The sequence below is a fragment of the Shewanella sp. Scap07 genome, from assembly GCF_013394145.1.
Lineage (GTDB): Bacteria > Pseudomonadota > Gammaproteobacteria > Enterobacterales > Shewanellaceae > Shewanella > Shewanella waksmanii.
The window spans coordinates 3,355,057-3,412,727 of the sequence record NZ_CP041329.1 but is presented as its reverse complement, the minus strand read 5'-3'; the positions used below and the strand labels follow the sequence as shown (position 1 = coordinate 3,412,727).

Below are 57,671 nucleotides of genomic sequence, written 5' to 3'. Positions count from 1 at the left end.
GCACATGCAAGGCAAGAGACTCAAGCAGCTTTGCAGGAGATTTACTCAGAGCACAAAGGTGCACCGGCGGCAGTGAAAGGTTCGGTGGGTTATGTGGTGTGCACGGGTAGCAACAGCTATTTGTTCGCGCTGTCTACTGGTGGTGGAATTTGTGTGCTGCATGAAGGCGGTAAGCAATCTTATTACCGTTTTGCTACCGGGGGGGTGGGTGCAGGTATCGGCTTTAAGAAAGTTGCTTTTGTGCAGGCTTTCCAAGATCCAGCTGCGCTGGCGCGTTTTAAAGAGTCTGGCTATGAAGGTCAAGCACAGGCTGAAGCCAGTGCTGAATATGAAGGTAGCGGTGAGCAAGCATCGGCAAACCAGTCAGTGGATGTCTCTGGGGTTAAAACCTACCAGGTTAACCTAATGGGAGCTGCTGCTCAGGCAACAGTACAAGGCTATAAGTATTGGGAAACTGATTTTAGCGAAGATTTTATCGAGAATGATAAATAAGCGAATTCAGTGACACAAATAGCGCTTCTAGAAGCGCTATTTTTTTGCCTATTGTTCTCGGTAATTAGATTTAAAAAACGCAACAATAACAGAGTATAACAGCTTGATAACAGGCTAAGTATGCTATAGCTTGGAGTTATTGTTTTTAAAACAACCAAATTAACTTATTTCAGGAGTGAAATATGGAACCCCGCCCGCAGAAAACATCGACATTTAGCCACGATGCGATGGATGCAGCTATTAAGATAGGTTTGCTATTCGTCGTATTGATTTGGTGCTTTCAAATTGTTCGTCCTTTTATTATGCCAATCGTGTGGGGGGGGATCATCGCTATAGCCTTGTATCCATTAGTGATGAAGGTCAGCAGCAGTATGAAAATGACGGCTGGACGCGCTAGCGCATTGGTGACGATTATTGCTCTCGCAGCGCTGTTGGTGCCCACATTTATGTTCTCTGGTGCGCTTTTTAGCGGAACTCAAGAGTTTATCGGTGAAATTCAAGAGGGAACTTTAGTGATCCCACCACCAAAAGACGCCGTTGCAGAGCTACCATTAGTGGGAGAGTCGTTACATCAAATATGGAGCAAAGCCTCATCTAACCTTGAAGGGGTGATTAAAACTTACGCGCCTCAAATTAAGCAGTATGGAGGTAAAGCTGCATCGGCGCTTGGAAGCCTAGGTTTCACCGTTTTGCAGTTTGTTATCTCTATTATTATCGCTGGCGTGTTTATGAAAAATAGCCAAGGCGCGACAGAAGTGTTTCATAAAATAGCTAACCGTTTAGCGCCTGGTCGAGGTGAAGGGTTTACCTCTTTGGGTGTGGCGACGGTTCGCAGTGTTGTGCAAGGGGTAATAGGGGTTGCAGTGATCCAGTCGGTACTGGCAGGTGTTGGTATGGCTGTTGTGGGTATCCCCGGTACCGGTATCTGGATGTTAGCGGTACTTATTTTAGCCATTATACAATTACCGCCTATTTTAATTCTTGGGCCGCTGATGGCATACGTGTTCTCTGTTGAATCTTCAACGGTAGCGGTGATCTTCATGGTATGGGGCATATTGGTAAGTGCGAGTGATGCAGTATTAAAGCCTTTGCTGATGGGCAGAGGCGTTGATATTCCAATGTTGGTCATTCTACTTGGTGCACTAGGCGGCATGATGATGTCTGGAATTGTCGGCTTATTTGTTGGTGCCGTAGTGCTAGCTCTTGGCTATAAGTTGTTTATTGCTTGGATTGATACCGTTGCCGAAAACGGCGATGACATAGAGATACCTGCAGAATAGATATTGTTAATAAGCGTTCTTTAAGTGATGTAAGTGAAAGGTGTTGCGATGGATCTAAATAAGTACACAGTGCTGCTTGTCGACGATATGGATGTGATCCGCCGCATCACCTCAGATCAACTGCGCCGATTTGGGGTAGGTAATGTTAAGCAAGCCGACAACGGTATGCAGGCACTGGCTTATCTGCGCGAACGTCAGGTAGATTTAATTATTTCCGATTGGGAAATGCCGAAAATGGATGGCCTAGAGCTACTTAAGGCAATTCGCAGCAACCCGAAATTAAAGCATATTCCGTTTATCATGACCCCTGCGGATGCAGAGCGTGAACAGATGGTCATGGCGATTAAAGCCGGCGTGACTGACTTAATGATCAAGCCGTTCACAGTGGGGATGTTAAGGCAGCGCGTGACTTCTGCTCTAAAAGGTGGCCGTCTGACCGATAGACTGGCTGCAGCAAAAGATAATGAGACCAATAGTAAAAAAGCTCGTCAGTCGGTATTAGTGGTCGATGATAGCAGTGATAATCTAACCTTGATTGGTGGATTATTGAAACAAGATTATGACGTCAAACTCGTAAAATCCGGTGAGAAAGCACTGGCGATAGTGCAGGGCGATATGCCGCCTGACTTGGTTCTGCTAGATGTGATGATGCCAGGATTAAGTGGCTTTGAAGTGATTGAGAAAATGCGCACACATCCGCAGTCACAGCATATTCCAGTGATTTTCATTACCGCACTGACGGATATGGAAAGTAACCTGCAGGGCTTAAAGGGTGGCGCAGTCGATTACGTCACTAAACCTATACAACCAGAACTTTTAAAGTTACGCATCGCCAATTTGATGCGTTACATGGCGCGTCATAAAAGCCTGCAAGCTGACTATGATGACTTAAAAGAGAAACAACGACTACAAGAAAGCGTAGAGACGATCCTCAATAATGATTTAAAAGGCCCAATTGGTGCGTTAATCGCCACGGTAAAGGCGATGCATAATGAGCATCTAACCCCAAAAGAGAGCAAGTACAATTTAGAGCAACTCGATAACTTAACTCAGCAGCTATCTTATATGGTGACTTTATCGAGCGAGCTGATAAAAATTGAAACGGGCCGTTTTGTGCATCAGCCGCAGGCATTTTCGATACATGACACCCTCAAACGTATCGTCACCTTGATGCAAAAAACCTTTGCAGAAAAAAATCAGGTGATTTTTCTTGAACCGTTTGAGGAAGAACCAGAGCACCCCTTTACGGTCAATGCTGACCCCATCTTATGTTACTCACTGTTTTTTAACCTGATTAAGAACGCTTGTGAGGCGGCCCCCGATAAAACTCGGGTATCGATTACCTTGAGTTTAACCACGCCGTTGTCGGTGAAGGTTCAAAATATTGGTGCCGTAGACTCAACAATTCGTAACCGCTTCTGGGATAAAGGGGTGACGACTCATACGGCGACAGGTGCGGGCCTTGGGACCTATTCGGCTAAGCTGTTAGCCGAAGTGCAGGGGCTCGATATTGACATGCAAGTCAATGATGAAAAGAACCTAACTAACGTTACAGTGACATTTGAGTAAGTGATTTTGTCATAAATACATACTAGCTAGATAAAGGTAATGCGACATGGAAAAAAACCTGTTATTGATAATTTTAGGTGTGTTAGTTGTCGCATTAGTTTTGGTGTTTGCTCGGTTGCGTCAGCTACTTTTTCGCGGCAATCAACAGCTCTATGAATTGTCGCGTTACTCAAAGATAACGGCTTTAGGTTTAGTGATTTTCGTGGCCATTATTTTTACATTGGCCGAGATCGGTCTGTCTGAAGCAGACCGGCACGAGCGAGAGAAAAGTGGCGAGTCGCTTATTGGCATTGTTGATACGGCGGATGCGGCCGTTAAAGCTTGGGCTGAAGGCTGGGAAGATAGAGTCCTCAGTGTGGCTATCAACCCACTACTGCATGATCATGTTGAAGATATGATTAAGCTGCCAAAAGATAAAGAATCTTTGTTGCAAAGCTCTCATGTTGAGTGGGCGAGATCGGCTTATGCCCGTTATAGCGAGCCATTTGGCTCTCTTGGCTTTTCTATTATTACCCCAGACGGTGTCAATATCGCCTCGCTGCGAGACGAACCGCTCGGTGCACAGAGTATTGTTTACCGTTATTTTCCAAGTTTAGTTGCGCGCGCGTTTGCGGGAGAGGTGGTATTAACGCCGCCAATTCCGTCCGAAGTGCGTTTGCCTTCAGTTGATGGCATGGAGGAGGCAGGAACGCCCACCATGTTCGTAATCAGTCCGATTGAGATGCGCGGTGGCCACACTCCTGCGTTACTTATCTTGCGTATCAATCCATTTAAAGAATTTGCACTGTTGACCCGTCGCAGCCATGTGGGGGATACCGGTGATTCTTACTTTGTTAATGAGCAAGGCAAAATCCTATCTGAAAGTCGGTTTGCCAGTGAACTATATGAACTCGGTTTATTGGACGTAAATGAAACCAGTGTACTTAATTTAACCATATCTGAGCCTAGTCGAGAGTTGTCGGCGGCTAACCCAGAAGATCAGCAAACCTTAGGGCCGCTAACGAAAAGTGCGGCACAAGTTAGTCAGCATCAACGGGGCTATGATTTTGAAGGTTATATAGATTTTCGTGGTGTAGAAGTTATCGGTGCTTGGCGTTGGAGTGACCGCTACGGTTTCGGGATTATTGCCGAAATGTCGCTCAAAGAGGCCCGCAGTAATTACGATGACTTTAAAAAGATAGTGTATGGGGTCATTGTGGGCGTGATGGTGCTGATAGCGCTGATTCTATCAGCATCGCTATGGTTAGCACGACAAGTGCACAATCAGTTGATTGAGGTCAATAGCGAGCTGGAAAGCCGAGTAAAGTTGCGCACTACAGAGCTGCAAGAGCGTGAAGAAAGGTTGTGGGATTTATATGAGAATTCACCTGTGGCCTACGCTTCTGTTGAGCCCAATGGACAGATCGCTAAACACAACTTGGCTTTTGCGAGTTTGGTGGGTAAAGATCGCAATGAATTTAGCGGGCTGACACTCTCTGATGTATTTACTTTTAGTCAAGAAAATCATCAACGAATTGAACAACGTCAACAGCTGATTGCCCGTATCATGCGGGGTGAGCCTTGTACTGATGTGCGAGTTGAAATTGAACAGCCCAGTGGCGAAGTTGTTGTTGCATCGCTTAATGTGGTGACTAAAACCGATGAGTCAGACAAGGTTGAGGAGCACCGTATTTCGCTGCTAGATGTAACCCAAAGAGAGAAAGTTCGCCAGCAGTTAAAGAATAATCAAGATCAGTTCGAGTCGATGGCTAATAATATTCAAGGGGCGGTGTTTCGCTTTTTACTCAAAGAGAATTGGCGTAACTCGAAAATGCTATATGCCAGCTCTACCATTGAAAGTATTACCGGTTATGCCAAAGAAGATTTCTTGTGCAGTCCGCCTAAAGCTCGTTTGTTAGAAATTGTCGATGAACGTTATGTCGCTGAACTGTCGAGAGAGATGGAGAAAGGGCAACAACAAGGTATCCCATTTTCACTCGATATGGGATTTTATAATGCCAAAGGCGAATTTAGGTACGGTCAGCTTAAGGCACAATTTTCTAGGTCGACTGATGGTGGACCCGATTATATCGATGGCAGCTTGTTCGATATTACCGAACAAAAACAGGCTGAGTTGCGCTTACATGAATCAGAAGAGCGCTTAGAAGTTGCCTCTACCAGCGCGCAACTTGGTATGTGGGATACATTCCCACAAGAAGATAAAACCGTCATTAATCATATTTATGCACAAATGTTAGGTTATGAGATGACTGATTTGTGTGTCAGTGATGCGAAATGGTCAGAGCTTAAAGCGTCGGATAAAACCTGGTTATCGCTAATTCACCCTGATGACTTAGAACAGCATATCCAGGCGATGGAAGAGCATATTGAGCAGCGCTCAGCAATCTATCGACATGAACTGCGCTTAAGACATAAAGCGGGTCATTATGAGTGGATTCTTAACGTCGGCCAAGTATTTGAAAGGGATGAGTTTAATCGACCGCTGCGGATCAGTGGTATTCACGTCAATATCGATGCATCTAAACAGTTAGAGCAAGAGTTAGAGCAAGCAAGATTAAAGGCCGATAGTGCCAATAAAGCAAAAAGCGAGTTCTTGGCCAATATGAGTCATGAAATCCGCACACCAATGAACGCCATTATTGGTATGTCTCACCTCGCGTTAGATACAGAGCTTGATCCTAAGCAGCGTAATTACATTACCAAGGTCAACCGCTCAGCCGAATCACTGCTGGGGATCATCAACGACATCCTTGATTTTTCTAAAATTGAAGCGGGTAAGCTCGATGTTGAACACATAGTGTTTAAGCTCGAAGATGTGCTCGAAGGTGTCTCTAACTTAGTCGGTTTTAAAGCGGAAGATAAAGGCCTAGAGCTGCTATTTGATATTGAAGCCAATACTCCCAGCTTATTGATTGGCGATCCATTAAGGCTTGGCCAAGTCCTCACCAATTTAGTTAATAATGCCATCAAGTTTACCGAGCAAGGCGAAGTGGTGATTCAGGTCAGTGCCACCAGTGTGAGTAGTGACAATGCGACGTTAGCTTTTTCCGTGACTGACACCGGCATTGGTATGAATGCCGAGCAAAGCAGTCGTCTATTTAAAGCATTCTCCCAAGCTGATAGCTCTGTTACCCGTAAACATGGTGGTACCGGACTTGGACTGGTGATCTGTAAGAACTTGGTAGAGTTGATGGGAGGCGAAATCGCCTTTAGTAGCGAATTTGGCCAAGGTAGCCGCTTCTACTTTGATTTAACCTTTGCCGCGGTAGATAAAGCCGAGGTAAACAAAGAGCCGTCAATGCAACGATTGCCAATCAATATTGATGAAGTCAAGGTACTCATTGTTGATGATAACAGCAGTGCACGGCAGATTTTTGCCAACATGTTAGAGAGTTTCAGCATCAATTATCAGGTGGCGAAAAGTGGCCATGAGGCATTACAACTTGCCGCTGAGCAAGACTTTGATGTCACGCTACTGGATTGGAAAATGCCGGTGTTTGACGGCATTGAAACCTTAATGGCCCTGCGTGAGCAAGGCTATGATAATGAAGTCATCATGGTGACAGCCTTTGGGAAAGAAGAGCTCGTTGTTGCCGCGAAAGATATGCAGGTGAGTCAGATTTTGACCAAGCCAGTCACCTCATCAAATTTGCTCAATAGCATTATGCAAGCATTAGGCGCGGAAGTGAGCAGTCAATCTCGTCGGGCGGATAAGAAAGAGATCACCGAACGAGCGATTGCGTCATTAGCCGGCAGTCAGGTATTGGTAGTCGAAGATAACGACCTCAACCAAGAATTAATTCAGGATTTACTCGAAAAACATGCCATTAAAGTCACCATTGCAGAGCATGGCGAGCAGGCATTAGCGTGGCTTGATAAGCAGCAGTTTGACGGCGTGCTTATGGATTGCCAAATGCCAGTAATGGATGGGTACACCGCTACTGCAGCAATTAGGAAGCAGCCTCAATTTGCCGATTTACCCATATTGGCGATGACGGCCAATGCGATGGCTGGCGATCGCGAAAAAGCCATCAGTTCGGGTATGAACGATCACATCGCTAAGCCAATTAACGTTGATAACATGTTTGTGGCCATGGCCAAGTGGATTACGCCTGCTAACCCAGTCAGCGTTGAAGGGGCCGGACCAACTCGGCCTGCAATGCAGCTGCCAGCGTTTGACTTTACTCATATCGATCACCAAGCTGGGTTTGCTCGTACCGGTCACGATGTCTGGTTGTATCTAAAAATAATGGCCCGATTTAATACGACCACAGAAATTTTTGAACAGCAGTATGTTGACGCGATTGGTAAAAAAGATGCTACAACCTGTGAGAGAGTTGCTCATACTTTAAAAGGGATTGCTGGCAACATCGGTGCACAAAATTTAGCTGATTTGGCTGCTAAACTTGAAGCTGAGGCGCCGTCATTGGGTGATGAGAATTTGCCACAGGTGTTGGCTGAGTTATTGCTGGTACAACAAGAAATCGCCACTTTTCTTGAGCTTAGCGTGCAACAAAACGAGCAGCCCACGATGAGTGTTTCTAGCGATGAAAGTCAAGCTATGTTAGCTAAGTTGTTGTCTATGCTAGAGAACTACGATGCAGAAATTAATGACTATATTTTAACTGACTTAGCGTTTTTAGGGCAAGGAGCGACTGCACAGTTATTTAAACAGCTTTGCAGTGCGACAGATGACTATGAGTATGATCAAGCAATAGAGATAGTCGCCCAGTTGCAAGCGGCCATTGATAAACAATAAGGGGAAAGCGTATATGGACAAAGCTTTAGAGAGAGAGACCATTTTAGTGGTTGATGACACCCCTGAAAATATTGATGTCATGGTGGGAATATTAAAGCAGGATTACCATGTCAAAGCGGCAAAAAACGGTGAGATAGCCTTAAAAATTGCCCGTCTAGCCAGCCCGCCTGATTTGATCTTATTGGATGTCATGATGCCTGGTATTGATGGTTACGAGGTATGTAGACAGCTAAAAGCTGATCCGCTGACAAAGCACATTCCGATTATTTTTGTGACAGCCAAAATAGCCCAAGAAGATGAGCTGCACGGATTGTCATTAGGTGCAGTTGACTACATTACTAAACCTATCAGCCCACCTATTGTTAAGTCTAGGGTCAGTACGCATTTGGCGCTTTACAATCAAAACCGCGAGTTAGATAGAAAAGTTCGCGAAGCGACAGCTGATTTGGCTAACAATCAAAAAAAGGTGATTCAGAGACTAGGCCGAGCTGCTGAATACAAAGACAATGAAACCGGCTTGCATGTTATTCGAATGAGCCATTATACCTATTTGCTAGCGCTGGCTGTCGGCATGGATGAAACCGATGCTAGATTGCTAAAAGCCGCCGCCCCTATGCATGATGTGGGCAAAATAGGCATTCCGGATGCGATATTACAAAAGCCCGGCAAACTCGATAACGATGAGTGGCAAGTGATGAAAACCCATGCTGCGATTGGTGCGGAGATTCTCGGCGATGATCAGTCTGAATTGCTGCGGGTTGCTAAGGTTGTGGCGTTAACTCATCACGAGAAATGGGATGGCTCTGGGTACCCTAACGGTTTGGCGGGTAACGACATTCCTTTAGAGGGCCGTATTGTAGCGGTCGCCGATGTATTTGACGCCCTAACCAGTAACCGCCCCTACAAGCGAGCCTGGAGTGTTGAAGAAGCGGTAGAGTTAATAAAAACTGAAGCTGGTGGCCATTTTGACCCCCAACTAGCAGAGGCGTTTGTCAATCAATGCTTACCACAAGTGGTCGAAGTGATGGAGCGATGGCGAGATGAGTAGTACGGCTTCTTTGGCCATTAATCAAGATTAATGATCACCTTAGCTTTAATGCTATTGGCAATAAAACAATGTTGATGCGCTAATTGATGGGCTTTTTCCAACTGGTCACTTGTTGGAGAGCTAGCTGCAAAGCTAATTTTAGGGGCTAAAGTGATCTCGCTAATATACTGCAAACCGTGAGCATTGCGACTAAGTATCGCTTGGGCACAGTCTTTGTATGCAGTAACATGCCAGCGCTTTTTCTCTGCAATGGTCAGCAAGCTCAACATATGGCAACTGCTGACTGCAGCAAGTAATAACTCCTCTGGGTTAGCCTTATCTGCATCGCCATTAAAAGCGGCTGCACTCGAACACTCAAGTATCTGACCTGATTGCAAACTAATCTCATGTTGCCGTGACCATGCCTGTGGTGTGGCTAAGTTAGTGTCTTGGCGATTAGCCCAAGTTAATTTTGATGAGAACAACATAGCAAGCCTTTGGCGCAAAAGGGCTAGCCTAGCATTGCAGCTTACAAATTCAAATAGGCTTGTGGGGACGCCAAAGTCCAATATTTGGCTGGTTGCTAAAGTGATTGCTTATTATTTTGGGTGGGGGATAGTGATGCGAGCCAGTATGGACTGGCTCTTGGTGTACGCTATTGTGTGGGGGAAATGTGTCAACTACTCTTCATACCACTGCTGGGCGTTGTCGCTAGCGGTCGCGTATGCTTGCATCGCAGCGAGGTTTTGTTGTTGAACTTGCTGATTGACCACTGCCGAGCGGGCATCATCATTATTGTTTAGATAGTAAGCCGTGGGCGCTGAAATACCGTTACCAGTGCCAGTTGCAATTCCGGTTAAATCTGAGGCTACTTGGTACTGCATCTGGGCCTTTTTGTAGTCGACATACGCATCGACTTTATCGCCATTGTTAGGCAATGCGGGCAGTGTGCCTGGTAAACTTGACTGATCATTGCGGCTCAATGCCATAGCTTGCGCAGAGATTGTTACGGTATCAGCATGCGCCGCTGTATTGCTGCGAGTGGCAGTATTGGCGCTGTTTGCTGCTGGGGTTACCGCGGGTTGCGAATAGACCTGATTGACACTTTGTACACTTTGATTGACCTGCATAATTAACTCCCCCAAGTTTTTGATGGTGGAATAATAAACTAATTAAGCTGAATGTTATCTGAACAAGCACACAAATGTGATTTATGAACTATTCTTGATCCGTTGTTAGTTGTTCAGATTTTGATTAGTTAAACAAAAAATCATGCAAATTCGATTGTCAGCACGCTTTTTTAGGTGCACAGTAGAGTTAAGCACATTGATACAAATGTCATAAATTCACTAAATGCAGGGAGTTATTGGGTAAGACATAAAAAAGTGTTTAATAGGCCTTGAGATTGCAGTTGAGCGTCCCCAGTTCTATTAGTGAAGTAATTCTTAAAAGGAAAACCTATGAAAATAAATCTTTCTGGTCACCACGTTGATATTACCGATTCAATCAAAGAACATGTGAACGAAAAGTTTTCCAAAATCGAGACACATTTCCCAACCTTGATTTCGCTCGACATCATTATCTCGAAAGAGCACGGCGAGTTTCAGGTTGAAATCAGTACCAAATATGAAGGAAGCCGAATAGCCGCCTCTGGTGGTAATAGTGTGATGTATCCCGCTATTGCATCAGCAGCCAAAAAACTCGATGCAGCATTAAAGCATCGCAAAGGTCAGCTTAAATCAGACCTACATGAAAAGCCGGTAAGCACTACGCCTGAAATTGCCCATGAAATTGTGCAAGAGATGAAGCTGGTCTAGCCTGCTAATTAACACTCCCAAGCGGGAGTAAGACAAAAAAACCACTTTTTAAAGTGGTTTTTTTGTGGCTGAAATAGCAGTTATTAGTGAGCAAATTGTTGTTTGAGCCACTGGTGAAAGGCCTTTAATTCTGGTTTGTGCCAATGTGCAGGTGGCGCCACCAGATAATATTGAAATTGGGTATCAAGTTGCGCATTTCCTATGCGTACAAGCTTACCATCAGTCATTGCAGTGCCTAGCAAGTGATGCCAACCAAGTACAATTCCTTGTTGGTGCTCAGCGGCAGTCAGCGCCAGCGAGACTTGACTAAACCACTGCTGATTTTGGTTGCTAGCTCTTTCTATGTTGAACTGACTAAACCAAGCTGGCCAACTGACACCTCCCGGCGCATCTTCTATACCAGCGCGATATCCCAGTAATGTGTGATTGTGCAGTAATGCGTGGCTAGCCTTTTGGTTTTTTATGTGCTGATGGCTGAGTAGTGCAGGATGACACACGGGATAGACTGACTCCTTTGCAAGCCACTCACTGTGCAAATTGGCATAGTCGCCACTGCCGAAGTGAATATGGGCGTCGCATTGGGTAGTATTGAAATCGACTATCTTATCTAGGGCAATAACTTCTATTTCGATGTCGGGATACTGGGCTTGAAAGTGACTGAGCTTAGGGATCAAAAAACGTTGGCAAAACGAGGGGATTGCCGCTATCACTAAGCGGGTTCTTTGGCTAGCAAATTGACTTTGGTGGACGCCGTGTTGAATGTTTTGTATGCCCATGGTGGCAAATTTTTGCAAATTTTCACCGGCAACTGTAAGTGTGACACCATGGGATTTTCGATGAAATAAACTCACATCTAATTGTTGCTCCAGTAGTTTAATCTGGTGGCTAACGGCACTGGGAGTAATATTGAGTAGGCTTGCAGCGCGACTAAAGCTCAGCTCTTGGGCAACAACAGTAAAGGTTTGAATAGCGGCGAGTGAGTAGTGAGTAGACATGATGTGAGTTTTACTTAATAGCTGGTGAAATAATATTGCTTTATTAATGGCTAAGCTTCAAGGGATAATTCGATAACAAATCGAGTTAAAGTAGAGGGTTAATAGAATATGGCGAGTTACAATGCACGAGTTCAATGGCAACACAGTGATGAGGATGATTTTACAAAAGGTCGCTACAGTCGAGCCCATACGTGGAGCTTCGATGGTGGCGCTGAACTCGCAGCATCGTCATCGCCACATATTGTGCCTTTACCCTTTTCTGATGAAAATGCGGTTGATCCTGAAGAAGCATTTGTTGCCTCATTATCCAGTTGCCATATGCTATTTTTGCTGCACTTTGCCGCAAAGGCGGGTTACATCGTGCAGTCCTATGAGGATAATGCTTGCGGAAAAATGGCGCAGGATGAGCAAGGGAAACTGGCCATGACTGAAGTAGTGCTAAATCCTAAAGTGGTATTTAGCAATAACAATGGCGCAGACAAACCCAGTGAAGAGCAGTTAGCACATTTACATCATTTAGCCCATGAGCAGTGCTTTATCGCCAATTCGGTAAAAACCAACATCATTACTAATATCGTCAACCCGTAAGTGACTGAGCAAACATAGAGGCATAAACATGTTAATGATTAAACCCAACTGTGAATGCTGTGAAGTGCAACTTAGCCCGGACTCTACCGATGCGATGATCTGCAGTTACGAGTGCACTTTTTGTCGTCGCTGCGTTGCTGAGCAATTACAAAATGTGTGTCCTAATTGCGGCGGTGGCTTTACGCCTAGACCTATTCGGCCTAAGCAGGCATACCGTGACGGGGTGAGTCTACTGCATCAGCCTGCTAGCGATACTAAAGTTGTGAGTCGTTACACTGTGGTTGAAATGGGAGAATTCGCTGCAGCAATCGCCGCCATCAGTCCTGAACACCGTTAATACGTGTGCAGTGCTCACATCAGCTGAGCACTGCATTAGCAGCTTAGTCCTTGAAATCATCGAGGTAGTTCTTTGGTGGCGGAGTCCAGCCTCGCTCGACTTTAGCTTGTTCATCTACGTTTTCACTTTTCATCGCTTTAGCTATAGCGTTTTCCAGCTCAATAAACAGTTCTCTAAAGTGAATACTGTACTTACTGTCTTCAGTATTGTTGCGCCAAAGATCAAATAAAGAGTCTTTGTAGCTTAGCTCCAATCGTCTTAAGGTGGCCTTTTTCTGCTCTGCCTTATAAGGATGAACGCCCATTGATATTAGCGCTTCTTTGCCTAACTCCAGAGCTGAATGGTAGGTTTCACTGACAATAAAATCCGCCCCTGCATGTTTAAGTTCAAAGTGATGCCCTCGGTCGAATGCGCGAGCGAAAATTTTCACTTTAGGGTAGGTGTGCTTCACATATTTTGTCAGTTCAATTGCGGCTTCTTTATTATCAATGGCAATGACTAACATGGCCGCCTTGCTGATACCTGCGGTATGCAACAGATCTGGCTGGGTCGCATCCCCATAGTAACTTTGTACATTGATTTTCTTTAAGTTATCAACTTGAGATACTTGGCTGTCGAGTACCACGGTTTCGATTTTGTTAGCGCGGAGAAAACGATTGACCATCTGGCCGAAACGACCCACTCCCGCGATAATCACACTGCCTTGGTGGGTGATCTCGTCGGCCTCTCTTTGGTTTTCAGTTTGTTCAAATTTAGGCAAAATCACTTTGTCGAAAAAGATAAACAGAGCTGGAGTCAAGAACATCGATAACGCCACCACCAGTAAGAGTATTTTGGCAATATCACCGGGAAGAATGTTGTTTTGCACGGTAAAGCTTAGTAGTACAAAGCCGAACTCCCCCGCCTGAGCAAGACTTAAGGTAAACAACCAGCGATCGCTATTTTTTATTTTGAAGATGAGTGCCAGCACGTACAATACCAACGCTTTGATAAACATGACTGCAAGTGTCAGAGCGATAACCACCAATAAATTCTCACCAAGAATGACAAAATCAATACCGGCACCTACGGTTATAAAGAACAATCCTAGCAATAATCCTTTAAAGGGCTCGATATTTGATTCAAGTTCATGCCTGAACTCACTATTAGCTAACACCACCCCGGCTAGGAATGCGCCGAGCGCTGGAGAGAGACCCACCAAGCTCATTAGCGCCGCGATGCCGATGACTAACATCAGTGACGTCGCAACAAAAATTTCTCGTAGCCCTGAGCTCGCGACATAGCGAAATAATGGCCGGCTGAGGTAATGGCCGCCAACACCGACAAAACCAATAGCGAGCAGAAGCACACCAGCGTATGCCCATCCCGGTAGCCCTGCGACTAATGATAACTCTTCGTGATGTTCAGCTGCTTGCGCGGTCGCATGCTGAGCTTGTGCGACGAGTTCGGGTAGTGCCAACAATGGCAATAAAGCCAACATTGGAATGACGGCAATATCTTGAAACAGCAATACCGAAAATGCGTTATTGCCGCCTTCGGTTTTAGTGAGGTTTTTTTCATTGAAGGTTTGCAGCACAATCGCCGTAGACGATAGCGCGAATATCAGGCCGATGGTTAGCGCCACGGTCCAGCCAAGGTCAAAAAATAGCCCGCCTGCAGTAATGATTGCTGTGGTTAAGCCAATTTGAAGGCCACCTAGACCCATCAAGCGATTGCGCATTTCCCACAGTTTTTTGGGTTCTAATTCTAATCCGACCAAAAATAGCATCATGACCACACCAAACTCAGCAAAGTGTTGCAGGCTATTGGTGTTCTCACTGCCAACAATCGGACCTATAACTACCCCTGCCACCAAATAACCCAGCACAGAGCCTAAACCAAAACGCTTGGCTAGCGGGACTGCAATTACCGCTGCGCATAGGTAGATAAATGCATCAATAAAATAGCCTGTCATAGTGTAATCCTCACTCGCCAGTTAATGGGGTATGGGCACTAGTCAGTGCATGGTTGAGCAGCGGTAAAGTGGCAGCATGCTGGATATCTAATCGCTGCTCAGCACAGGCTGTAAGCAGAGAAATAAATTGGTCTACATGTTCGGTTATCCGCCCCTGTTCGGCAGCATTGCGACTGCTAAATAGCGCAAAAGGAGGCAGGTACTTCATATGAGTTAAATTGGCGGTTTGCTCAATAGGGTGAAGCAACTCTCTTAAGGTAAAGTGATTATAGCCATCTTGCTGATAAGCTGCTTCAGCACCACCTGCGGTTGTGACACAGAAAAAAACTTTGTCCGTTAACGCAGTGCCATTGGCTCCATAGGCAAAACCATATTCAAGCACCAAGTCTTGCCATTGTTTGAGAATAGCGGGGGTTGAATACCAAAATAGTGGAAACATAAAAATGATGACATCATGGTCTAACAAACGTTGCTGCTCGACTTCAATATCGATATCAAAAGTGGGGTATTCACGGTAAAGGTCTATAGCGGTGACATCTTGATGGCGCAGACTGGCATTAAACAGGGGTTTATTGACTTCAGAGCGCTCAAGTGAAGGGTGTGCAAATAAAATCAGTATTTTATTTCTCACTACAGACATGACATTTCCTTGTTTGGTCGATACTAATTCCAATTTAGCATAGTGCATTTTGAAGTAAACCGTCATGACAATGCCAACCTAGAATGGGCGGGAATATCTTTGCTATTACTCCTTAATTAGCAAATATGGAAGCGGGTGTTGACCATGCCAATGGGCCATTAAGTGTGATAGGTTTGAACACTAGATGGGTGATAGGTTGGGAAAGGGTCACGTTTGAAAACTCAAGACATTAAGCTGTTTATTCAGGTCGTAGACAGTGGCAGCATAGTGAAAGCTGCTGGGTTATTGGATTTACCTAAGTCTAATGTGAGCCGCAGAATACAAGCACTGGAGCATTTTTTAGGGGCCAAGCTATTTGTTCGTCAGCCTCGCGCCTTGCAGCTTACCGAGCAAGGGCAAGTGTTTTACGATAACGCTATCTCAATGTTGCAACAGTTTGACGATACCATCAATGCGATTAAGTTTCCCAAACAACAAGTCAGTGGTCATTTAAAGGTGCAATTAGCGGCCAGTGCTCACAGCCATGCTATTAATGATCTTGTTTACCGTTTTATGGCGAGTCATCCGCAGGTTACCGTTGAGATACTAAGTAGTAACGATACGACAAGCATCATTGCTAAGCATGTCGATGTTGGTTTTCATTATGGTGAAAGCTTACCTGATAGTGAGATGATTGCGCGTAAACTAAAAACTGCACAATTATCCTTATATGCCAGTAGTGAATTTTTAGCTAAACACAATCTACCGAGTCATATAGAGCAGCTTGCTGAACTGCCTTATATTCAAGCAAGAATGCCCGGTGGAGAATTACTGCGTATGCCGCTGACAAGCAAATTCAAACCGCAGAATATGCGTACCGTGTTCACCAGTAATGATGTGGGTGCGATACTTAATGCGGCAATTGCTGGGGTCGGTATCGTGGCTCTGCCTGTCCATATTGGTGATGCGATGGTCAAGCTGGGAAGTTTAAAATGTGTTTATGCTTCAACGCCAGTATATGAAGTACACAGCTGGTTGTTGTACCGCTCCAATCAGTTCATGCCATTATTGCAACGTCGTTTTATCGATTTTATTGTGGCCGAGTTTGCCAACATGGATCTCGCTCAGGCTGCGCAAACTGGCGTCAGTAAAATGGTCAATAGTGAATAATAGCAACGTGCCCATTGCTGGCTGATGAAGTGAATTTTAATTTGTCAGCGGAAACCACCTGCCTTGGGGGATGTCACCGTATTTTTAGGTCATGACTTTAGAACATGGCTTTAGAACATGACTTTAGAACATGGTTCCAGCTTATAGGCTTAAGCTGCGCCCCTATATTATTAGGGGTTCCGAATTTCAGAACCTTTGGTTCTATTGGTTGCTGTTTATGTTTTAAATGATGACACTATAATGATGATTAAATAATCAAAGCAATGAACTGTCGCGGTTTAGCGAGCAAGCCTCACTTGTTCTGCTAATGATGATTGCAAAACAGCTATATCATTTAAAGGAATCTTTATGACTCAATCTCATCTAGCAACATCGATTATCGGTAAACTTGGCTTAACCATGATGCTTTTACTTGGCGCGTCATTGACTCAGACCGTCAGTGCGAATGAGCAGTTCGTGTTTCCAGAGCAAGGTCAATCTGCAGAGCAACAACAACTCGATGAATCAAGCTGTGATGCTTGGGCGATAGAACAAAGCCATTATGATCCTGCTAACCCTCAGGTTGCAGCAACACCAGCGACTACAGAGGTTGATCAAGGTGCAGAGCGAGGTTCAGGTATGCGCGGTGCCATGGCGGGAGCCGCGACCGGTGCGGTGGTTGCAGAGTTTGGAGATGATGATCGCAGTGATGCGGCACAAAATGGTGCTTGGGTTGGCGCAGTCGCCGCAAGACGCCAAAGTCGCCGTGCAAACCAGCAACAAGCAGAGCAACAAGTGGCGGCGGAACAGCAGGCGGTTCAGGCTGCTGAGCAAAGCAATGCCGAAGGACAACAAGATTTTCTGCGTGCTCGTGCAGCTTGTTTAGAAGCTAAAGGCTATAGCGTTAAGTAATGACACAGCCATTAAAAAGTTCTTAGGTTCGGTGTCGGCTAGCTGACTGGCAGGTGTCCGACCTTGACAAAAATAATGGTGTCTTGTTGTACGAAAGGCTGATGCTGGCTCAAGTGCGGACTTCGCAGCCAGCTCATTGCGTTGTAACTACCGTGTTCATCCTCAAAACAGCCACTCAATACTAATATCTCTTCGCCGCCAAAGTGCTTGTGTGATAAAAACCGCTCACCAGCGGGCCACTTAACCAGTGCCGTGTGTTGACCTGCATAATCGTGTAATGGCATCACTTGTAATCCGCCTTGTCCCGGTTGCCAAAGCGTAGTCTGTGTGTCAATTCTCACACTGGCGCTATCCTGTTTATCAAATTGGTTTAGTTTGACAAACAAAGTGCATCCTTGCTCACTAAAGGGCGCATGAGCACTGCCAGGCGGGTTGCGAATATAGCTGCCAGGCCCATAATTACCGTGCTCATCACTAAAGGTGCCCGATAGCACCAGAATTTCCTCTCCCAAAGGGTGTAAGTGACGCTTAAAGCGAGCGCCAGGCAGATAACGTACAATGCTTGTTGCATGCCCTGATTCCTGCTGCTGCCTTGCTAATGGTTTACGTTCAACGCCCTGCATTGGGCTTGGCAGCCATGGTTGCTGCTCGGTATCAATATGGACGGTTTGGCTGAAATCTAAATTGAGGTTTTCCATAGGGCTTTGCGCTCCGGCTATCTTTTTTTATTTGAGTAGGCGAAAGACTGATTATTGCTGAAATTGGGATGTTGTCGTTGGTGTTCTCAATTTGCTCAGCTATTTTTTAATGCAATGGGTAATAAGGTCGCCAAACTGTATGTTTGTTATTTACTCATTGTATCGCAATAGGATGCCCAACATAATTAAAAAGGAGGTGGATGATGCTGTTTATTACCAGCCGCACACCAAAACAATCAGCTAAATCAAAGCGTAATCGAAAAATCAGTTTCAACTATGACAATACCGCTGCGGCACAATATTTGTATTTTTGTGAACGACGCGGTGAAGATGATTATGTCGAGATTAAAAGCCCTGAACTATTTAGAAGATTAAAAGCGTTACCAGCAGAGACTCAGCTGCTGTTCTATATTCATGGATTTAACAATAATATGGAGCCGGACATTTTCAATAATGCCGCTAAATTGCAACAGCTTATGGACAATGAAAGGCCCGGACTAGTGCACGTTATCCCGCTTGTCTGGCCATGTGATGACGATAGTGCAGTCGCATTTGCTGACGACTATTGGGATGATCAAGATGCTGCAGATGCCAGCGGTCCAGCTTTTGCGCGATTATTAGGTAAATTTGATAGTTGGCGCCGAGCTGAGGCGCAGCAAGCAGAGCCTTGTCTTAAGCGAATCAATGTGTTGGCGCACTCTATGGGTAACCGGGTGCTTAAAAATGCGCTAAACGACTGGTCGGAAAAGCATGCTGCGGGCAATATGCCGCAGTTGTTCCGTAACACCTTTATGGTTGCAGCGGATGTCAAAAATGAGATTTTAGAGCAAGATCAGCCCGGCAGGCATATCGTCGATAGTAGCAGAAATGTGGTGGTGTATTTTGCCAATGATGATTTATCAATGCCGGCGTCGAAACTTGCCAATATCCGTAACAAAACCCTTTCACGGCGGATGGGGATGACAGGGCCTGAGAAGCTATCTCGGTTACCTAATAAAGTCTACGAAGTTGACTGTGATGACTTTAACAATAAATTGGACTTAAAAGGCCATAGTTATTTTTTGACCGATAAGTCGGGCAATACGGTCAGCCCAATCATCAAGCACATGGCGGATGCCATCGATGGTGGCCGAGTCAAACCTGATAATCGCAGTATTGTGCTGCACTTACCCTAAGCTTGGAATCATCCAATGTTTTAGATTGCTTGTTTTAGGCCATGTGTCGGTACGCTTTTATCAAGGTGATAAACGTAGCGGACACATGGCCTAACTGTATTGTTGGTTGATGCTCAAGCGGTAACGGGGCCTAGATAACGGCCGCGCTAGTTGGTTTTTACCGGGGTTAATCCTTGTTCGCGAGACTCGATAGCTTTTTCAAGATCAAAGCCACTACCACGCCAAGTCTTAGCTTCTTCTGCATTAAAAGATTGGCCTTTCCATGCGGTAGCATCTTCTAAGCTAAAACCGGCTTTAGTCCAAATTTCGGAAAGCTCAGGTGTAAATCCACCACCGCGCCAAGCCTGGGCTTTGGCAGCATCAAATCCTATCTCTTTCCAATCAACAATCTCGCGCTCAGACATTCCTTTCCAATTGGCGGGTGATGAAGCACACGCGGCAAGCATGAGGGCAACAAGTGCAACGCTGATCTTTTTCATATATGCATCCTTAATATTATCGAAAGTATTAACCGTTCGCTCAGTACGGCAGCGTATTCATAATTATCATTAGCTGACATTATTATGATACAGCTGCTTCTTTACACTAAGAAAACAACTGCCTACATTGAAGATAGTTGCTTAAATATCAACCGACAAGTTATTGATACCCAGTTATTGATATGTCGTTATTGTGCTTTTTGCTGGTGGCTGAGGGTACATGGTGTGAAATCGCTGACATTGTGCGGATTAAATGCGGTATTGCGGTATATCAAGTTGTGGCAATTGCCACCGTAAGCGGGGCAAGATTACCCAGATGTCGATACAAAAAAAGGCAACCCGAAGGCTGCCTTTCATTTAACTTTTAAGTGTTAAGCGATTTTTAAATCGGCTTTGACGACAATAGGGTTCAGGTCAAAGTCAAATTCATCGACTCGAATTGCACGCAGGCGTTTGCTGTTGTAATCCATCAGTTGCTTAAACTCATCTTGGTTGATGATTTTGGCAGCTAAGGCGTTTTCTAATGTCACCGCAAAATGTGCACCGCCTTTAAAGTCACCTCGGCGAAGCGATTTTTTCACTTTAGCCAGCAAAGGTAAGCTGGCGAGTTTGGCGTGGTAAGCCTGCTCATTGATGTCATTACCATCCCCAGCCACAGGCTGTACTAAGTGGGTTAGATGACGTTTAAATTGAGTGTCCAGCTGAGCTTGCTCGGCAAGCTCGCGTACCAAGTCATCGTTAATCTTTGGCATTTTGTGAGAAAAACTCATCGTTAGCGTGCGCATCAGTTTGCGCGGCGCAGACGCTGGGAAGTTATCTAAAAATGCCATTAAGGCATTCTCTGCCTGAGTCAATGACCAACGTGTTGCATAATGGAAGTAGGGTGCGGCTTCAACGCGCTCTTCAGCACTGAGTTTCGTCTCATAGTAGCGAATGGATGCCATGGCGGCGTATAGATAGCTCATCACATCGCCCAAGCGCGCAGATAGCATCTCGGCTTGCTTTAGCTTGCCACCAAGCACTAATAGTGAAAAGTCAGCACATACCGCAAGTTTCGCCGCAAGTTTATGGACATTTTTCTCATAGCTGACCACTTCAGGTAACTTTGAGTTTGCTGAAGCGGTAAATGGCAGTACTCCTAGACGCAGTGCGCGCAAGCTATTGTTGACACTGTAGCCAACAGTTTTTCGTAAAATTCCATTAAATACTTTATCGGCATTGTCATGGTTGCTATGGATCGCTTCTACCATGTTTTGCAGGTAAGGGTGGCAACGCATCACACCTTGTCCAAAAATCATCAGATTTCGAGTAAGGATATTCGCGCCCTCAACTGTAATGGCGATAGGTTGCGCAACATAGCCCGATGCTAAGGTATTTTGTGGGCCGCGTTGAATTGCTTTACCTGCTTGGATATCCATTGCGGAGTTAAGAATATCGCGACCGAGCTCAGTCATATGATATTTGGCAATTGCGGTAACCACAGAGGGTTTTAATCCGATACCCAGACCTTCAGTTGTCAGGACCCGCATCGACTCTTGCAAGTAAGTTTTACCGGCAATGTCGGCGAGCTTTTCCTGAATGCCTTCGAACTTACCGATAGATAGGCCAAACTGTTCACGCACAGCCGCGTACTCAGTCGATGACTTAAATGAGCATTGACTCACTGAAACGCCTAAGGCCGGCAATGAAATACCACGTCCTGCGCCTAGGCAAGCAACTAACATTGCCCAACCTCGGCCGATGTTTTTCTGGCCGCCAATAATAAAGTCCATTGGGATGAAGACATCTTGGCCGCGAGTGGTACCGTTGTAGAAATTCACGCCCATTGGGTCGTGACGGTTGCCCAGCTCAACACCTGGGTGCGAGCGTGGGATCAGTGCGCAAGTAATGCCTAAATCATGTTGCTGACCCAGCAGCCCTTGAGGGTCTTGTACTTTAAATGCTAAGCCGAGTACCGTAGCGATGGGGGCGAGCGTGATATAGCGTTTATCCCAAGTTATTGATAAACCGAGTACTTGTTCACCCTGATATTCGCCCATAGTGACCGTGCCAATATCTGGGATGCCGCCGGCATCGGAACCTGCTTCAGGGCTGGTCAATGCAAAGCAAGGGATGTCGGTTCCTTCAGCAAGGCGAGGTAACCAGAATTGCTGCTGGTCACTGGTGCCGTAGTGCATCAGTAGCTCACCAGGGCCTAACGAGTTAGGGACCATGACCGTGACCGCAACGGCAGAACTTTTCGCCGCAATAGTGGCAACGATGGTTGAATTTGCATAGGGGCTAAATTCTAGGCCGCCAAACGATTTGGGAATGATCAGGGAAAAGAATTTGTTGGCCTTCAAAAAGTCGAGAATATTGTCGGGTAAGTGCTTGCTGCTTTGAATGGCGAAATCGTCAATCATTTCCAGCAGTGTTGTCACAGGTCCCGCTAAAAAAGCAGACTCTTCAGCGCTCAGTTTGGCATTCGGGATAGCACGTAGTGCATCGAAGTCAGGAATACCTTGATAAATTGAGCCTTCTAGCCATACATCTCCCGCATCAAGGGCTTCTTGTTCGGTTGTTGAAATGCTTGGCATTATCTTTTTAAGTTGGGTTCTTATACTCATTTTATTCTCATCCGACCAGAAATAATAATCACATTACGTCATAAAATGAGAACTAGATCAATAACACTAAACAACCTTTTTAAACGGTTGTTTGAATTTGTGGCGGCAATAAGATTAATAAAGGTAATTTTTTCATTAGCTTACACATGTACGCTCAGTGAGATATTTTTTTAAATTATTTTTAGCTAGCAGCAAGATATGTGGCAATTGTCGTGACATGGTTAGTAGGAGCGGGTTCATTTTGATTAAGCTGATGAACAGCAATTGTGTGTTAAATCCGGTGAATAAAGTGCGATACATCTTAATACATTTGTTGTCCAAATAAATGCTTGAGCGTTTGCTAATGTTGTTGGTTTTTCGCTTATTTACCCGTCGTTAACAAAGGTGCTGAAAAGCCGGTAAATTTACTCTGTAACGATTGAAGAATGGGATCGTGATCGCTTCGTTAATTTTTGTTCATGGTAGACTCCTGCGCCTCCATAGATGAGATTAATTCCTATTAAGGTTTAATTAAGGATTGCGATTAATGAAGCAGCTTTCGATCAAAGCGATCAGCGCCGCAGTGGCAGCCGTTTTAGCGCCACAAGCCATGGCTGAAGAAGTAACAACAAATTCAAATTTTCACGAAGTGATTGTCGTTTCTGGCTCTCGTATGGAGCAGACACTCGATCAGGTTGCCGGTTCTGTGGTCGTTATTGACGAAGAAGCGATTGCTCGCAATATGTCGACTGATTTTTCAACCTTGTTTAGAACCGAAGCTGCCGTTGATGTCAAAGGTGGTGCGGGTAAACCCAGTTCGGTCACTATTCGTGGTATCGGTGGCAACCGCGTCATGATGGTCAAAGATGGTGTGAGGGTCAATAACCAATATGCCTCACCACTCGGCCCAGGTGCTGAAGGTACCGGCCGTGGTTTAACTGAGATTGAAGGCCTAAAGCAGGTTGAAGTACTTAAAGCTGCAGCTTCAACTATGTATGGATCAGATGCCCTTGGTGGTGTTTTGGTTATGACTTCAAAAGATGCCGATGATTACCTACAGGGCAGTGACTACTATTTCTCTGCAAACGCGGGTTACACCGGTATGAACGATGAATATAGTGGTGGTTTTACTAGTGCATTTGCCGCGGGTAATTTTGACAATCTAGTGAGCTACCAGCGCCGCTACGGCGAAGAGCAGCAAAACTATTATGAGACGCTGCCCCTGAGCGACTTAATCACCGATAGTTTCCTAGTTAAGAGCAAGTACCATTTTAACGATGACACTAATTTGCAGCTTACCGTTGACTACCTTAACCAGCAGCTAGACCGCTGGGAAGATAGTCAAGATAACACTCAGTCAGTTGACTACGACCGTCAAACTCAGGTGTTAAATACTTCATTGCGCCTGCGCTCATCTAAAGACCGTGGTATCCACGATAATGTCGATTTCGTGCTGTACTATGGTAAGACTGATCAAAGTGAGCAGCGTGATTACTACAATGGCAGCCAAGGTTACGAGCGTGATATTTATGAGCATCGTGACTATCAATTTGATGAGTATCGTATCGGCTTTGCCAGCACATTCAGCAAATCACTGTCTCTGACAGGCCATGATCATAATATGGTTTATGGTTTAGATGTTGAGCAATCAGAAATGAGCCGTCCACGTGACTATCAAGTTATTGATGGCAATGGTAATTGGAATCCATCTGATACCGATACTTTCTCTTTTGCTGATACCAAAAGTCTGCGTGTCGGGGCCTACTTTCAAGATGACATGACGTTCTATGATGGCAAGCTAAATGCCATTCTTGGTTTACGTTACGATTATTTCAAGAATACTCCTGATCAGCAGCAAGCTGCAGCTGCCGGACGTGATCCTGAAGACTTTGCCGAGATGAGTGATGGTTTTTGGTCGCCAAAACTGGGCCTAGTCTACCATGTGACCGATAACGTTAACGTATACGCGCAATACGCATACGGTTACAAGATGCCGACCCCAGATCAAAAGTGGGGCGAGCTAGAAGTTAAAGATGGCAAAATGCCATTTCCTGTAAAGATTTTAGCCAACTATGACCTAGAGTCTGAGTCTAGCCACACCATCGAAGTTGGTGTGCGCGGTCACCATGGTGATACTCAGTATGAACTGACGACTTTCTACACCCAAGCTAATGACTACATTGATTGGGAGTTTGTAGGTTGCGGCGGACCACTCGGTTGTCTTGCGCCTGCTTCGCTAGAGTATCGCTATATTAACTATGACAAAGTGACCTTATACGGTGCGGAAGCATCGTTCAGCCAATGGTTAAATGATGATATTCAACTCTGGGGTAACATAGCTTACACCCATGGTGAAGATGAAAACGGTGACTACCTCAATAGTGTGAGCCCATTAAAAGGTAATGTTGGCCTGAACTACTATGCATACCTTGCCAACAAGGAAACCGACTTTGGCTTAACCGTGCGTTTTGCAGACAAGATGGACAGAACCACTGATCTGAACATTTTCCCAGTTGGAGAAGCGTTTAATGAGGTATTTAATACCGCCGGTTACGCGGTATTTGATCTAACTGCGAGTGTGACTTTATCTGATAACTGGACCGTGCGTGCTGGTGTTTACAACCTGTTTGACACTGAGTATGTGGAGTATGCCGATGTGGCCGGTCAGTCAAAGTATTTGATGTCTAACCTGGGCGTGACCGAAGAGACCTACAGCCAGCCTGGGCGCTACTTCAACTTAAAAGTTAACTACCAATTCTAAGTATCCACCTATCATTTCGTACCCGGTGAAACCCAGTTTCATCGGGTATGAGTAAGGAATTTTGATGAAAAAAACTAGTTTAGCCATCATGTTGTCATTGCTTATTGTTGGGTGTGACTCGAATAACCCTAACGACGGTACGCCCACTCCACCGGAGGACAACTGGCCACCAGCTGAAGAGTTAGTGCATGCACTGTATATCAGTAGTGAGAAAAGCCCTAACTGTGGTATCGCCGGTGTTGAGTATACGATTTATGATACTCAAGGTGCTGTGCTAATCAGCGGCGAGTCTAATGAAAATGGTGCCATTTTGTTAGAAGATCTACCCGAAGATAGCCGCTATTTGAGTTACTTTTATCGCAGCCAAAATCCAGACTTTAAAACCTGGAGTAGCGCGACTTATGAGATCAGCTTGATTTCTCAGGCAAGTAAAGTGTTACTGCATGCTATCGATGATGGTGATGTGGCTCAATGTGCTGCAATTCAGGATTCAGTTAAATCACTGAGCTTTGTCAATCAAAGTGGTGGTCAGCAACTGCAATATGTCGCCAACGGCGTACTGAGCCAAGATGTTTTGCAAGTTAACCTCGCAGAAGAGTCGCCATTACTGGTAACTAGCCATGATGACGCTGGTCAACTGCTGTTCTCTGAGTTGTTTGATACCCGTGATTTTGAGGCTCAAGATGAAGTCACTGTGACTGCTTCAATTGAAAGCGAGCTATTGACTGTGGAATCACCAATGAGTGCTGACCGCACTGTCGTACAGTACAGTCAGTATCCACTTGCTGCAGACGTAATGACTGAAGCACAGGATGCCACAATTTGGGCGCCAGTTGCTGATGATGAAGCCGCCATTATTGTGCGCCAGTCTAGCGTTAATGAGCTAAAAATGTGGTCTCAACGCCGTCAAGCACAAGCGCAGCAAATCGCATTTGATGATATTAGTGACTACCAACTTGATGTTGAGTTCCCATCACATCAAGACCAAGGAGATAATTTAGCTACGCAGGTGACTTTTGAGCTTCAAGGCGCAGCTGAACAAATGGATTTTGTCGGTCACTATGCCGATCGAATTTACACCGGTGGTGGCCCGTTTTGTGCTGAAGATCCAACGTACTGTCGATACATTTATCGTAATGTCTATACAGCTAGCCAAAACAGCAGTCTATTTATCGCACCGTTACCTGAAGATGTGAAATTTCATTGGATGGGCGGTGGCATAACCAACCAAGCGCTGATTGTTGCTGAGCGTGATGATGTGGGGATGTTGCAAACGCTTGCAGCAGGTGAGGCAAGTGATGCATTTGCTCTTGGATATGGTGCAGCAGATTTAGATAAGCGTCTGCAAGTGTCACCACTCGTTCCTATGCCGGTATCTGCGCAAACTCGCGAAGAGTTTGAGTTACGATATAGCCGCGATTTTAATGCTGTAGCAAGTGCTAAAGTCATGTAAGTGGCGCTATTTGTCAGATAAAAAAGGCGATACGTTAAGTATCGCCTTTTTAGTTTTTAGTTGTTGATGGTTAGTTTTGGGTTGGTGCCTTGCTGGTGCTGCCAAAGCTGAAACCTTGGCGCTGAGCCATCATATTTCCATAACACTGCCAATAACTCTGTTTGGTGGTTTGCCACTTTGATGGCACTGCTTAGTTTTCCATCTGTTAATGCCCCACGATACAAGCAAGAGTTATAGTTCACTTTATAGTCACTACCTTGGTTTTGGAACTGGTCACAAAGCGAGAAGTAAGCCCGTTCGGTGCTGCCCAAATCAATATCTATGGCTAACTCAAAAACCGATTGCAACATGTTATCAGGGTCCACCGCTAAGTCATCTAATGAGCTTGGGTCGGGCACTGGATCCGGTGTCGTTGCCGGAGGTGGTGTTGTCGTCGCTGGTGGCGTCGTGGTCGCCGGCGGTGTTGTTGTTGATGGCGCAGCAGCACTAGGTGAGCTACCACCGTCATCGCCACCGCCTCCACCACAGGCAGATAATACAATCACACCGAGAGCGGCTAGGGCTATTTTGAGGCTTTTTAACACCATGTTCATTGACGAGTTTGTTAAGGTATTCATAGTCTTCTCCTTAGCTGCCTATTGATTGCCGAACACAAGTTGATTGTTGGGATTTAAGTACCAGTTTGGTTTTGTTTCACCACTGGAGTCTGCTGCAAAGTCAACAAAGTCGATATAGGCACTGTCAAGGCGCTGCTCCTCAATCGGGTGCTGCCAATTAACGGGGACTTCTAGTGCCCACGCCATACCACTTTCTGTTTGGAAATATCGACCTAAACTGGCATCTGCGGCATCATCACGGGCACCAATGTAGCTAGGCTCAAATGTATCTGTGGGGGCCATGTTTTTGAGGTGAACCTCCCACTTTCGTCCCGGGTTGTTACCGTCGGTGTAGTATTTAGCAATTTCGCCATGGTCGGTATTGGGGGTGGCAAAAATAAATGGATCATAGGGAAACGCAGGCATTGCACTTGTCTCAATTGGCGTGTTGAAAGGAATTTGCATCTCCCAAGTGGTGCGATATGCCGTGTCACAGCCAGCTTCGGTACGCAAGTATTGGCAACCTTGCGCTAATGTGACGTGATCAGAAAGATCTTGGGTGAATATCATCACCGCATTGGTTTGCCCCGCTTCAAGTGGGTTGTCGGATTGCTTAACCCCATCCACATATAAGGTAACCAGCGACTCTTTGACCTTGCTACGAGCAACTGCAGGCAGTTGGATAGCGAAACCGTTATGATAGGCTGCGCCCATTGCGGCGAGTTGCGCTTTGATGCTGATACGGCGGACTTTGTTGTCTTTAATGTATTCAGCAAACTGCAGCTGTACCACGACATCGTTCATATCAAAATCACCTTGATCAGGGTAAAGATCTTCATAGGCAATAGAAGTGTAAGTGGATGAGGAAGGGTAGTAGTTTACTGTGACTCCCGTTTCGGTCAGGCTAATCTGGTAGTCTTCTACTTCGCCGTCACCGACACCGCCCGTAGCGGCAATATCTTGCTGAGTGCTTAATCTAAAGCGCGCCCAGGTGTCACCAGTTTGTGCCCACGAAGGCACTTCGATAAAGATGGTGTTACTGCCATTGTCGACGGGCTCAGCCAAGATGGCTTGTTCTGAAGCTTCAAACTCACCATTACGGTTCCAATCAAACCAAGCATTGAGGTAGCCATCATTGCCGGTTACATCAACCAGTACGATTGCAGTCTCGCCTAGCTCGAACCCTGTAGGCATACTGATACCATCGTCATCATTGCTACCGTCGCTACTGTCATCACTTAGCGGGGCAACGTAAGCATCGGCTTCATTGTCAATTGAGCTACCTAAATTGAGTCCTGCCACAATGGAATGACGGGCACCATTGCTCTGCATTGACGTGCCATAGCTGTCAGGTGCATCGCCGAAGTCGACATTGTCGCCAACTGGCACTTCGGCCAGTGCGCAGCGAGCGCCATCATTACTTGATGATGAAGGACCATAGGCAAATAACTCGCCCTGTGGATTAGCGTCGTTAACGTTGACACGGTAGATATTACCATTGCTATTGTTACTGACATACAGGTTGCCATCGGGGTCAAAAAATTGTGCACCGAACACAAAGTTACTTCCTGACGAGGTCAATACATCGGCGAGGGTAGTGGCAGATCCAGTTTGAGGGTCTATGCGGATTAGTCGGCCTATACTGCCGTTAGTGAGTGCATAGAGGTAACCATCGGTTGGATGAAAGGCAAAGTCAGTAATATTGAAAGTCGCGCGGTTTTTACTACCAGCAACAATGTTCATTGAATAGTTGTTGCTATCGTTTAGGTCTACCTTAAAAAGACCTTTGTTTTTGCGGTAGCCATACCACGCATTTTCGGCTATCGCGACATCGCCAACGTAGAAGTTCCCCGCACTACTCGCATCGTTATCTTTGCTCATATTCAAGGGGGTGATCTGATAGTCGTCGCCGACTTTGCCTAAGGTATTACTTTGATAATCCCAACCATAGATGTAGTTGTCATGGTAGCTAAAACCGACGCCGTTATAGGCTTTAGTGCGGCCCATATCAGCAGACAATGTGTTATAGCTACCGGTTGCGAGGTCAACGCCAAAGGTTTTAGGTGTAGAAGAAGGCGTTTGGATGATAAATGCTTGCGTAGGGCAGGCTTGAAATTCGCCTGCATAAGTCAGTTGGCTCATTGCCATTAAGCCCAAACTTAAAGATAGTGGTGTGGTTAATCTTGGCATGATGTATCCCTCATATTAGCTAGGTAGGATAAGCTATGCATGAGTAGTGCCAATATTCAAGTTGTTGTATTAGTTGGTTTATTTTTTATTCTTTGAATCGTTTTTGCAATTTGCAACTCATAGTCGCGAGCTGTTGATGCAATCTGAAAATCAGCGTGTCGGTGGCATATTGAACTATTACCTGTGAGTTTACATATGCAACGAGTTTTGTTCGTTTGCTGTTGTAAGCTGCCGGATGATCTTCCTAAGCTGAACTATGCTGAATAAACAACCCAGAATTAATTTCTAAGTCTTTAGTAGCATGAAGATAAGATTTTTTTGTTGAAATCAAAATTTAATGTTAGTTTCCAATAATGTAGCTATAACTTTTTGCTAACATGATTAAGGTGGGATATGCGCATAGGGATTGTTTGCCACCCCAGTATTGGTGGATCTGGCCTCGTAGCCACGCAGTTAGGCCTTGGTATTGCCAAACAAGGGCATGAAGTTCACTTTATTTCTCGAACTCGACCATTTAAGTTATTAGAAGATTTAGACAATGTGCACTTTCATAGTGTTGAAGCGATTCATTACCCGCTGTTTACCGATCCGTTATACACATTTGCGCTGACGGCAAAAATTGTTGAGGTGGCGGAGCAGTATCAACTTGATGTGGTACATGCACATTACTCGATTCCACACTCATTGTGTGCATACTTAGCCTGTGAAATTAGCCAGCACAAATTCCCCACTATTACGACTATTCATGGCACAGATGTCACTGTTATCGGCCAAGATAAGCCCTTGTATCCATTGAACCAATTTAGTATCAATAAAAGTGACAAAGTCACCACCGTGTCAGCTTTTCAAAGTGAGTACATAAAGCAGAATTTTGAAATTTCTAATCCTATCGAAGTCATTCACAACTTTATCGATTTAGCCGTATTCACCCCTGACAATGCGTCAACGGATGTACGAAGGACTTTGGCCGGTGATGATGAAAAAATCATTATGCATGTGTCCAATTTTCGCGCCATTAAAAACACCCAAGCCGTGGTGCATGCGTTTAATATTGTTCAGCAACAATTAGATGCGCGTTTAGTGTTGTTGGGTTCAGGTCCGGATGTTGATGGCCTTAAGGTCGAGTGTCGACGCTTAGGGATCATCGATAAAGTGAGCTTTTTAGGGGATGTGACCCATGTTGAGTCCTATTTAGCCAATGCCGATTGTGTGATCCAGCCTAGCTATAAAGAGTCCTTTAGTTTAGTTGTGCTCGAAGCCATGGCCAGTGCGGTGCCAACAGTGACCAGTAACGTCGATGGCATTCCTGAAGTGATGCAAGATGGGGTCACCGGGTTGATGACAGAGCCCGACAACATCGAACAGCTAGCAGCCCATACTGTCACTATTCTGTCTGATGATCATCTGCAACAAACCATGGGGCAGGCCGGGCGTTTGCGGGCTGCGCAGTTATTTAATCCTGAAGAAAAAATAGCACAATACTTAGCCACCTATAGCGAAGCAATCGATGAGTTTTCCGTATCGCAGTCGTGCTGAAGCAAGTGGGTCATTTCGGTAAAGCAGACAGGTAACGATTGTTCGCCGTTTAAAGAGAATAGGATGTCATTATGACAGCAAAAGCCACAACAGAAGCAGACGTGAGCCCAGCAGCTCCAAAGAAAAAAATGAGTATGTCGACAATTGTGTTGTTGTCATTCGCGGCTGGTATTATTAGTGGGTTGTTTTTCGGTGAACGTTTGGCGTGGATGTCGGTAATTGGTGATGCCTTTATCAAGCTACTGCAAATGACCATTATTCCTTATATTATTGTTTCACTGATTTCGAGCTTAGGTAATCTTACCTATGATCAGGCGCGTTCATTAGGGGTGAAGGTCGGTAAGCTCATGTTAGTGATTTGGCTGTTTGGCCTGGTTGCTATGTATATGATTAAGTATACGTTTCCCGACTGGGTTGCTGGTGAGTTCTTCAGCTTAACGGCACTGGAAGATCCAAAGTCGGTCAATATTCTAGATTTATACATTCCATCAAACCCCTTCTTCTCGCTCTCTAATAGTTACATTCCAGCCATTGTATTGTTCTGCGTGGCGACGGGTATTGCGCTTATTTCCATCGATGATAAAGAGTCTTTGCTAAAGCCGATGCAATTGCTTGGTGCCTCTTTCAATAAAGTGACCCAGTATATTGTGACTATGATGCCGATAGGCATTTTTGCCATGACGGCCGCAACGGCCGGTACAATGGATTTTGATGAATTTCAAAAGTTACAAGTTTACTTTGCTGCACATGTGGTGATGACAGGCTTGTTAACTTACTGGGTTTTACCGGCACTTATTGCGGTTATTACGCCGTTCTCGTATCGTGATATCTCTGGCATTGCAAAAGATGCACTTATTACCGCATTTGCAGCAGGCAATATCTTTATCGTATTACCCCTGTTAATTGAAAGAACTAAAGATTTGTTCCATAAGTATAATTTAGGTGATAAAGACACCGATGATTACGCTAATATTATTGTGCCTGTGGTGTTTAGTTTCCCTAATTTGGGCAAACTGTTAACCATTGTTTTTGTCCTGTTTGCTGCATGGTTCTCGGGCCAGGAACTCGACTTTATTACCTATTTCCCAATGGCTGTTAATGGCCTAATTAGCTTATTTGGTAGTGTTTACCTAACCATTCCAATGTTGCTTGATTCGCTGGAGTTATCATCAGATCTGTTCCAGCTTTATATGGTGTCGAGCCTGTTTACCAGTCGCTTTACGTCATTGCTAGCGGCAATGAACATCTTCATTCTTGCGGTGGGCGGCACCGCCATGTTGGCCGGTATTGCTAAAGTCAGCATGAGACGTTTGCTGATATACAGTGCATTGACCCCGGTGGTATTTGGTGTCTGCCTCTTGGTGACATCAATGGCGCTGAATAAGATTGTTAATACCGAATACAAAATGGATGAAGTGGTAGCGCACATGAGTGCGGCGACTAAACTTCCAGAGGCCAGTATCGACCTTGATGCTACGCCAATCGCGGCGGGCGAGCCACGTTCAATTAAGCAAATTGTCGATAGTGGCGAGCTGCGAGTCGGCTATAACCCGATTCAGGTGCCGTTCTCTTACTTTAACGCTAAGGATGAACTGGTAGGTTTTGATATTGAGATGATGAAAAAGCTCGCCTTAGAGTTAGGGGTTGAAGTTAAGTTTATCCCCTATAGCCCTAATACCGCGGTGGATTCGTTAAACACGGCGCAATTTGATTTGGCAATATCGGGCATTCAAATGACAACAAAGCGTCTGCAGTATGTCAGTTTCACTAATCCGGTACTGTCGTTGCATTATACCTTTGTGGTGAAAGATCACCGTGCAGATGACTTTGATACGCCTGAGAAAATCAACAAACTTAATTTACGAGTTGCCTCGGTGGGTGATTACTCCATTATCCCTATGCTTAAGCTCAAATACCCACACTGGCAGTTTGACAGTATTGCCTCGGATAAAGTGTTTTTTGACGATGATGGCCAGACGTGGGACGGGTTATTATTGAGTTTAGAGGCAGGAAAAACGTGGACTATTTTGTATCCTAGCTATACGACTTTATATAATCGAGAAGAGATCCGCTCCTTTCCTGCATCTTATGTGGTGGCGTTGGAAAATCAATCATTACAAAGCTTTATGAACAGCTGGCTAGAGCTGCAAAAATCGAGTGGCTACGTCGATAAATTGTATAATTATTGGATTCTGGGTGAAAATGCCAAGCCTAAACAACCTCGATGGTCGGTGATAAAAGATGTGCTGCACTGGGTTGAAGATTAAGCCATAGCGAACCTATGATGAGAGTGAGGGAATAGGTTGCAGACGTTCAGTAGAGTGTTTCGATATGTGCCAAAGTTTGCAGCAGTGATGGCTTTTTACGGGCTAACTTTGCCAGTTTATGGTCAAGTTGATTATGAAATCGGCCCCGAGAGCTATATACAAGCTGCAGATGATTGGCATTACTTGGTGGCATTTCCAATGATTTGGGCACCAAGTATTCAAGGCGAAATTGAAGCCGATAGTGAACGTGTAGATATTGAAGTGCCGTTTGAAAATATTCTCGATAATTTGACCTTTGGTGTTATTGGCGAACTGTATGCGCAGAAAGGCCGTTGGTTATATAGTTTGCGGGTTAATTATCTGCATGTAAGAAGTGAAACCCGTACCGAAGGCCTTAAAGGCCCTATTACTGGTGGAATTATTGCGCCCGAGCATTCTATCGAAACAGATATGCATATGGCAGTTAACGATCTATTGGTTGGTTATGAGGTCTATCCTGGCCTGAGGTTACTGACAGGTGTCAGACATGTGTTCAATCAAGTTGATTTAAACGTAAGACCTGTGGTCGATGAAGGGCTGATTCAGGTAGAGGCCAATATACCTTTATCGAAATCGCATCAATTTGATTGGCTGGTGGGTATTTCATATCGCTATTGGTTAACGGATAATTGGGGACTTGGTATATCGGCAGACAGCAAAATTGTCGGTGACAATGATCGCAATTATGGCTTCAATGCCGTGGGCTTGTATCGTTTTGGTCATTTGCATAATGTGTGGTTTGGATATCGTTACCTGCAAATAGGTAACGATACTGAGCAAGAGGGGATCTCTTCAACAATGGACTTTGTTCAACAAGGGCCGATGTTGGGTTGGGCTTTTAGTTTTTAGATTCTAGCTTCTAAAGTCATTGATCACAGCGACCAGGCAAAAAGCAGCGAGCCATAGCCATGCCATCTGTCTGGATCGGACTGATACTCTTTGGTGTAGGTGGCAAAGCGCCATGCTACTGACCAGTTTGACTGGGCCCATACAATACCAATATCTAACCCTGCTTGTTTGTTTTCTAGCTCGGCATGGCTGTCGTAACTCAGATCGCCATCTAAGGTTAAATCGTTAAATCGATATCCAACAAAACCGCGCGCATAAGTAAACCAGCTGCTGGACTGACTGACACTGGTTATGTTCCCTACGTGGCCAGTATGCTGGCTTAAATGGCCAAAGTTATTGCTGAGTTGATTACCCCAGCGGACGATCATCCCCACATCTGCTTGGCTGCGAAAATTTCCTGCCTGAGCATGACCAAAACCAGACAGTTCCCACTGAGTTTGCTCAGTGATGCTTTGGCGATACAGTAGCGTATCAATTTCATATGCCGCTTGTAGGGTTAGTTGATTGCCTATTTGATGGTCCCAGCCTTTAGGCTCACTTGATCCGGTGATTTTGTGCACAAAACTTTGTAAATGCTCTGTGCCCGAAGCTGGACCAATTACGCCGACTGATAGCCAGTTTTTTTGGGCAAGAGAGTCATGGTAACTTGCACTAAAAGCTTCAATGGATAGGTAGCCCGCATAAGGTCGATCATAGGGCTGGGGGGTGTCTAATTCTATCTCGCCTGGCGTCCACATCTGTTGGGTTAACGTTATCCCCCAATTTTGGTGGGTCACGTCTTGGTTAAACATGGCTTTATTTTGCCACTGAAACCAGCGTGGGGCAGCAGTTAAGTCTTGCTGTAAGTTGGCTGACCAACCCAGCACCATTCCATTGGTATAATTCCCATCATCTCCATAAATAATGTCGTTGTCGAGTTGTAAATGCCATTGCCCCGCTTGAGCTGGGGCGCCCATAAGCAGTAATACCGGGAACAACATGCTGAGGCTGCACTTAGCACCATAGTTAGTTGCAATGGAAAGTAGGTTATCTGCGCAGAGTTTGGGGTGTTGCATCCATTGCCACCTTAGGTTGTGTGGGTGATAGCTTAAGCATATCGCCCACGATGGCAGAGACAAAGGGTTTTACTGTGACGTTTTGTAGCGCATTATAAAACTAGTAGGCTTAACGGCTACGTGAATATATTGCGCAGCTAGTCAATCACCGACTGAACCGCTTCATCAAAGCCTTTTAGTGAATAGCTTTGATCGTAAAACTGCAGTGATTTTGCATCTTGCATCATCGCAATCAATTGTTGGCTTTGGTCGGTTTCTACTAATGCAAAAGAGTATCCGGCCTCACAACCAATTTTAGCGGGCAGTGATACAGTTTGTGATTGATTATTCATGTTTAAATTAACATTGATGCTTGCCTCAATCGGTTCGAACAGTGCATCTTGGCGGTTGCAATACAGTTGATCATTTACATTAGTAAATAACACTGCAGCTTCATCACCCATTGCGACCAACCGCATCTGTTGATAGCCCAGTTTAGCAATAATAGCGGCCTGTTCACGTTTGCCGTCTTCAACTTGAGTCCAAGTATCACGGTTTAACTCTTGTGCATCAGCAACGTTAGTTGTCAGCGCAAGTGCACCGAAAGCCGCGGCACCCAATAATGTCGAAATGATGATAACTTGCTTCATACTGGTTGTCCTCATTTGATGTTTTGGTGTGTAGTTGCGGCTAGTGTAGAGAAGCACGCCTTAACTGAACCTGAATGCGATGATTTTTTAATCACCAATGAATCTTGATATTTAAGTTGCGCACAACTTAATTTGCTGATACTGTTGTAAAATAGATTGTGCGCAACCTAATTGCTTGCTGCCAAATACGATGAAATAGCCAAATATAGGATTAACCATGACAACACTTTATCAAACGCAAGCCACAGCAAGTGCAGGACGCAACGGCAACGTAAAAACTGATGATGGCCTACTTGATGTAGCATTAAGTTACCCTAAGGCCATGGGCGGAACGGGTGAGGCCACTAATCCCGAGCAGTTGTTTGCGGCCGGTTATAGTGCGTGCTTCTCTAATGCTATTTTGCATGTAGCTCGTGAATCTAAAGTTGCCCTCAAGCAAGCACCTGTAACCGCACTGGTTGGCATAGGCCCGCGTGAAGCCGGCGGTTTTGCTCTAAGCGTGAGTCTTGATATTCAGCTTGATCTTGAAGCGGCACAAGCACAGCAATTAGTGAAGCTAGCGCATCAAGTCTGTCCATATTCCAATGCGGTGCGCGGTAATATTGATGTGGGGCTGACTGTTAACGGTGTAGTGATTTAATTGGCCACGATAGGGAAATCTTTATGAACAAAGCCAATATGTTAGTGACTGTCGGCCGCGTGATGCTGGCGCTATATTTCTTGCTACCCGGAGTCATGAAGTTTGTTAGCTGGGAGATGCATGTGGCGTTGATGGCCAAGCACAACATGCCGGCAATTGAACCGCTATTAGCCGTGGCGGGCACCCTACAGATTTTAGCCGCTATTGCCCTATTGGCGAATCGCTATACTTATATCGTGTCACTGGGTTTAGCTTTGATGGTTGTGGTCATCAACTTGTGTCTGCATGATTTTTGGAATTTTAGCGGAATAGAAGCGGCCCATGAGATGCAAAACTTTGTCAAAAACTTGGGCATATTAGCTGGGTTATTGGTATTGGCGGGACACAGTCACAACAGCAAGACCATATTAGCATCTAAGTGATAGATGCTTTATTAACTTGCCGATTTACTGCTTAATGTACTGATTACTGCAGAATCATAGAAAAGCTCCCATGGTTCTGCAGCAATGTGTTAACTACTGCAATAGGTTAAGCACCCAACCCATTAGCGTAAACGATGTGAGCAACAGCGCAAAAACCAGCGCTAACAATCGCCATTGCATCACTTGTTTAAGCATGACAAATTCTGGAAAACTGGCAGCTACGGTGCTCATGCAAAATGCCAATGTCGTCCCAAGTGGCACTCCCTGTATCAGCAAGCTTTCCATGACTGGAATGACTCCAGTGGCATTGGCGTATAGCGGTATGCCTGCCAATACGGCCAGTGGTACGCTCCACCATTGACCGTCACCTAAGTTTGCCTCTAGCCAACCGGCTGGCACAAACCCATGTAATGCGGCACCGAGACCAACACCGATAACCACCCACTTCCATACACGGCCAAAAATCTCTTTGGTTTCAGATTTAGCAAACTGATGCCGATGTCGCCAGGTGATTGTCTCTGCGTGGCCATTGGCGGGGTTTGTCGCCATTTGACTGGACTCTTGCCCCATTGCATAGGCCTTGGCAGCGATCGGTTGTAGCCAACGCTCAGCCCTTAATAGATCGAGAATAGCGCCACCTATAATGCCAATAGCCATGCCTGTAGTGATGTAAAGCAAGGTGATTTCTAGCCCAAGCAAACTAAACAGCAGTAGAATTGCCACTTCATTAATTAACGGTGAAGTCAGTAAAAACGCCATGGTGATACCAATAGGTATGCCTGCTGAGGTAAAACCAAGAAACACAGGAATACTGGAGCATGAGCAAAACGGCGTGACAGCGCCAAAACCTGAGCCCATGGTATAGCCTATCCATTTTGGCTTGCCGGCTAAATATCCGCGAACTCGCTCGACATTCAACGCCGCGCGCAGCCAGCCAATCGCGTAAATCATTATTATCAGCAGGGCGAATATCTTGCTGGTATCTTCAACAAAAAAATGCAGCGCTTGGGCTAACTGGCTTTGATTCGAAAGCCCTAAGCAATCATAAACTAGCCAATCAGCCAGTAATGTAAACCAAATAAACATAGACTTACCTTAAAAATGGCATCAGGTAGAACCAGCAATAGTAAAACCCTGCTAGCAAGAAAATGGCTCCGGATGCGCGGCGTGCATAACGTTCAACCAAGGTTAATTGGTTATAAATATTGGCAACTTGAATCGTTCCCAACGTGAGTAACGCACTGATAATGAGCACCGGCATTGCGGTGCCAACACCATAGATTGCAGGTACCCAAAAGCTTGATTGCTGCGCCATGATTAACGGTAATAAAGAGGCGAAAAATAACGCCGCAGAAGTGGGGCAAAAAGACAGTGCAAAAATACTGCCCAACGTAAACGCCCCCCATTGACCCTGCTTGGCTAAATACTGCTGCAGTTGGTTTGATAGCCCCCATGAACTGCTTGGCAGGCGAATAAGCCCAAGCAAACAAGCCCCGACTAACAACAGTACTGGCCCAAGTAGGATGTTCATTTGGGTTTGTAAGAAGTGAGACAGCTTAGGTGCAGAGGTAACGCCGTACAGTAGTAGTGCTGCTAGCACCATATAACTTAACATTCTTCCGCCACTGTATGCCGCGCCCATCCACAATGACTGGGTGGTGTGATTAACCTGCTTACTGAGAAACGATACCGCAGCAATATTAGTGGCAAGCGGGCACGGTGAAATTGAGGTCAGCACGCCAAACCATAGCGCACTGCCTAATATTATAAACCACTCAACCATGACAGTTTATCCTGGTAGCTGGGTTTGCGGCTCGCCAATTAGGTTGCCTATTTGCTGATAGAGGTAATGGGTAAACTGTTGTGGTTGGTTGTAAAGCTGCCACACTCCGTCGAGGCGATGATATTCGACTACCTGATCGGCTTCTTCAATCGCAATCACCACTGAACGGGTGATCAATTGAAAATCGGCAATATAGTGAGCATTTCCGTCCGCTTCTAAGTTGACCATGGTTAAGTTTACTTGCCCAGCTTGTAACTGCGGCGAATAGGCCTGTTCAATGGCATCACGGGTGAGTGCTTCTATTTGTTTGCAAGAGTGGCAGCGCACATTGCCGTGAAAGTAGTACACCGCCAATACTTGGTTGTCAGCCAGCGTGATAATTGTTGGCGCAATCGCTAAGTCGCTTTTGGCGTATAGTGGTGATGAAGCTAAACTAAGTAAAACGGCAAGGGCTGTTAGCCACTTAATCACTTGTTTAGAAGTTGTCATGTTCAAATCCCCCAATTTGTTGTGACGTGTTAGCAATGGGCTTGCAGTAGGCTCTCAATCTCTTTTGTTGACGGCACACTGCCCGCGGTAATGACCGCGCCATTAATGACAATAGCGGGTGTTGACATCACGCCGTACTCAAGAATTTTTGCCATATCCGTGACTTTGTCTAAGTTAAACTCGATGTCCATTTGCTGGGCAACCTGTGAGACTTCCTCGGCGAGATTCGTACACTTTTTGCAGCCACTACCTAAAATTTCAATATTCATTTTCATACCTCAGATTTGATCATTATTGCGAACTGTTTAGCTAAACTAACTTGGCCTGAGCAGATGCATTTTGCTCAATCACGTTTTCAACGCAGCTAAGCATTTTTAGCAAGCAGGGTGTTTGCAGACGGTAATAGATCTGCTTGCCTTCGCGACGGCTGCTGATAATGCCTGCTTGGCGTAACACGCTGAGATGCTTAGACACTGTGGAAATATCGGCGTTGACCCCATCGGTTAATTCGCAAACACAGCGCTCTTGTTGCTGCAGTTGTTCCACTAACCATAACCTTGTGGGATGAGCCAGTGCTTTTAGCACTGCCGCACGGGCAGTCAATTGCAGTAGTTGTTGTTCAGTCATAAGGTGCTTATCTCAGTCAACATTTTCTTATTTGGCAAAATAACCAAGTGTTATTGGTTGAGCAAGGAGATTTGCAGAGCAAAGTAGAAATCTGTGAGCCAAGAAACACTTCTTAGCCCAACGATGTAGGAATTGTAGTTTCTGATCACAGGGCTATCTCATAGCAAAGCGCCCAAATGGGGCAGGGATTATTTAATGGAAGGGCGGGCTTACTCGTATCCGCCTGATACTCGCCCTTTCGGGGCCGTCGCAAGCGACGTTCAACTGGCTATTTTATATGGAACCACGGCGTTGTTCCTGACAAACGTGTCGAACCCTCATGCGGCTTCTCGTCCGTAGTATAGCAATCTAAACGGCCAACCAATAAAAAAGGCCCCAACACTTTTGTGTTAGGGCCTTTTCCGAATTGGTGGAGGCGGCGGGGCTCGAACCCGCGTCCAAAAAGCCTACATCCTCGGCGCTACATGCTTAGTCTCTCTTTTGGTTAACCAAGTACACTCCGAAAGACAGGATTGCAATTGGCGAGTTCAGTACTGTTTCGCGGTTCACCCCTGAACAAGGTTCCCTCGCTATCAAATGTAAAGGTGACCATCTAGATACTCTGCCCATTTGAGAAACGTGAGCAAGATGGCTAGCGAGCCTAAGCTGCTAGAGCGTAGTTATCGTCGTTTGCAACTATAACTGTGCGGCTTTTTACGAGGCCAACCGCCCCTCGGCATGCTCCTAGGGTTTCGTGAATCTTGTCGAATCCAGAATCGCCCCCAAGTACAAACTGATTGTAACCTGTGCATTCCTCGATTAACAAGGATAAATGCCACAAGTGCAATCGATTGTTCGTTATCCGTACGTTTTACGCGTACAACTTACTGTTGAACCGCTTTTTTCATCGTACGTGATTTTTCAATCTTCCATTCGCGCTCTTTGGTGTCGTCGCGCTTGTCGTGTTCTTTCTTACCCTTACCTAAGCCAATTTCCATTTTGACCCAAGCGCCTTTACGCCAGTACATGGAGATGGGGACAATAGAATAACCTTGACGGTCTACCAGTCCTTGTAGCTTGTCGAGTTCACGGCGGTTTAATAGTAATTTACGATCGCGCATTGGATCGCATACCACGTGAGTCGAAGCGGTATTTAGCGGCGTAATGGTGCAACCAAACAGCCAAGCTTCGCCATCACGCATGAAGACATAGCTTTCTGACAGGTTTACTTTACCCACACGAATTGCTTTTACTTCCCATCCCATTAAGGATAAGCCAGCTTCAAACTTCTCTTCGAATTTGTAATCGAAAGTCGCGCGTTTATTACGTGCGATTGTTGCTGGTGGGTTCTTTGATTTTTTTGCGTTTTTCTTAGCCATAGGCGGCCATTATACGCGCGCCTTGCCAATTTGGAATTCCCCTTTGTCATTATTTATAGAAATTAGCGCGATCAGATGACAGTTTGCGGTTTTTTTGTTCGCTTAAATGGTGGTTTTTGTGTGGGTGTACTTACGCGGTTAGCATGTTAAAATTTGCTGCTTTTAGCCTTAACCGTTCAGATACTTGTATAGGTAACTTAAATCAATGCCACAGATTTCCCGTAGCGTTTTAGTTCGCTTTAGCGCAATGCAGATGTACCAGTTAGTTAATGATGTTGAGTCATATAAAGAGTTTCTGCCCGGCTGTGTGGGCGGTAAAGTGCTCGAGTTTGATGGTAAAACCATGGTAGCGTCGGTCGACGTGGCTAAAGCGGGCATCAGTAAGACGTTTACTACACGTAACCAAGTGGTACCGGGTAAACGCATAGAGTTGGCACTGGAAAATGGCCCTTTTAAGCATTTGCGCGGTGAGTGGGTATTTACTGAGCTGACAGAAGATGCCTGTAAAGTGAATTTCGAACTCGATTTTGAATTCTCAAGCAGTGTGGCGGATATGGCGTTTGGGCGGATTTTTAAAGAGTTGATGGCTTCAATGGTCACCGCCTTTACCGAGCGCGCTAAAGTCGTTTATAAGTAAAGCAATATCCGCAGATATAGCATGACTAAGTGAGATCGTATTTATCAACGTTGTAGAGGGCACAGGTGTGTCAAACCAAACAGATAACTTTGCGGTTGAGGTGATATATGCCTTGCCAGAGCAACAAAAGCGCATTCAAGTGACCGTAGCACCGGGTACTACCTGCATAGAGGCTGTAGAGCTCAGTGACATGGCAAGTTTCTTCCCTGATATTGATTTAGCTAAGGTTAAGTTGGGGATTTTCAGTCGCGCGGTTAAGCACCATGAGGTATTGCAACCTGGGCAGCGGGTAGAGATTTATCGCCCCTTAATTGCAGACCCTAAAGATGTGCGCCGCAAGCGTGCAGAAAAAGCCAAAGATGAAGGCAGAGCCAATAAAATCACTGGTGGACGTGTCTAACTATTAATGTGGCCAAATCATAGCTTGGCATTAATTGGCGAAGGGTTAGCTTGAATCAATTAGCCACAAATTGAGTTGTCTAAGTGGCACAAAAAAGGTCGAATACCTCAGTATTCGACCTTTTTTATTAATTTTTCTTGAGTGCTTATTCGAACTCTTTGAGCTCGTTCAGTGGCTGCTCGTCGACTTCGGGTTTCGCTTCAGGACGCACTTCTGGGTTAAGTGGTTCTAAGTCACCTTGGTTGCTCAGTTCCTGTGCAATTTCAGGTAATGAACTTTGCTCAAGTGGAGTATTGAAATCGTCGTCTAGCTCATAATCCCCATCTACTTTACTGAGTTGGTCACCGTCAAAGTGGATGATTAGCTCTTTGTGGGTGATTTGCGCATTACGGCCATTTTTATAATGGTAAACATAATACCAAGTGTCATCAGCAAAGCTATCTCGTAACACAGGGCGGCCGAGAATATACTCTACCTGCTCTTTGGTCATTTCTATACGTAGCTTCTCAACCTGTTGAGTTTCTACGTAGTTACCTTGAGGAATATCAGGCTTGTAGACTAACCAGTCAAATACACCACAGCCACTCAATGATAGAGAAAGCGCAGCGGCACCTAATAGAGTCAGACTTCGTTTTTTAATTGTCGTTTTACTTGGCTTTATATCGGTCATTGATTGCGTTACATCCTAAAAATCTGTCGGCCATGATAACCAAGCACTTACCCTGCTGACAAGCGCTATTGTCTTCTATTGTTGTTAAAACCTTGAGCATTGAGACTCATATCAGATGATTAAGTTCATCTTGCCGTGTATTTGACTATCGTTTTACGCAGTTTTCGATTATTGGATGGCTTAAATATTAAGGTTGAGTTGGTGTTGGTAAATTGATAGCTAGCTATTGCAAAGTCATTATAAAGTCGTAACAATGCAAGGGCTTACTTAATAATAAACAGAACTAAATATCGGTTAAATATTTTTGGCACAGGTGTTTAGAACATAATGTTGCAGGAATAAAAGAATGAAGCGACAAGGTAGTTTAGTGTGTGTCGGTACTGGGATGCAATTGGCTGGGCAGATCACAATACTTGCCAAAAGTTACATCGAGTCAGCCGATGTGGTGTTTACCTTAGTTCCTGAAGCCTACACAGAGAGGTGGCTTGAAAAACTCAACGGCGATGTACGGTCATTGCAAGGCTATTATGCTAAGGCGGGAGAGATCAAAAATCGTCGCGATAGTTACGCACAAATGGTTGATGCGATTCTCATAGAAGTTAAAAATGGCAAAGATGTTGTCTGTGCTTTTTATGGCCATCCAGGTGTGTTTGCTTGTGTATCGCACTTAGCCATAGAACAAGCTAAAGAAGAAGGTTATAGCGCTCAAATGTTGCCAGGAGTTTCAGCTGAAGCCTGTTTGTGGGCAGATTTGGGGATTGATCCTGGCACCGGTGGTCATCAAAGTTTTGAAGCGAGTCAGTTTATGTTTTATCAGCATACACCGGATCCTTGCGCCCACTTATTACTTTGGCAAATTGGTATAGCGGGTGAGCATACACTTACGCAATTTTCTACCAGTAGTGAAAAGTTACAGGTGTTGGTGGAGCAGTTGCAACAGTGGTACCCCGCTGAACATCAAGTTGTGCTGTATGAAGCTGCAAGTTTGCCGACACAAAGTCCAAGAATTGAACGAATTAATCTAGCTGATTTACCGGAGGCTGCGCTTTCTGGAATTACCACTTTGTTAATCCCGCCGTCTAAACCGTTGAGCCATAATGATGAAATACTTAGCAAGCTCGGGATATCTGCGACGGATTTAGGCTAGATTAAGGTTAATAGTGAAATGCTAGCTATAGTTAGCAAGTGTACTAACAACAATAAATGAACGTAAGTCAAAAAGGGGAGAGACCATGTCAAAGTTAAGTGATTTTTTCGAGCGGTTAGGCACAGATGCAAAATTACTCGATGCGTATAAGAAAGATCCTGTAGGGGTAATGCAAGCCAATGGTGTGACTGATAAAGAAATTAAGGTGGTGATGTCCGGTAATGACAGTGACATTAAAAAGCTGTTGGGTGATGATAAATCTAGAAGTGCATATTTAATTATTCATGCAAATAAGTAATAGCCCTTTGGGAGGGTGGTATTGTGGCGTTGTTTTATGGCTATTTAGTGCAGTGCTTTTTGCTGCAGAGGATAGTCACAATTACGACGCTGCATTAACAAACTTAGAGCGTGTTCAAGTTGCTCAGCCAGAGCGGGCTAAGTTAGAACTTGAGCGGTTATTTGCCGTTAAGGAACAATTGAATAACGAACAGCTAAGTCGATTGTTTGTTAGCCAAAGCATAGTTCATATGTTAGCTACGGAATTTCAACTAGCACTAGATTTGTTACAGAAAGCGGAACGTCTTACGACATCAAATACTCGCCTTACCAATAATTATTTATACCAAGCTACAGCATTCACCGGTTTAGGTGAATATGAAAGCGCCTTAGATATCATCGCGAAAAACCTCTCGAAAATTGAACAGTTAGATGAGCTAGACATTAAAATAAGTTCCTACCTGCGTTTAACAAATTTGTACGCCAATTTAGAAGCTTATAGTGAAATGTCCCACTATGCGCAGTTGGTGTGGCAGATGAGCAAAGGGCTTGATCCGTTAAATCATTGCTATGCTTCGCTGTTTATTGCTGTTGCCGCGCTTAAGCAAGCAGACTTTAAGAAAGCGGAAAAACTGTTTCAGACAGCGCAAGATTTTTGTGCGGCCAGTAATATTCCTTTAGTTGTTGCTATGGCCGAAAAAGGCAAAGCCGAAACGCATTTAAAGCGAGGCAGCTACGCTGAAGCATTGCAGTTGTTGTTGGCGGCCCAAACTGGTTATCAGTCGTTTGATTTTGAGTGGGAGTTGAACAATGTTACCGCATTGCTGGCTGAAACTTATTACCATTTGCAGCAACCCGCCCAAGCACAATTGGCTGCAAATACGATTATGGCGTTACCTGAAGCGTCGGTAAATATCGAAAATAAAGTGATTGCTAGTAAAGTGCTTGCCTATTTAGCCCATGCAGAAGGCAATTACCAACAGGCATATGACTCTTTAGCTTTGCACCAAGCGTTAGCTAAGACATTACTCGATGAAACTAAAGCCAAGGCTCAGGCTTATCATATGGCCAAATTCGAGAACGGCGAAATGACTCGTCAGGTAAGAATGCTTGAGCAAGACCGTGAATTATACAATGCTCGTCAAGAGCTGAAGGCACTAGAAGATAGTCGCAATAGTATGATTTTATTGGTGACACTCGGCGGTATGGTCTTAGTCTCTATTTTTGGTATTACCACCTTAGTACAAAAGCAACGCTATAAAAAACTGGCCCAGTTTGACCCACTCACTGGCGCTTATAATCGCGGCATAGGACAAGAGTTGGCAGAGAATATATACGTTAAAACGGTTGCTTACCATAAGCCATTTAGCGTTATCATATTAGATTTAGATAATTTTAAACTGATCAATGATAGCTATGGCCACCACGCCGGTGATTGGAGTCTTAAGCAGGTTGCTAAAGTGGTGCGCAAGTGCGTTAGCAGCCAAGACATGCTTGTTCGAATGGGTGGTGAAGAGTTTGCGATATTTTTGCCTAACCGTGACAGCGAGACAGCGCAACAAGTTGCTGAGTTATGCCGTGAAGGGATTGCCGCCATTGAGGGTAAATATAATAACTATACCTTTGATATCACAGCCAGCTTTGGCGTTACCAGTAACTTAGCTGACGATTTGAGCTTAGACCCGATAACTCATCGTGCTGATTTAGCTATGTATCGAGCCAAAAAAGCAGGTCGTAATACTGTGGTGTTTCAACTTGATAATAGTGGAGAAACGCTACCGAATGCTTACCAGAGTAAGTTTGCTTTAGGTTAGAACCTGTTTTATTTGCTAGCATTTGAGCTTAAATGCTAAGCAAGGGCTTTCAAAAACTATGTAGACCATGGGGTGCGGTATGTAGCGATAGTTATATTACTCTGTCGTCCAGGTAGGAAACGTTGTTTAATAAAAAATAAGGATTGAAAAATGGATAAGCATAATGCATTTTTAGAACAGTTAGCCAGTGATGCTGTGTTACGTAAACAGTATAATAAAGCGCCACAAGACTTACTGCGTAACTATGGTTTTACTGAGTCAGAAATATCTATGATAACGTCTAAAGACGATCAGTTATTAAAAAAACTGCTCGATGACGGTGTTACTAGGAAACCGTTCACTGTAATTCATGCTAATACTGTATTAGAAAGCCATAAACAGCTATAAGTTTTAGTAGTTTTAGTAGTTTTAAAGCAAAGACAGTGTCTTTGCTTTTTTTATGGCAGGTTCAATCAGCAGCGTTTAGGCTAAAGATTTGTCGATGTTATGAGTGGTTATTCCAATCAGTATAAGAATTTGATCAACTCAGCGCGCTTTTGGCAAACTAGTTCAAGGCCGGCTAATTCAAAGTGAGTACTGAAACAATGCTTGCTCCCTTGCGAGGTTAATCAACGCAGAAATAGGTAGCCAAAAACGCGCCAGAATGGCGAGTTTTAGCGGTTCTGATGCTGTGTTAACGAGTTTAACCGTAGAACAACTATGCTCTTCACTCGTTGCAAGCCACATGGATGTGGTGAATGTCATTAATGCACGACTATAGGGATATAGGAGGTAGGGTAACGCAGGAGCAGTTACCGAGGAGCATTTAATGACCTTGCCTCAGTACCGCTAAACTCTCGCTGAGTGACTAAATGTTTATACTGATTGGTATTATTTTGGTAACTCATAGTTAGTTGTATGCATTGGCTTGGCTGTTCAAACTGGTGGAGCATCACCTTGCTTATCGCTCAGTTAGGCAAGCTTGCTCCTTAGCCAAGCCTCTGAAGTATGTAAATCCATCTTATTTATCCGCGTAATCACCTCTTTGTACACAAATATAGAGATAGGCTAAACACTAGAACTAATTAGCTTATTTTTAGTGATTTCTGCTGTTAAGGCGGTTTTATGATATTTTATTTAGTTTTTTTGTCGGTAAACCAATTTAATTTTCGATGTTGATCGACATACTAATCTGCCATTTGCATATCTAGTCTTAACCTTTTGTCTCTAGTTTACGTAAACGTAAAATTAAAACGATCGTTTGAATTGCTGTTGGTTGATTGTGTGGTTAAGGTGCTGATTATTATTGGTTTATCTTCTTTCCGTGGCAGGTAAAGCCAAACGCCGATTATTAATCCACCTAGTCTAAAGTTGCTATTTGGCTGGAAAGTTACATTTACTTTAAGTTGCTTAATTACGTAATAACTTTCTTATTGAGCTTGATGGTCAATTTGTCTGACAAATTGAAAATCTAAAATTAAAATGGCTCGTATTTCCTTTTTAACTACTGATTTTTATCGCTTTAATTATTTGGCTTTACCATTTTAACTTATGTTTTTTACATTGTTTCGCAAGCGATTCGAGGTTACAGCTTTGTTGCAATCGGTATTTTTTGTGGTTAGGTTTTAGTCAGGTTTCAGTTTGGTGACAATTTAATATTAGCAATCGCGATAAGCGATTTAGCTCACCGTAAAGATAGTTTAATTGCATAAGAGGACAGATGGATGACAATTCAAACAATAGAAAGAGCGCCGACCGCGACAGGAATTGCCATTAAAGGGAAGCAGGTTGCAGGACAAGAGCAAGTGCTAACATCTGGTGCGCTTGGGCTACTTACCAAACTGTGTGAGATGTTTGGTCCCGAGGTTGAGCAATTAATACAGGCCCGTAATCAAAAGCAGCAGCGTATTGATGGCGGAGAGTTACCCGACTTTCTGATTGAAACTAAAAAAGTCCGCGATAGTCGCTGGCAGATCCGCGGCATTCCTGACGATCTGCAGGACCGACGGGTAGAGATCACTGGCCCAGTTGACCGTAAAATGGTGATTAACGCGCTAAATGCTAATGCAAAAGTCTACATGGCCGACTTTGAAGACTCTCTAGCTCCGACATGGAAAAAGGTCATAGAGGGTCAGCAAAACCTGATGGATGCTGTTAACGGTACCATCAGCTACACTGCACCGGAAACGGGTAAGCACTATAGCCTTAACGATGATCCCGCGGTATTGATTTGCCGAGTGCGCGGTTTGCATTTGCCAGAAAAGCACCTTGAATTCAACGATAAGCCAATCGCTGCGGCGCTAGTTGATTTTTGCTTGTACTTTTATCATAACCACAGGCAGCTGCTAGAAAATGGCTCTGGTCCCTACTTTTATATTCCTAAAATGGAAAGTCATCTTGAAGCGCGCTGGTGGGCAAAAGTATTTAACTATGTTGAGCAACGTTTTTGCTTAGCGCCAGGCACGATTAAATGTACTTGCTTGATAGAAACGCTTCCAGCCGTGTTTGAAATGGATGAAATCCTGTATGAGCTACGTTCTAACATTGTCGCCCTTAATTGTGGCCGCTGGGACTACATTTTTAGCTACATCAAAACGCTGAAACAACACAGTGACCGGATATTGCCTGATCGCCAAGATTTAACCATGGACAAAGACTTTTTGAACGCCTATTCGCGTTTGTTGGTTAAAACGTGCCACAAACGTGGGGCGTTGGCTATGGGGGGAATGGCTGCATTCATTCCGGCGAAAACTGAGCGCGAAAATAATGAAGTGCTTGCGAAGGTGCGCCGCGATAAAGAACTTGAAGCCCGCAATGGTCACGACGGTACTTGGGTTGCCCATCCAGGACTTGCAGATACTGCGATGAGTATTTTCAATGAATTTATTGGTAATAATCATGTCAATCAGTTGCACATTACTCGCGATGTAGATGCGCCTATTCAAGCAAGAGAGCTGCTAAGCCCTTGTGATGGCAAGCGAACAGAAGCGGGTATGCGCCTGAACATTCGTATCGCATTGCAATACATAGAAGCTTGGATCAGCGGCAATGGCTGTGTCCCCATTTACGGATTAATGGAAGACGCCGCGACAGCTGAGATCTCGCGCGCATCTATTTGGCAATGGATTAAACATCAACAGCGTTTAGACAGCGGTGAGTTGGTTACTAAAGCCTTGTTTAAGACAATGTTGGTAGAAGAGCTTGCCACGGTTAAAACAGAAGTGGGACCCGATAGCTTTACCCATGGTAACTATACTCAGGCCGCGGTATTGCTGGAGCAAATAACCCTTGCAGATGAGTTAGTTGATTTTCTGACTTTACCTGGCTACGAGATGTTAACGGCATAGCGCTTAATCTGACTATTAACATCATGCTTAAATTTACCACCCTTTTCAATCTGCCACACGTGTGCCGGTTGTTCCCGCGTTGTATTCCTACGTGCGATGCGGGCTTTTAATCTGGGCTATTCATTTCTATTGCTACGATAGCCTTGCTTGTGTTTGCGACTCATTGAGTCGCTTTTTTTTATCCAAATTTTTGTTACTTGCCCCCAGTGCAACAAGTTGTCGCGCTTTTTTAGCCATTGAGTTATCCATGCAAATTGATTGTCCCCTTGCACCATGATTAACCAACTAATGTATGATTTAGGTCAATAAGCGCTCATCCATTGGTAAAATAAGGTATTATTTGTCGCTATAATTACTAGGTATAACAGCATAATATCCGCTATGTTTATAAGATAAATGCAGAGGATTTTAACGGGCGTTACTATGGGCTCATCTATAGATGAGAGTAATACTCAATTTAATATCTTGTCCCTTTGCGCCCCTACAAATTAAGAGAGCGTTTTGAAAACGACCAATCCTCATCCACATCAATCGAAGGGAGTCGATTACTGGACCCAGCGTATCAGCGAGCAGGAGATGCCCGCGCTATGCTCTACCGTCAAATCTTTAGAGAAGCTGGCTAAAGATGATGTGTCCTCTTTGGCGATTCTTGGCCGCAGTGTGATGCATGATAATGCGTTAACATCAAAAATCCTTAAGGTGGCAAATAGTGCCGTTTATAGTAAAGGCATTACGCAAGTTACCACCGTTAGCCGTGCGGCAGTGGTGTTAGGTTTTGATACCATCAGAAATATTTGTATCACTGCCAAATTGCTGAGTAGCCTGCTAGAAAATAAAGGCTTGTCTGAGAACGTATATCAGCGCTTAATTAAGTTAATGGCGAGTTCTTTTCAGGCGGCGATGCTGTCGAAGATGATGCTAAAAGAACACGGCGAAGAATTACAAGAAGAGGTCTTTGTTGCCGCTTTGCTATACCAACTTGGTGAAAGTGCATTTTGGAGCATGGGGGGAGAACCCACTGAGCAGCTCGATAGGCTGCTGAATGAATGCGAAGATGACAAGGCGCAAAAAGCGGCGGTGCGCCACTATCTAGGCGGCTCTTTTAATCAGCTATCAATGGGTATTGCCAGAAGTTGGGGACTGGGAGAAGTGTTACTTAAATCGCTCAGTCATCCCGATGAGCGCACCCCTGAAATTCGCGCTATTTTTCTGGCGAATAAGATAAGCGAATTAATGGCAGAGCCTAACGTTGATTTAGCCGCATTAAACCTACGGATAACTCAAGCCGCAGAGATGCTCGATGTTGAAGTTGATGAGTTTAAAGGCCGGATGATCCGCTGCACTAAGGCAACGGCAAAGCTTGCTGATGCGTATGGTGCTAAGGTGCTGGTCGATTTTCTACCCAAGACTGAGCTACTGACATTAGATTATCAAGTGGCAGAAGTTGAGCAGTTTGTGCGTGAGCCCAATCAATTAATTCAGCTAAAGAAACTCAGAGAACTTACCAACTGTGCAGTGGAGCAAGCCGACTTTAATCGTGTGCTTACGGTAACACTTGAAGGCATGCTAGAAGGCTTGGGGGTTGATCGCTGTGCCTTGATGTTGCTATCACCCAATCGTAAAAGATTACAACCTCGACTAGTGCTAGGCGAAGAGTCTGAACAGATGAAGCAGGATTTTATGGTCGATGTCTCGCAAAAAAGCGGGGTGTTTGCTGATGCAATTTCACTTAAGTGCCCCATGTTTGTCGATGACCCCAATTCCAGTAAATGGCGTATGTATATTGATGATGAACTGCGTGGATTAACTAGCCCCCATGGGTTTATGTTGGCGCCTGTGGTGGTGGACTCTAAAGTGATTGGGGTGATTTTTGCTGACAGGTTGCAAACCGAGCGCGTAATTACCGCGATTGAATATGATGGCTTTACCCATTTTGCCCAGCTGGCCAATGTGTGTTTGGGCGCCGCTCTGCACGCCCATTAACCATTAAACGCCTATCAAACTTAGATTTTACTGTTCACTGTTGCGTACGCCCGCTTCGTGGGTCTTAATCTGTTGGGTAATAGATTTAGCAATATCGTTGGGGATGGGGAAACTCAAGTGGTACTGGGCGATCTGCCAGCCATTTTCGTTCAGAATCAAGGTGCCAGTCCCGCGGCTTGTGCCATATGATTGGCTGTCTAATAACTCATCAAACACCATAGTGTCGCCAAATTGCATCAGGCGACGACTAATGGGCTGATAGCGCCAGCCGTCGGTTGGGCGCGCATAGGATGCGAACTGTTTCATGTCCCAATACTCGGCTGCATCGGTGCCGATAAAGACCGCATCTTTGCTATACAGGGCAAAATAATTGTCCCAATCGGCATCGGCGGCATAGTGATGCAACTTATCAAGTACCTTTGCAGCTGCATCTTTTGCCATCGCGCTGGCGAGCGAGTGCCCTTGAGACTGTGTCTCAGCGTTGGCGCCCGTCAAAGTTAAGCATAAAATCCCAAATGCTAGCGCGAAATTCAGTGTCATTCTCTTATGACTTAACAGCTTATTCATTATTGTTATCATCCTTTTACCTTGCCCAGTTTGGCTGTGGCTAGTGATTTATTTTATCAACTAATGCCAGTTTACTGGATCAAGTTTAAAAAAGTGACTGAGTTGAAGATATAAATGACGGTGCTCAGCAAACAGCGCGTGGGGCCGCTCAAAAAATACTTCGGTGATGACCGCAAAAAACTCGGCGGGGTTGGTTGCGCCGTAATAACTAAACAGTGAGTACTCATGACTGTGAGCGGCATTTTGTAAGCGCTCAAACTCGTTTGCTAACACCTGCGACCATTGCTGATAATCTTCAGTGTTGTCTAGTTGTGGTGCGCCATTCGCGGGGCCAGTTTCTTGATCAAGCTGATGGGCAAATTCATGCAAAACAACATTGCTACCATCACAAGGGTTTGCTGTGTCTTTTTGGGTGGTTTGCCATGACAGTATTACCGTGCCTGTTTCCCACGACTCACCCGCTAATACCCGTTGCTGCTCGGAGACAACCCCACCTTGCGCCACCATTTGGTTACTGACGATAAAGGGACTGGGGTAGACTAGAATTTTGCGTAGCTTAGGGTAGTAATTGGTTGGGCGGTTTAACAACAGCAAACAGGCTTGAGAAGCAATTGTCAGTCGAATCTCATCATTAATCACCATACCATCACAGCCAACAAAAGCCTTTTCATCGAGAAATATTTGAATATGTTTTTTTAGTTGTAACTGCAAATCTGCTGGTAAGTGGCGATAGTAAGGAACCTTTGTTTGCAGTATTTTGCGCCACTGTCGAGGAAACGGTTTATTGGCGATGCGTTGACGCCGGTGCGTGAGCCGCACCTGACTGGTGGCTACCCACGCGATAGCCACGGTGCTGAGCAAAAAAATTAACGCAATCATCATGGCTTATCCCGTACATAAATTAATTAGTTATTATTGATATAGGGGAGTAAGGACTGCTTTTCAATGATTAATATAAGATTTAATTTCTAGTCGGTTTCGTCAACCTTGATGGTATTTCTTCCGCTGTGTTTAGCTAGATACAATGCTTCATCTGCGCGTTGGATTAGTGACGTGGCACTGTCTTTTTCGTTGATGGTGGTGCAGCACAGGCCAATGCTTATCGTCAGCATGCCAAAAAACTCAGAGTCTTGATGGGGGATAGATTGCAATCGTACCGCATGTTTCATTTTTTTTGCTAGATTGAAAGCGGCTTCTCGGTGCGTATTTGGTAATAACAGCACAAATTCTTCACCACCGTAACGCGCAAAGATCCCGTCAGTCACGCCATCAACCTTAGTGATGGTTTTGACGATAGTCTTTAAACATTCATCTCCGGCAACGTGGCCGTATCTGTCGTTAAATTGTTTAAATCGATCAATATCAAACAGTAATAAGGCTAGCGGTTGTTGGTATTGCATTGATTTGTGCATCTCTACGGTTAACCGCTGGTCGAAGTAACGTCGATTAAATGCCCCTGTCAGGCCGTCAATTTCAGAAATGGACTTAACCTTGGTGGCATAGCGTTTTAGGGTTGTTAGGGCGCTGACCATTTGCTGCAGTTCAAGGTTATTGGTTTGCGGCAAAGGTGTGTGTGGTTTTTCGTTGGCGATCGCGTGCATGGCAGAGCTGGTGGCGATTACTGGTTCGACTATGCCTTGTGAGATTAAGCGCCAGTTAGTCAAGGCAACCACTAAAGTGTAAAGCACGCCCGCACAGAAAATGAGAATTACGAACCAGTCACTTTCTTGTTTAAGTTGCTCTCCACTTTGTTGAAGTTTAGATTCACTGCGACTGACAAAATCTAACGTGTAGTCGGATATACGCTGCGAAAATTCAGCCTGCAGATCGAGGTGGGCATCGGCAATGGCGTCGGTATTAACCGCGTTCCGACTCAATTGAAAGAGGTTATTTTGCCCCGTTAACAAAGGCGTTAAACGCGCTAGCCAATCTTGGGTAAGTTGATGATTTTGGCTATCGTCGATTTCGATATATTTTAACTGTAAATACAATCTCAATGTTCGCCGTTGGATCTGATTGATAGTCAATATATCTTTGGTATGGCGCAGCTGATTAAGCTCAGCGAACAGCAGTTGAAATTGATGTAGTAGCTCCGTTAAGGTTTGATGTTGTGTTAGCTGCGCCTGTAATGATGCTTTCGGTGCATGTTGTAAGCTTTGCATCATTTTTTGGTCGTACACCGTTAACTGTTGCTGTATGGCGTTAAAAATCTGCTCTTCATCCTCTATTAGTTGGCTTTCAATTGCGGCTATTGCTTGATTAGCCGAAAAAGCTGATTGAGTTAAGGAGTTAAGTAAAGGCAGTTGTGATTGCTCTTTGATGAGTCGTGATTCGAACTTAACCAACCGGGCTTTTTTATTGTCAGGTAAAGGGATTAATTGTAGTTGTTGCGTAGCTGATATCAGCAGTTGCCACTGGGTGGATAGTGCGTGTAGTAGTTGCTGCCTTTGAGTTTCTGAACTAAAGGATTTGAGTTGATTAGTGATCACTTGCAGGCGCTGAGCATCTTTGGCTAAACGCAGTGCGGTGGTTATCTTAACCGTGTCGTGATTAACTAAGTTGTCAATTCGTTGTTGCAGTTGAGTCGATAAATACAGTGACACACTGCCAATTGCGAGCGACATCATTGCAATGACGATAAAGACAAATCTTGACCGTTGTTTAAGGCTTTTTAGTGGCTTTGTCATAGTCATTTTACGATCGCTGGAACCTCACCATAGTGATTCTGAATTTCAAGAATCCGCTGCCGAAGTAACTGTACTTGGCTGTCGATATCATTGTTTTTATTCGCGAGTTGATAGCAAGCCTTAGTCAGTTCGGGGTAGATTCTACCCATAGCACTGCTGGTAAAGTGTCCTTGGTTAGCGATATTTTTAGCCCAGGAGATGTTGGCTTTGTGGCTTGCGGTTAGCGCACCATTAATGGCTCTGAGTTGCGGTTGACCCAGTTCGGCTGACAATACGACATCAGCACGACACGGATTACCACCACCCAGTGCGTAGTCATATTGTGCTTGATATGACCCCATGTACTTAAGTAGCCAATATGCCGCAGTGGGATTATGTGAGTCGTAAGCAACGGCAAAGGCATAGGCGCCATTGTAGGGCTTACCGCCGGGCACTTGGGCGACCTTAAGACGGGCGCCGTTAATGTTTTGCTCTGCTTTGAAAGATGCTTGCCATAAGTTGTTGTAGGCAAAGGGCCACATCGCCACTTTGCCGTTAGCTAGCGCATTGGCTGCTTGCTCAAAAGCGAAGTTTTTATCAGTGGGATAGGCGTATTGAAGCAGTTGACGGTAGATTTCTGCGGCTTGTCTCAGTGGTTGGTTATCGGCGCTAATGGTGAACAGACTGAGCTCATCGTGTTGATAATTGGGCTTCATCCAATGTCCGCCAAGGCTCCACAAAATACTGGAAAACTCATCATTAATATGGGGACGCTCACCGGCCATCAAGGCCAGGCCATAAAAAGGTTGATTTAGGCGCTGCCCGGCTAAAGTGTCTCCTGCTTGGCGTGTGAAGAACTCACTGATGTCGAGTAGCTGTTTAAAGTCACGGGGTGGCGCTAAAGCATAATGATAACGGGCTTTAAAATTGGCTTTCTCTTCAGGATGTTCAAATAGATCAGAGCGATAGTGGTTACCCATTACATAGTTGTTGTAGGGGATGGCGTGCACTTGGTTGCGGTAAGAGAGAATATTGAGTAACGAGGCATAATAAGGTTCTAAGTAATGGTTCATCGCTTGCTCGCCTTGGGGGTCATACAAACTGGCGAGTTCTGTTAAGGGCACAGTATATCCATTGGATGCCCACTCTTTGGCCCAACCGGCTTCCATGGTTAATAGATCGTATTGGCCTTTGCCCGCGAGTAATGACTGAGTTTGCAAAGGGTACATCTGTTCAAGTGGCAGTGAGACTACATTGACGGGGACTTGGGTTTGGGCGGTGAACTTAGGTAACAGTTGTTGTTGCAGATAATCGGTCCAAAAACCCTTCTCGGCTACCAGTGTGAGCGGCTTTTTATTGTCCAGCGGCGGAATTTCGGCGAGTGTGAATTGGGCATAAGTATTGTTTGATACTATGAAAGCGTAATAGATGAAAATCGCAGTAAAGAACTTTTGCACCAAACAATACTCCAGTAAAACGGCTTGGATATAGTATTAATACTATCCTAGCTTAAACTTGTACATAATTATTTTACTTGTTATTTACAATTGAAGGCTGCAAAAGAAAAAAACTGGCAGCTCGGAAAGTACTTTATGGGAAAAGTAAGCTGCCAGTGAAAGGTTGGGAGGAACCCAAAAGATCGCGTACATACTTTGGTGTTACAGTTTGTCTACTCAACTATGATAGATTTTTCGACTCTTCTACGTTCATCATCACTGAGCGAATAATGATGCTCAATGAGGAAGCGTATTAGTTTTGACTTGGCCACATCACAACCACTGGCTAAGTCTGCAAGATGACTAATGGCTGATTCGCTCAAGGTAAAAGTAGCTTTCCTAAATGGGGCATTGCCTTTACCTATTGTACGAACCGGATTAACCGTTTGTTTGTCCTCCTGATGAGGTTTAAATTCTATTATTTCTGCAATGCTGTTGGATTGTTCACCGCCAGCAGCATAAGTGGTAGCCTGATCAATGAAGCCGTCAATAAAGTCATCCAATGACATTTGTTCGGGCACATCGATATGGGTTTGGCGCTTAGATTGCGTAGAGTTTTTCTTGAGATCTGCCAGTCCCATAATCACCCCTTATTTTGGCTTGCTGTTTTTGCGCCAGTTGATTGCGCACCTCTGTGGCACTTTTTACATTGAATAGCTCACAGGCTATACCGCGAATTTCGTCAGCGGCTTTGCCATTTGGTTGAATTTCTATCACTGATAGACCTGACTCTTCACTGTCATCGTAGATGTTACGACTGTAAGTGATGGCATCGAGCACATTGATGTCATAGGTGCGACACACATCTTTCGCTTCAAAAATTCGGTTAGCTTGATTGGGCAGGCTAGGGCATTGAGTAATGACAAACGAGGCCTGCATTTTAGGGTTGATCATCATACACGTCGCGACAATATCATCCATGTGGCTAACCGTTTTCAGATCGCGACGTTTAGGGCGAAGCGGCATCAATACATGGGATGCCACAGACATAGTGGCGCGCAGTGCCAAGTTATCTTGGCCGCCGCAATCAACGATGACATAGTCATAGTGTTGCTCTAAGCTGAGAAGATCATTACGAATCTTGCCATATAGTTGCACGCAATTAATGCTGGTGAGTTCTGGGTTGTTGTTTCTTGCTTGAATCCAGTCTGATGTAGTGCGCTGGGGGTCACAGTCGACCATGATTATGGAAGCGCCGCATTCTGCACTGAGAAAAACGGCTAGATTCTGCGCAATGCAACTCTTGCCGCTTCCTCCTTTTTCTCCGCCGACGAGTATGATCATATGCTTCCCCTTGCTTGTACTGGTGTTGTTGCGCCTGTCCGAGACCCGATAAAACTGCAGGTATCGCAATGAAATTAGTGCAACTTTAATGAGTTAACTGCGTGTCTATGATCAAATTTAGAGGCTTATTAATCGAGGGTCAACTGTATGATTTTTGACGTTTTTTGTTTTTTTTGACTGGTGTTAATCCCTTGACGGTTCTGGCAATAAGACAGTTAATTGACAATGATTGATTCTCGGTTTGGTTATGGTTAGATAATAAAACAAATACAGTAT

At 44.8% G+C, this 57,671-nt stretch carries 51 protein-coding genes and 1 other RNA gene (1 of these 52 running past the window's edge); 26 read left to right on the top strand and 26 right to left on the bottom strand.

The window, feature by feature from the left end; all coding sequences use genetic code 11:
* The 5 genes from FLM48_RS14920 to FLM48_RS14900 all read left to right on the top strand — a co-directional run.
* Positions 1 to 492 carry the 3' portion of a hypothetical protein gene (locus FLM48_RS14920; protein ID WP_028773974.1) on the top strand. 87 nt of this gene lie to the left of the window's left edge, so the window shows 492 of its 579 coding nt (coding positions 88-579); the start codon falls outside the window, past its left edge; its stop codon occupies positions 490 to 492.
* A gap of 182 nt (positions 493 to 674) precedes the next feature.
* On the top strand, positions 675 to 1,772 hold the full coding sequence (locus FLM48_RS14915) for an AI-2E family transporter (RefSeq protein ID WP_028773973.1): 1,098 nt from the start codon (positions 675 to 677) through the stop codon (positions 1,770 to 1,772).
* 48 nt (positions 1,773 to 1,820) lie between these two features.
* On the top strand, positions 1,821 to 3,341 hold the full coding sequence (locus FLM48_RS14910) for a response regulator (RefSeq protein ID WP_179025176.1): 1,521 nt from the start codon (positions 1,821 to 1,823) through the stop codon (positions 3,339 to 3,341).
* Positions 3,342 to 3,387: 46 nt separating this feature from the next.
* A complete protein-coding gene (locus tag FLM48_RS14905; protein ID WP_179025175.1) occupies positions 3,388 to 8,100 on the top strand; it encodes a response regulator in 4,713 nt (1,570 codons plus the stop codon).
* Positions 8,101 to 8,113: 13 nt separating this feature from the next.
* Positions 8,114 to 9,148: an HD-GYP domain-containing protein gene (locus FLM48_RS14900; protein ID WP_028773971.1), complete on the top strand. Its 1,035-nt coding sequence runs from the start codon at positions 8,114 to 8,116 to the stop codon at positions 9,146 to 9,148.
* Positions 9,149 to 9,165: 17 nt separating this feature from the next.
* On the opposite strand, the gene FLM48_RS14895 is transcribed toward FLM48_RS14900, so the two are convergent.
* Positions 9,166 to 9,615 (bottom strand): OsmC family protein, encoded by a 450-nt coding sequence (locus tag FLM48_RS14895; RefSeq protein WP_179025174.1) that lies wholly within the window; start codon positions 9,613 to 9,615, stop codon positions 9,166 to 9,168.
* A 192-nt stretch (positions 9,616 to 9,807) separates the two neighbouring features.
* Complete coding sequence (locus FLM48_RS14890; RefSeq protein WP_179025173.1) at positions 9,808 to 10,257, bottom strand: hypothetical protein; 450 nt, start codon at positions 10,255 to 10,257, stop codon at positions 9,808 to 9,810.
* A 330-nt stretch (positions 10,258 to 10,587) separates the two neighbouring features.
* Here FLM48_RS14890 and hpf point away from each other — a divergent pair, with 330 nt between their 5' ends.
* Positions 10,588 to 10,944, top strand: a complete 357-nt coding sequence (gene hpf / locus FLM48_RS14885) for a ribosome hibernation-promoting factor, HPF/YfiA family (RefSeq protein WP_028773968.1) — start codon at positions 10,588 to 10,590, stop codon at positions 10,942 to 10,944.
* 83 nt (positions 10,945 to 11,027) lie between these two features.
* On the opposite strand, the gene FLM48_RS14880 is transcribed toward hpf, so the two are convergent.
* Positions 11,028 to 11,939 (bottom strand): LysR substrate-binding domain-containing protein, encoded by a 912-nt coding sequence (locus tag FLM48_RS14880; RefSeq protein WP_179025172.1) that lies wholly within the window; start codon positions 11,937 to 11,939, stop codon positions 11,028 to 11,030.
* 108 nt (positions 11,940 to 12,047) lie between these two features.
* On the opposite strand from FLM48_RS14880, the gene FLM48_RS14875 reads away from it, so the two are divergent.
* A complete protein-coding gene (locus FLM48_RS14875; protein WP_179025171.1) occupies positions 12,048 to 12,527 on the top strand; it encodes an OsmC family protein in 480 nt (159 codons plus the stop codon).
* Positions 12,528 to 12,555: 28 nt separating this feature from the next.
* Positions 12,556 to 12,864, top strand: a complete 309-nt coding sequence (locus FLM48_RS14870; protein WP_179025170.1) for a DUF1272 domain-containing protein — start codon at positions 12,556 to 12,558, stop codon at positions 12,862 to 12,864.
* Positions 12,865 to 12,907: 43 nt separating this feature from the next.
* Here the strand turns inward: FLM48_RS14870 and FLM48_RS14865 are convergent, their stop codons facing one another.
* Both FLM48_RS14865 and FLM48_RS14860 read right to left on the bottom strand, forming a co-directional pair.
* A complete protein-coding gene (locus FLM48_RS14865) occupies positions 12,908 to 14,818 on the bottom strand; it encodes a monovalent cation:proton antiporter-2 (CPA2) family protein (protein ID WP_179025169.1) in 1,911 nt (636 codons plus the stop codon).
* 10 nt (positions 14,819 to 14,828) lie between these two features.
* Complete coding sequence (locus tag FLM48_RS14860) at positions 14,829 to 15,458, bottom strand: NAD(P)H-dependent oxidoreductase (protein ID WP_028773964.1); 630 nt, start codon at positions 15,456 to 15,458, stop codon at positions 14,829 to 14,831.
* 213 nt (positions 15,459 to 15,671) lie between these two features.
* Between FLM48_RS14860 and FLM48_RS14855 the strand changes: the two genes are divergently transcribed.
* Positions 15,672 to 16,607 (top strand): LysR family transcriptional regulator, encoded by a 936-nt coding sequence (locus tag FLM48_RS14855; RefSeq protein ID WP_028773963.1) that lies wholly within the window; start codon positions 15,672 to 15,674, stop codon positions 16,605 to 16,607.
* Positions 16,608 to 16,955: 348 nt separating this feature from the next.
* Positions 16,956 to 17,498 carry a hypothetical protein gene (locus tag FLM48_RS14850; protein WP_179025168.1) on the top strand — a complete coding sequence of 181 codons (543 nt, stop codon included), beginning with the start codon at positions 16,956 to 16,958 and terminating at the stop codon, positions 17,496 to 17,498.
* 38 nt (positions 17,499 to 17,536) lie between these two features.
* Here the strand turns inward: FLM48_RS14850 and FLM48_RS14845 are convergent, their stop codons facing one another.
* Positions 17,537 to 18,196, bottom strand: coding sequence for a cupin domain-containing protein (locus tag FLM48_RS14845; protein ID WP_179025167.1), 660 nt, complete (start codon positions 18,194 to 18,196; stop codon positions 17,537 to 17,539).
* A gap of 200 nt (positions 18,197 to 18,396) precedes the next feature.
* Here FLM48_RS14845 and FLM48_RS14840 point away from each other — a divergent pair, with 200 nt between their 5' ends.
* Entirely contained in the window at positions 18,397 to 19,371 is a 975-nt protein-coding gene (locus FLM48_RS14840; RefSeq protein WP_218645300.1) for an alpha/beta hydrolase, read from the top strand.
* Between the two features lie 146 nt (positions 19,372 to 19,517).
* On the opposite strand, the gene FLM48_RS14835 is transcribed toward FLM48_RS14840, so the two are convergent.
* Both FLM48_RS14835 and FLM48_RS14830 read right to left on the bottom strand, forming a co-directional pair.
* On the bottom strand, positions 19,518 to 19,850 hold the full coding sequence (locus FLM48_RS14835; protein ID WP_028773959.1) for a hypothetical protein: 333 nt from the start codon (positions 19,848 to 19,850) through the stop codon (positions 19,518 to 19,520).
* Between the two features lie 371 nt (positions 19,851 to 20,221).
* The gene (locus FLM48_RS14830) at positions 20,222 to 22,456 is read right to left on the bottom strand and encodes an acyl-CoA dehydrogenase (RefSeq protein WP_179025166.1); all 2,235 of its coding nucleotides are present in this window, start codon (positions 22,454 to 22,456) and stop codon (positions 20,222 to 20,224) included.
* 526 nt (positions 22,457 to 22,982) lie between these two features.
* On the opposite strand from FLM48_RS14830, the gene FLM48_RS14825 reads away from it, so the two are divergent.
* Positions 22,983 to 25,196: a TonB-dependent hemoglobin/transferrin/lactoferrin family receptor gene (locus tag FLM48_RS14825; protein WP_179025165.1), complete on the top strand. Its 2,214-nt coding sequence runs from the start codon at positions 22,983 to 22,985 to the stop codon at positions 25,194 to 25,196.
* Positions 25,197 to 25,260: 64 nt separating this feature from the next.
* The gene (locus FLM48_RS14820; protein ID WP_179025164.1) at positions 25,261 to 26,649 is read left to right on the top strand and encodes a hypothetical protein; all 1,389 of its coding nucleotides are present in this window, start codon (positions 25,261 to 25,263) and stop codon (positions 26,647 to 26,649) included.
* 56 nt (positions 26,650 to 26,705) lie between these two features.
* On the opposite strand, the gene FLM48_RS14815 is transcribed toward FLM48_RS14820, so the two are convergent.
* Both FLM48_RS14815 and FLM48_RS14810 read right to left on the bottom strand, forming a co-directional pair.
* Positions 26,706 to 27,266 carry a hypothetical protein gene (locus FLM48_RS14815; RefSeq protein ID WP_179025163.1) on the bottom strand — a complete coding sequence of 187 codons (561 nt, stop codon included), beginning with the start codon at positions 27,264 to 27,266 and terminating at the stop codon, positions 26,706 to 26,708.
* An 18-nt stretch (positions 27,267 to 27,284) separates the two neighbouring features.
* Positions 27,285 to 29,435, bottom strand: a complete 2,151-nt coding sequence (locus FLM48_RS14810) for an LruC domain-containing protein (RefSeq protein ID WP_179025162.1) — start codon at positions 29,433 to 29,435, stop codon at positions 27,285 to 27,287.
* Between the two features lie 393 nt (positions 29,436 to 29,828).
* Between FLM48_RS14810 and bshA the strand changes: the two genes are divergently transcribed.
* The 3 genes from bshA (at position 29,829) to FLM48_RS14795 (ending at position 34,126) form a co-directional block, all read left to right on the top strand.
* On the top strand, positions 29,829 to 30,971 hold the full coding sequence (gene bshA / locus FLM48_RS14805) for an N-acetyl-alpha-D-glucosaminyl L-malate synthase BshA (RefSeq protein ID WP_179025161.1): 1,143 nt from the start codon (positions 29,829 to 29,831) through the stop codon (positions 30,969 to 30,971).
* A 71-nt stretch (positions 30,972 to 31,042) separates the two neighbouring features.
* Positions 31,043 to 33,238: a cation:dicarboxylate symporter family transporter gene (locus tag FLM48_RS14800; protein ID WP_179025160.1), complete on the top strand. Its 2,196-nt coding sequence runs from the start codon at positions 31,043 to 31,045 to the stop codon at positions 33,236 to 33,238.
* Positions 33,239 to 33,304: 66 nt separating this feature from the next.
* The gene (locus FLM48_RS14795; protein ID WP_218645299.1) at positions 33,305 to 34,126 is read left to right on the top strand and encodes a hypothetical protein; all 822 of its coding nucleotides are present in this window, start codon (positions 33,305 to 33,307) and stop codon (positions 34,124 to 34,126) included.
* A 23-nt stretch (positions 34,127 to 34,149) separates the two neighbouring features.
* Here FLM48_RS14795 and FLM48_RS14790 read toward each other — a convergent pair whose 3' ends face one another.
* Together FLM48_RS14790 and FLM48_RS14785 are read right to left on the bottom strand one after the other, a co-directional pair.
* On the bottom strand, positions 34,150 to 35,181 hold the full coding sequence (locus tag FLM48_RS14790) for a lipid A deacylase LpxR family protein (RefSeq protein ID WP_179025159.1): 1,032 nt from the start codon (positions 35,179 to 35,181) through the stop codon (positions 34,150 to 34,152).
* A 137-nt stretch (positions 35,182 to 35,318) separates the two neighbouring features.
* A complete protein-coding gene (locus tag FLM48_RS14785) occupies positions 35,319 to 35,810 on the bottom strand; it encodes a hypothetical protein (RefSeq protein ID WP_028773947.1) in 492 nt (163 codons plus the stop codon).
* A 217-nt stretch (positions 35,811 to 36,027) separates the two neighbouring features.
* Here FLM48_RS14785 and FLM48_RS14780 point away from each other — a divergent pair, with 217 nt between their 5' ends.
* The gene (locus FLM48_RS14780; protein WP_179025158.1) at positions 36,028 to 36,450 is read left to right on the top strand and encodes an organic hydroperoxide resistance protein; all 423 of its coding nucleotides are present in this window, start codon (positions 36,028 to 36,030) and stop codon (positions 36,448 to 36,450) included.
* A 23-nt stretch (positions 36,451 to 36,473) separates the two neighbouring features.
* On the top strand, positions 36,474 to 36,872 hold the full coding sequence (locus tag FLM48_RS14775) for a DoxX family protein (protein WP_179025157.1): 399 nt from the start codon (positions 36,474 to 36,476) through the stop codon (positions 36,870 to 36,872).
* A 93-nt stretch (positions 36,873 to 36,965) separates the two neighbouring features.
* Here FLM48_RS14775 and FLM48_RS14770 read toward each other — a convergent pair whose 3' ends face one another.
* The 7 genes from FLM48_RS14770 to smpB all read right to left on the bottom strand — a co-directional run bounded on the left by FLM48_RS14770 (position 36,966) and on the right by smpB (position 41,129).
* On the bottom strand, positions 36,966 to 37,958 hold the full coding sequence (locus FLM48_RS14770) for a permease (protein WP_179025156.1): 993 nt from the start codon (positions 37,956 to 37,958) through the stop codon (positions 36,966 to 36,968).
* Between the two features lie 4 nt (positions 37,959 to 37,962).
* Positions 37,963 to 38,655, bottom strand: a complete 693-nt coding sequence (locus FLM48_RS14765) for an aromatic aminobenezylarsenical efflux permease ArsG family transporter (protein ID WP_179025155.1) — start codon at positions 38,653 to 38,655, stop codon at positions 37,963 to 37,965.
* Positions 38,656 to 38,661: 6 nt separating this feature from the next.
* A complete protein-coding gene (locus tag FLM48_RS14760; protein ID WP_179025154.1) occupies positions 38,662 to 39,144 on the bottom strand; it encodes a nitrophenyl compound nitroreductase subunit ArsF family protein in 483 nt (160 codons plus the stop codon).
* A 29-nt stretch (positions 39,145 to 39,173) separates the two neighbouring features.
* Positions 39,174 to 39,413, bottom strand: coding sequence for a thioredoxin family protein (locus FLM48_RS14755; RefSeq protein WP_179025153.1), 240 nt, complete (start codon positions 39,411 to 39,413; stop codon positions 39,174 to 39,176).
* 40 nt (positions 39,414 to 39,453) lie between these two features.
* Entirely contained in the window at positions 39,454 to 39,771 is a 318-nt protein-coding gene (locus tag FLM48_RS14750) for a metalloregulator ArsR/SmtB family transcription factor (RefSeq protein WP_179025152.1), read from the bottom strand.
* Between the two features lie 407 nt (positions 39,772 to 40,178).
* Positions 40,179 to 40,534: a transfer-messenger RNA gene (gene ssrA, locus FLM48_RS14745) on the bottom strand.
* A gap of 100 nt (positions 40,535 to 40,634) precedes the next feature.
* Positions 40,635 to 41,129: an SsrA-binding protein SmpB gene (gene smpB / locus FLM48_RS14740; RefSeq protein ID WP_028771621.1), complete on the bottom strand. Its 495-nt coding sequence runs from the start codon at positions 41,127 to 41,129 to the stop codon at positions 40,635 to 40,637.
* Positions 41,130 to 41,334: 205 nt separating this feature from the next.
* Between smpB and FLM48_RS14735 the strand changes: the two genes are divergently transcribed.
* Positions 41,335 to 41,766 carry an SRPBCC family protein gene (locus FLM48_RS14735; RefSeq protein WP_028771622.1) on the top strand — a complete coding sequence of 144 codons (432 nt, stop codon included), beginning with the start codon at positions 41,335 to 41,337 and terminating at the stop codon, positions 41,764 to 41,766.
* Positions 41,767 to 41,833: 67 nt separating this feature from the next.
* Complete coding sequence (locus tag FLM48_RS14730; protein ID WP_028771623.1) at positions 41,834 to 42,166, top strand: RnfH family protein; 333 nt, start codon at positions 41,834 to 41,836, stop codon at positions 42,164 to 42,166.
* A gap of 145 nt (positions 42,167 to 42,311) precedes the next feature.
* On the opposite strand, the gene FLM48_RS14725 is transcribed toward FLM48_RS14730, so the two are convergent.
* Entirely contained in the window at positions 42,312 to 42,836 is a 525-nt protein-coding gene (locus FLM48_RS14725) for an outer membrane protein assembly factor BamE (protein WP_028771624.1), read from the bottom strand.
* Between the two features lie 346 nt (positions 42,837 to 43,182).
* Between FLM48_RS14725 and FLM48_RS14720 the strand changes: the two genes are divergently transcribed.
* From FLM48_RS14720 to FLM48_RS14695, 6 genes are all read left to right on the top strand, one after another.
* A complete protein-coding gene (locus FLM48_RS14720) occupies positions 43,183 to 43,983 on the top strand; it encodes an SAM-dependent methyltransferase (RefSeq protein WP_179025151.1) in 801 nt (266 codons plus the stop codon).
* An 85-nt stretch (positions 43,984 to 44,068) separates the two neighbouring features.
* Positions 44,069 to 44,281: a hypothetical protein gene (locus FLM48_RS14715; RefSeq protein WP_179025150.1), complete on the top strand. Its 213-nt coding sequence runs from the start codon at positions 44,069 to 44,071 to the stop codon at positions 44,279 to 44,281.
* Positions 44,268 to 46,073 carry a GGDEF domain-containing protein gene (locus FLM48_RS14710; RefSeq protein ID WP_179025149.1) on the top strand — a complete coding sequence of 602 codons (1,806 nt, stop codon included), beginning with the start codon at positions 44,268 to 44,270 and terminating at the stop codon, positions 46,071 to 46,073. Before FLM48_RS14715 ends, FLM48_RS14710 begins: the two co-directional genes overlap by 14 nt.
* Positions 46,074 to 46,223: 150 nt before the next feature.
* On the top strand, positions 46,224 to 46,460 hold the full coding sequence (locus FLM48_RS14705) for a hypothetical protein (RefSeq protein WP_179025148.1): 237 nt from the start codon (positions 46,224 to 46,226) through the stop codon (positions 46,458 to 46,460).
* Between the two features lie 1,316 nt (positions 46,461 to 47,776).
* The gene (gene aceB, locus FLM48_RS14700; RefSeq protein ID WP_179025147.1) at positions 47,777 to 49,399 is read left to right on the top strand and encodes a malate synthase A; all 1,623 of its coding nucleotides are present in this window, start codon (positions 47,777 to 47,779) and stop codon (positions 49,397 to 49,399) included.
* Positions 49,400 to 49,975: 576 nt separating this feature from the next.
* Positions 49,976 to 51,382 carry an HDOD domain-containing protein gene (locus FLM48_RS14695; RefSeq protein ID WP_179026385.1) on the top strand — a complete coding sequence of 469 codons (1,407 nt, stop codon included), beginning with the start codon at positions 49,976 to 49,978 and terminating at the stop codon, positions 51,380 to 51,382.
* A gap of 27 nt (positions 51,383 to 51,409) precedes the next feature.
* Here the strand turns inward: FLM48_RS14695 and FLM48_RS14690 are convergent, their stop codons facing one another.
* The 6 genes from FLM48_RS14690 to FLM48_RS14665 form a co-directional block, all read right to left on the bottom strand.
* Positions 51,410 to 51,949 (bottom strand): nuclear transport factor 2 family protein, encoded by a 540-nt coding sequence (locus tag FLM48_RS14690; protein WP_179025146.1) that lies wholly within the window; start codon positions 51,947 to 51,949, stop codon positions 51,410 to 51,412.
* A 60-nt stretch (positions 51,950 to 52,009) separates the two neighbouring features.
* On the bottom strand, positions 52,010 to 52,831 hold the full coding sequence (locus FLM48_RS14685; protein WP_256870947.1) for a zinc-dependent peptidase: 822 nt from the start codon (positions 52,829 to 52,831) through the stop codon (positions 52,010 to 52,012).
* Positions 52,832 to 52,917: 86 nt separating this feature from the next.
* Entirely contained in the window at positions 52,918 to 54,642 is a 1,725-nt protein-coding gene (locus FLM48_RS14680; protein WP_179025145.1) for a GGDEF domain-containing protein, read from the bottom strand.
* Positions 54,639 to 56,072, bottom strand: coding sequence for an ABC transporter substrate-binding protein (locus tag FLM48_RS14675; protein WP_372846966.1), 1,434 nt, complete (start codon positions 56,070 to 56,072; stop codon positions 54,639 to 54,641). The genes FLM48_RS14680 and FLM48_RS14675 overlap by 4 nt, the downstream gene beginning before the upstream one ends.
* Before the next feature lie 212 nt (positions 56,073 to 56,284).
* Positions 56,285 to 56,692 (bottom strand): hypothetical protein, encoded by a 408-nt coding sequence (locus tag FLM48_RS14670; RefSeq protein WP_028771631.1) that lies wholly within the window; start codon positions 56,690 to 56,692, stop codon positions 56,285 to 56,287.
* Complete coding sequence (locus tag FLM48_RS14665; RefSeq protein WP_179025144.1) at positions 56,652 to 57,395, bottom strand: AAA family ATPase; 744 nt, start codon at positions 57,393 to 57,395, stop codon at positions 56,652 to 56,654. Before FLM48_RS14665 ends, FLM48_RS14670 begins: the two co-directional genes overlap by 41 nt.
* Positions 57,396 to 57,671 lie beyond the last annotated feature (276 nt).

Bases quoted from the DNA above. Each gene is read 5' to 3' on its own strand.
- FLM48_RS14830 (WP_179025166.1), bottom strand. From the start codon at position 22,456: ATGAGTATAAGAACCCAACTTAAAAAGATAATGCCAAGCATTTCAACA.
- FLM48_RS14680 (WP_179025145.1), bottom strand. From the start codon at position 54,642: ATGACTATGACAAAGCCACTAAAAAGCCTTAAACAACGGTCAAGATTT.
- FLM48_RS14750 (WP_179025152.1), bottom strand. From the start codon at position 39,771: ATGACTGAACAACAACTACTGCAATTGACTGCCCGTGCGGCAGTGCTA.
- smpB (WP_028771621.1), bottom strand. From the start codon at position 41,129: ATGGCTAAGAAAAACGCAAAAAAATCAAAGAACCCACCAGCAACAATC.
- FLM48_RS14775 (WP_179025157.1), top strand. From the start codon at position 36,474: ATGAACAAAGCCAATATGTTAGTGACTGTCGGCCGCGTGATGCTGGCG.
- FLM48_RS14725 (WP_028771624.1), bottom strand. From the start codon at position 42,836: ATGACCGATATAAAGCCAAGTAAAACGACAATTAAAAAACGAAGTCTG.
- FLM48_RS14695 (WP_179026385.1), top strand. From the start codon at position 49,976: ATGCCCGCGCTATGCTCTACCGTCAAATCTTTAGAGAAGCTGGCTAAA.
- FLM48_RS14705 (WP_179025148.1), top strand. From the start codon at position 46,224: ATGGATAAGCATAATGCATTTTTAGAACAGTTAGCCAGTGATGCTGTG.
- FLM48_RS14755 (WP_179025153.1), bottom strand. From the start codon at position 39,413: ATGAATATTGAAATTTTAGGTAGTGGCTGCAAAAAGTGTACGAATCTC.
- FLM48_RS14860 (WP_028773964.1), bottom strand. From the start codon at position 15,458: ATGTCTGTAGTGAGAAATAAAATACTGATTTTATTTGCACACCCTTCA.
- FLM48_RS14900 (WP_028773971.1), top strand. From the start codon at position 8,114: ATGGACAAAGCTTTAGAGAGAGAGACCATTTTAGTGGTTGATGACACC.
- FLM48_RS14780 (WP_179025158.1), top strand. From the start codon at position 36,028: ATGACAACACTTTATCAAACGCAAGCCACAGCAAGTGCAGGACGCAAC.
- FLM48_RS14825 (WP_179025165.1), top strand. From the start codon at position 22,983: ATGAAGCAGCTTTCGATCAAAGCGATCAGCGCCGCAGTGGCAGCCGTT.
- FLM48_RS14865 (WP_179025169.1), bottom strand. From the start codon at position 14,818: ATGACAGGCTATTTTATTGATGCATTTATCTACCTATGCGCAGCGGTA.
- FLM48_RS14790 (WP_179025159.1), bottom strand. From the start codon at position 35,181: ATGCAACACCCCAAACTCTGCGCAGATAACCTACTTTCCATTGCAACT.
- FLM48_RS14665 (WP_179025144.1), bottom strand. From the start codon at position 57,395: ATGATCATACTCGTCGGCGGAGAAAAAGGAGGAAGCGGCAAGAGTTGC.
- FLM48_RS14685 (WP_256870947.1), bottom strand. From the start codon at position 52,831: ATGATGATTGCGTTAATTTTTTTGCTCAGCACCGTGGCTATCGCGTGG.
- aceB (WP_179025147.1), top strand. From the start codon at position 47,777: ATGACAATTCAAACAATAGAAAGAGCGCCGACCGCGACAGGAATTGCC.
- FLM48_RS14850 (WP_179025168.1), top strand. From the start codon at position 16,956: ATGACTCAATCTCATCTAGCAACATCGATTATCGGTAAACTTGGCTTA.
- FLM48_RS14770 (WP_179025156.1), bottom strand. From the start codon at position 37,958: ATGTTTATTTGGTTTACATTACTGGCTGATTGGCTAGTTTATGATTGC.
- FLM48_RS14715 (WP_179025150.1), top strand. From the start codon at position 44,069: ATGTCAAAGTTAAGTGATTTTTTCGAGCGGTTAGGCACAGATGCAAAA.
- FLM48_RS14815 (WP_179025163.1), bottom strand. From the start codon at position 27,266: ATGAATACCTTAACAAACTCGTCAATGAACATGGTGTTAAAAAGCCTC.
- FLM48_RS14905 (WP_179025175.1), top strand. From the start codon at position 3,388: ATGGAAAAAAACCTGTTATTGATAATTTTAGGTGTGTTAGTTGTCGCA.
- FLM48_RS14735 (WP_028771622.1), top strand. From the start codon at position 41,335: ATGCCACAGATTTCCCGTAGCGTTTTAGTTCGCTTTAGCGCAATGCAG.
- FLM48_RS14895 (WP_179025174.1), bottom strand. From the start codon at position 9,615: ATGTTGTTCTCATCAAAATTAACTTGGGCTAATCGCCAAGACACTAAC.
- FLM48_RS14870 (WP_179025170.1), top strand. From the start codon at position 12,556: ATGTTAATGATTAAACCCAACTGTGAATGCTGTGAAGTGCAACTTAGC.
- FLM48_RS14720 (WP_179025151.1), top strand. From the start codon at position 43,183: ATGAAGCGACAAGGTAGTTTAGTGTGTGTCGGTACTGGGATGCAATTG.
- FLM48_RS14820 (WP_179025164.1), top strand. From the start codon at position 25,261: ATGAAAAAAACTAGTTTAGCCATCATGTTGTCATTGCTTATTGTTGGG.
- FLM48_RS14890 (WP_179025173.1), bottom strand. From the start codon at position 10,257: ATGCAGGTCAATCAAAGTGTACAAAGTGTCAATCAGGTCTATTCGCAA.
- FLM48_RS14785 (WP_028773947.1), bottom strand. From the start codon at position 35,810: ATGAAGCAAGTTATCATCATTTCGACATTATTGGGTGCCGCGGCTTTC.
- FLM48_RS14840 (WP_218645300.1), top strand. From the start codon at position 18,397: ATGATGCTGTTTATTACCAGCCGCACACCAAAACAATCAGCTAAATCA.
- FLM48_RS14765 (WP_179025155.1), bottom strand. From the start codon at position 38,655: ATGGTTGAGTGGTTTATAATATTAGGCAGTGCGCTATGGTTTGGCGTG.
- hpf (WP_028773968.1), top strand. From the start codon at position 10,588: ATGAAAATAAATCTTTCTGGTCACCACGTTGATATTACCGATTCAATC.
- FLM48_RS14835 (WP_028773959.1), bottom strand. From the start codon at position 19,850: ATGAAAAAGATCAGCGTTGCACTTGTTGCCCTCATGCTTGCCGCGTGT.
- bshA (WP_179025161.1), top strand. From the start codon at position 29,829: ATGCGCATAGGGATTGTTTGCCACCCCAGTATTGGTGGATCTGGCCTC.
- FLM48_RS14800 (WP_179025160.1), top strand. From the start codon at position 31,043: ATGACAGCAAAAGCCACAACAGAAGCAGACGTGAGCCCAGCAGCTCCA.
- FLM48_RS14880 (WP_179025172.1), bottom strand. From the start codon at position 11,939: ATGTCTACTCACTACTCACTCGCCGCTATTCAAACCTTTACTGTTGTT.
- FLM48_RS14690 (WP_179025146.1), bottom strand. From the start codon at position 51,949: ATGAATAAGCTGTTAAGTCATAAGAGAATGACACTGAATTTCGCGCTA.
- FLM48_RS14710 (WP_179025149.1), top strand. From the start codon at position 44,268: ATGCAAATAAGTAATAGCCCTTTGGGAGGGTGGTATTGTGGCGTTGTT.
- FLM48_RS14915 (WP_028773973.1), top strand. From the start codon at position 675: ATGGAACCCCGCCCGCAGAAAACATCGACATTTAGCCACGATGCGATG.
- FLM48_RS14910 (WP_179025176.1), top strand. From the start codon at position 1,821: ATGGATCTAAATAAGTACACAGTGCTGCTTGTCGACGATATGGATGTG.
- FLM48_RS14845 (WP_179025167.1), bottom strand. From the start codon at position 18,196: ATGGAAAACCTCAATTTAGATTTCAGCCAAACCGTCCATATTGATACC.
- FLM48_RS14810 (WP_179025162.1), bottom strand. From the start codon at position 29,435: ATGCCAAGATTAACCACACCACTATCTTTAAGTTTGGGCTTAATGGCA.
- FLM48_RS14760 (WP_179025154.1), bottom strand. From the start codon at position 39,144: ATGACAACTTCTAAACAAGTGATTAAGTGGCTAACAGCCCTTGCCGTT.
- FLM48_RS14875 (WP_179025171.1), top strand. From the start codon at position 12,048: ATGGCGAGTTACAATGCACGAGTTCAATGGCAACACAGTGATGAGGAT.
- FLM48_RS14670 (WP_028771631.1), bottom strand. From the start codon at position 56,692: ATGGGACTGGCAGATCTCAAGAAAAACTCTACGCAATCTAAGCGCCAA.